This is a genomic window from Chryseobacterium sp. ISL-6 (genome assembly GCF_018613715.1).
In the GTDB taxonomy this organism is placed as follows: Bacteria; Bacteroidota; Bacteroidia; order Flavobacteriales; family Weeksellaceae; genus Chryseobacterium; species Chryseobacterium paludis.
This window is the reverse complement of record NZ_JAGGPT010000002.1, coordinates 173,015-230,685: the sequence shown is the minus strand read 5'-3', so window position 1 is coordinate 230,685 and position 57,671 is coordinate 173,015. Positions and strand designations below refer to the sequence as shown.

At 34.3% G+C, this 57,671-nt stretch carries 63 protein-coding genes (2 of these 63 running past the window's edge); 37 read left to right on the top strand and 26 right to left on the bottom strand.

Annotation, left to right across the window (positions count from 1 at the left end):
* From J7E44_RS06015 to J7E44_RS05985, 7 genes are all read right to left on the bottom strand, one after another.
* Nucleotides 1–91 carry the start of an ABC transporter permease/M1 family aminopeptidase gene (locus J7E44_RS06015; protein WP_214826550.1) on the bottom strand. Its footprint begins 3,077 nt before the window's first position, so only the first 91 of its 3,168 coding nucleotides appear in the window; its start codon is at nt 89–91; the stop codon falls past the left edge of the window.
* A 2-nt stretch (nt 92–93) separates the two neighbouring features.
* The gene (locus J7E44_RS06010; RefSeq protein WP_214826547.1) at nt 94–966 is read right to left on the bottom strand and encodes an ABC transporter ATP-binding protein; all 873 of its coding nucleotides are present in this window, start codon (nt 964–966) and stop codon (nt 94–96) included.
* A gap of 181 nt (nt 967–1,147) precedes the next feature.
* A complete protein-coding gene (locus J7E44_RS06005) occupies nt 1,148–1,351 on the bottom strand; it encodes a helix-turn-helix domain-containing protein (protein ID WP_040995723.1) in 204 nt (67 codons plus the stop codon).
* A 1-nt stretch (nt 1,352) separates the two neighbouring features.
* A complete protein-coding gene (locus J7E44_RS06000; RefSeq protein ID WP_214826543.1) occupies nt 1,353–1,868 on the bottom strand; it encodes a DUF2975 domain-containing protein in 516 nt (171 codons plus the stop codon).
* 243 nt (nt 1,869–2,111) lie between these two features.
* Nucleotides 2,112–3,311: a hypothetical protein gene (locus tag J7E44_RS05995; RefSeq protein ID WP_214826540.1), complete on the bottom strand. Its 1,200-nt coding sequence runs from the start codon at nt 3,309–3,311 to the stop codon at nt 2,112–2,114.
* A gap of 124 nt (nt 3,312–3,435) precedes the next feature.
* Complete coding sequence (locus J7E44_RS05990) at nt 3,436–4,494, bottom strand: nucleotidyltransferase domain-containing protein (RefSeq protein WP_214826536.1); 1,059 nt, start codon at nt 4,492–4,494, stop codon at nt 3,436–3,438.
* Nucleotides 4,495–4,569: 75 nt separating this feature from the next.
* Nucleotides 4,570–5,319, bottom strand: coding sequence for a nucleotidyltransferase domain-containing protein (locus tag J7E44_RS05985; protein WP_214826533.1), 750 nt, complete (start codon nt 5,317–5,319; stop codon nt 4,570–4,572).
* A 198-nt stretch (nt 5,320–5,517) separates the two neighbouring features.
* Between J7E44_RS05985 and J7E44_RS05980 the strand changes: the two genes are divergently transcribed.
* Both J7E44_RS05980 and J7E44_RS05975 read left to right on the top strand, forming a co-directional pair.
* Nucleotides 5,518–6,549, top strand: a complete 1,032-nt coding sequence (locus tag J7E44_RS05980) for a helix-turn-helix domain-containing protein (RefSeq protein ID WP_214826531.1) — start codon at nt 5,518–5,520, stop codon at nt 6,547–6,549.
* 114 nt (nt 6,550–6,663) lie between these two features.
* The gene (locus J7E44_RS05975; RefSeq protein WP_214826529.1) at nt 6,664–8,337 is read left to right on the top strand and encodes a serine hydrolase domain-containing protein; all 1,674 of its coding nucleotides are present in this window, start codon (nt 6,664–6,666) and stop codon (nt 8,335–8,337) included.
* A gap of 199 nt (nt 8,338–8,536) precedes the next feature.
* On the opposite strand, the gene J7E44_RS05970 is transcribed toward J7E44_RS05975, so the two are convergent.
* Nucleotides 8,537–9,919: an RtcB family protein gene (locus J7E44_RS05970; RefSeq protein WP_214826527.1), complete on the bottom strand. Its 1,383-nt coding sequence runs from the start codon at nt 9,917–9,919 to the stop codon at nt 8,537–8,539.
* Between the two features lie 112 nt (nt 9,920–10,031).
* Between J7E44_RS05970 and J7E44_RS05965 the strand changes: the two genes are divergently transcribed.
* From J7E44_RS05965 to J7E44_RS24080, 3 genes are all read left to right on the top strand, one after another.
* Nucleotides 10,032–10,364 carry a HopJ type III effector protein gene (locus J7E44_RS05965; protein WP_214826524.1) on the top strand — a complete coding sequence of 111 codons (333 nt, stop codon included), beginning with the start codon at nt 10,032–10,034 and terminating at the stop codon, nt 10,362–10,364.
* A 104-nt stretch (nt 10,365–10,468) separates the two neighbouring features.
* Complete coding sequence (locus J7E44_RS05960) at nt 10,469–11,482, top strand: helix-turn-helix transcriptional regulator (protein ID WP_214826520.1); 1,014 nt, start codon at nt 10,469–10,471, stop codon at nt 11,480–11,482.
* Between the two features lie 48 nt (nt 11,483–11,530).
* Nucleotides 11,531–11,659: a hypothetical protein gene (locus J7E44_RS24080; protein WP_261511306.1), complete on the top strand. Its 129-nt coding sequence runs from the start codon at nt 11,531–11,533 to the stop codon at nt 11,657–11,659.
* Between the two features lie 52 nt (nt 11,660–11,711).
* On the opposite strand, the gene J7E44_RS05955 is transcribed toward J7E44_RS24080, so the two are convergent.
* Together J7E44_RS05955 and J7E44_RS05950 are read right to left on the bottom strand one after the other, a co-directional pair.
* Nucleotides 11,712–12,896: a DUF1501 domain-containing protein gene (locus J7E44_RS05955; protein WP_214826517.1), complete on the bottom strand. Its 1,185-nt coding sequence runs from the start codon at nt 12,894–12,896 to the stop codon at nt 11,712–11,714.
* A 19-nt stretch (nt 12,897–12,915) separates the two neighbouring features.
* Nucleotides 12,916–14,295, bottom strand: coding sequence for a DUF1800 domain-containing protein (locus tag J7E44_RS05950; RefSeq protein ID WP_214826514.1), 1,380 nt, complete (start codon nt 14,293–14,295; stop codon nt 12,916–12,918).
* A 235-nt stretch (nt 14,296–14,530) separates the two neighbouring features.
* Here J7E44_RS05950 and J7E44_RS05945 point away from each other — a divergent pair, with 235 nt between their 5' ends.
* The 7 genes from J7E44_RS05945 to J7E44_RS05915 all read left to right on the top strand — a co-directional run bounded on the left by J7E44_RS05945 (nt 14,531) and on the right by J7E44_RS05915 (nt 21,360).
* A complete protein-coding gene (locus J7E44_RS05945; RefSeq protein ID WP_214826511.1) occupies nt 14,531–15,094 on the top strand; it encodes a transporter in 564 nt (187 codons plus the stop codon).
* Nucleotides 15,095–15,209: 115 nt separating this feature from the next.
* Nucleotides 15,210–16,256, top strand: a complete 1,047-nt coding sequence (locus J7E44_RS05940; protein ID WP_214826508.1) for a glucokinase — start codon at nt 15,210–15,212, stop codon at nt 16,254–16,256.
* A 149-nt stretch (nt 16,257–16,405) separates the two neighbouring features.
* The gene (locus tag J7E44_RS05935; RefSeq protein WP_214826505.1) at nt 16,406–16,972 is read left to right on the top strand and encodes a YceI family protein; all 567 of its coding nucleotides are present in this window, start codon (nt 16,406–16,408) and stop codon (nt 16,970–16,972) included.
* A gap of 78 nt (nt 16,973–17,050) precedes the next feature.
* Nucleotides 17,051–17,677 carry a YceI family protein gene (locus J7E44_RS05930; RefSeq protein WP_214826502.1) on the top strand — a complete coding sequence of 209 codons (627 nt, stop codon included), beginning with the start codon at nt 17,051–17,053 and terminating at the stop codon, nt 17,675–17,677.
* 73 nt (nt 17,678–17,750) lie between these two features.
* Nucleotides 17,751–18,392, top strand: coding sequence for an alpha/beta hydrolase family protein (locus tag J7E44_RS05925; protein WP_214826500.1), 642 nt, complete (start codon nt 17,751–17,753; stop codon nt 18,390–18,392).
* A gap of 107 nt (nt 18,393–18,499) precedes the next feature.
* Nucleotides 18,500–19,846, top strand: coding sequence for an ammonium transporter (locus J7E44_RS05920; RefSeq protein ID WP_214826499.1), 1,347 nt, complete (start codon nt 18,500–18,502; stop codon nt 19,844–19,846).
* Between the two features lie 95 nt (nt 19,847–19,941).
* On the top strand, nt 19,942–21,360 hold the full coding sequence (locus J7E44_RS05915; protein WP_214826498.1) for an L-serine ammonia-lyase: 1,419 nt from the start codon (nt 19,942–19,944) through the stop codon (nt 21,358–21,360).
* A 402-nt stretch (nt 21,361–21,762) separates the two neighbouring features.
* On the opposite strand, the gene J7E44_RS05910 is transcribed toward J7E44_RS05915, so the two are convergent.
* Nucleotides 21,763–22,608, bottom strand: a complete 846-nt coding sequence (locus tag J7E44_RS05910; protein WP_214826497.1) for a prephenate dehydrogenase — start codon at nt 22,606–22,608, stop codon at nt 21,763–21,765.
* A 216-nt stretch (nt 22,609–22,824) separates the two neighbouring features.
* Here J7E44_RS05910 and J7E44_RS24220 point away from each other — a divergent pair, with 216 nt between their 5' ends.
* Together J7E44_RS24220 and J7E44_RS05900 are read left to right on the top strand one after the other, a co-directional pair.
* Entirely contained in the window at nt 22,825–25,833 is a 3,009-nt protein-coding gene (locus tag J7E44_RS24220; protein WP_353050449.1) for an RHS repeat-associated core domain-containing protein, read from the top strand.
* Entirely contained in the window at nt 25,833–26,192 is a 360-nt protein-coding gene (locus J7E44_RS05900; protein ID WP_214826496.1) for a hypothetical protein, read from the top strand. Before J7E44_RS24220 ends, J7E44_RS05900 begins: the two co-directional genes overlap by 1 nt.
* A 510-nt stretch (nt 26,193–26,702) precedes the next feature.
* Here the strand turns inward: J7E44_RS05900 and J7E44_RS05895 are convergent.
* Nucleotides 26,703–27,257 carry a hypothetical protein gene (locus J7E44_RS05895; protein WP_214826495.1) on the bottom strand — a complete coding sequence of 185 codons (555 nt, stop codon included), beginning with the start codon at nt 27,255–27,257 and terminating at the stop codon, nt 26,703–26,705.
* A 161-nt stretch (nt 27,258–27,418) separates the two neighbouring features.
* Between J7E44_RS05895 and J7E44_RS05890 the strand changes: the two genes are divergently transcribed.
* The 7 genes from J7E44_RS05890 (at nt 27,419) to J7E44_RS05860 (ending at nt 32,797) form a co-directional block, all read left to right on the top strand.
* The gene (locus J7E44_RS05890) at nt 27,419–27,622 is read left to right on the top strand and encodes a hypothetical protein (RefSeq protein ID WP_214826493.1); all 204 of its coding nucleotides are present in this window, start codon (nt 27,419–27,421) and stop codon (nt 27,620–27,622) included.
* A gap of 198 nt (nt 27,623–27,820) precedes the next feature.
* Nucleotides 27,821–28,432: a hypothetical protein gene (locus tag J7E44_RS05885; RefSeq protein ID WP_251040501.1), complete on the top strand. Its 612-nt coding sequence runs from the start codon at nt 27,821–27,823 to the stop codon at nt 28,430–28,432.
* Nucleotides 28,433–28,807: 375 nt separating this feature from the next.
* Nucleotides 28,808–29,020 (top strand): hypothetical protein, encoded by a 213-nt coding sequence (locus J7E44_RS05880; RefSeq protein ID WP_214826491.1) that lies wholly within the window; start codon nt 28,808–28,810, stop codon nt 29,018–29,020.
* Nucleotides 29,021–29,429: 409 nt separating this feature from the next.
* Nucleotides 29,430–29,621 (top strand): DUF2971 domain-containing protein, encoded by a 192-nt coding sequence (locus J7E44_RS24215; RefSeq protein ID WP_214826490.1) that lies wholly within the window; start codon nt 29,430–29,432, stop codon nt 29,619–29,621.
* A gap of 675 nt (nt 29,622–30,296) precedes the next feature.
* Nucleotides 30,297–30,497 carry a bacteriocin-like protein gene (locus J7E44_RS05870; RefSeq protein WP_214826489.1) on the top strand — a complete coding sequence of 67 codons (201 nt, stop codon included), beginning with the start codon at nt 30,297–30,299 and terminating at the stop codon, nt 30,495–30,497.
* A gap of 328 nt (nt 30,498–30,825) precedes the next feature.
* A complete protein-coding gene (locus J7E44_RS05865; protein WP_214826488.1) occupies nt 30,826–31,671 on the top strand; it encodes a class I SAM-dependent methyltransferase in 846 nt (281 codons plus the stop codon).
* Nucleotides 31,672–31,849: 178 nt separating this feature from the next.
* Entirely contained in the window at nt 31,850–32,797 is a 948-nt protein-coding gene (locus J7E44_RS05860; RefSeq protein WP_214826487.1) for a terpene synthase family protein, read from the top strand.
* Nucleotides 32,798–33,729: 932 nt separating this feature from the next.
* On the opposite strand, the gene J7E44_RS05855 is transcribed toward J7E44_RS05860, so the two are convergent.
* The 3 genes from J7E44_RS05855 to J7E44_RS05845 all read right to left on the bottom strand — a co-directional run bounded on the left by J7E44_RS05855 (nt 33,730) and on the right by J7E44_RS05845 (nt 36,117).
* Complete coding sequence (locus tag J7E44_RS05855; protein WP_353050448.1) at nt 33,730–34,002, bottom strand: hypothetical protein; 273 nt, start codon at nt 34,000–34,002, stop codon at nt 33,730–33,732.
* 203 nt (nt 34,003–34,205) lie between these two features.
* Nucleotides 34,206–35,300, bottom strand: a complete 1,095-nt coding sequence (locus J7E44_RS05850) for a hypothetical protein (protein ID WP_214826486.1) — start codon at nt 35,298–35,300, stop codon at nt 34,206–34,208.
* Nucleotide 35,301: 1 nt separating this feature from the next.
* The gene (locus J7E44_RS05845; RefSeq protein ID WP_214826485.1) at nt 35,302–36,117 is read right to left on the bottom strand and encodes an RNA polymerase sigma factor; all 816 of its coding nucleotides are present in this window, start codon (nt 36,115–36,117) and stop codon (nt 35,302–35,304) included.
* Between the two features lie 396 nt (nt 36,118–36,513).
* Here J7E44_RS05845 and J7E44_RS05840 point away from each other — a divergent pair, with 396 nt between their 5' ends.
* The 13 genes from J7E44_RS05840 (at nt 36,514) to J7E44_RS05780 (ending at nt 42,717) form a co-directional block, all read left to right on the top strand.
* The gene (locus tag J7E44_RS05840; RefSeq protein ID WP_214826483.1) at nt 36,514–36,738 is read left to right on the top strand and encodes a helix-turn-helix domain-containing protein; all 225 of its coding nucleotides are present in this window, start codon (nt 36,514–36,516) and stop codon (nt 36,736–36,738) included.
* Between the two features lie 154 nt (nt 36,739–36,892).
* Nucleotides 36,893–37,075 carry a hypothetical protein gene (locus J7E44_RS05835; protein WP_214826481.1) on the top strand — a complete coding sequence of 61 codons (183 nt, stop codon included), beginning with the start codon at nt 36,893–36,895 and terminating at the stop codon, nt 37,073–37,075.
* A gap of 1 nt (nt 37,076) precedes the next feature.
* A complete protein-coding gene (locus tag J7E44_RS05830; RefSeq protein WP_214826479.1) occupies nt 37,077–37,397 on the top strand; it encodes a hypothetical protein in 321 nt (106 codons plus the stop codon).
* 239 nt (nt 37,398–37,636) lie between these two features.
* Complete coding sequence (locus J7E44_RS05825) at nt 37,637–37,855, top strand: hypothetical protein (protein ID WP_214826477.1); 219 nt, start codon at nt 37,637–37,639, stop codon at nt 37,853–37,855.
* A gap of 184 nt (nt 37,856–38,039) precedes the next feature.
* Complete coding sequence (locus J7E44_RS05820) at nt 38,040–38,591, top strand: REP-associated tyrosine transposase (protein WP_214826475.1); 552 nt, start codon at nt 38,040–38,042, stop codon at nt 38,589–38,591.
* Nucleotides 38,592–38,813: 222 nt separating this feature from the next.
* Nucleotides 38,814–39,221, top strand: a complete 408-nt coding sequence (locus J7E44_RS05815) for a hypothetical protein (RefSeq protein ID WP_214826473.1) — start codon at nt 38,814–38,816, stop codon at nt 39,219–39,221.
* A gap of 481 nt (nt 39,222–39,702) precedes the next feature.
* Nucleotides 39,703–40,047 carry a hypothetical protein gene (locus tag J7E44_RS05810; protein WP_214826471.1) on the top strand — a complete coding sequence of 115 codons (345 nt, stop codon included), beginning with the start codon at nt 39,703–39,705 and terminating at the stop codon, nt 40,045–40,047.
* Nucleotides 40,048–40,181: 134 nt separating this feature from the next.
* Nucleotides 40,182–40,544: a hypothetical protein gene (locus tag J7E44_RS05805; protein ID WP_214826469.1), complete on the top strand. Its 363-nt coding sequence runs from the start codon at nt 40,182–40,184 to the stop codon at nt 40,542–40,544.
* Between the two features lie 222 nt (nt 40,545–40,766).
* Complete coding sequence (locus J7E44_RS05800) at nt 40,767–41,078, top strand: hypothetical protein (protein ID WP_214826467.1); 312 nt, start codon at nt 40,767–40,769, stop codon at nt 41,076–41,078.
* 86 nt (nt 41,079–41,164) lie between these two features.
* Complete coding sequence (locus J7E44_RS05795) at nt 41,165–41,482, top strand: hypothetical protein (protein WP_214826465.1); 318 nt, start codon at nt 41,165–41,167, stop codon at nt 41,480–41,482.
* 222 nt (nt 41,483–41,704) lie between these two features.
* Nucleotides 41,705–41,836, top strand: a complete 132-nt coding sequence (locus J7E44_RS24075) for a hypothetical protein (RefSeq protein WP_285439706.1) — start codon at nt 41,705–41,707, stop codon at nt 41,834–41,836.
* Between the two features lie 265 nt (nt 41,837–42,101).
* Nucleotides 42,102–42,383 carry a hypothetical protein gene (locus J7E44_RS05785; protein WP_214826463.1) on the top strand — a complete coding sequence of 94 codons (282 nt, stop codon included), beginning with the start codon at nt 42,102–42,104 and terminating at the stop codon, nt 42,381–42,383.
* A gap of 40 nt (nt 42,384–42,423) precedes the next feature.
* Nucleotides 42,424–42,717: a hypothetical protein gene (locus J7E44_RS05780; RefSeq protein WP_214826462.1), complete on the top strand. Its 294-nt coding sequence runs from the start codon at nt 42,424–42,426 to the stop codon at nt 42,715–42,717.
* 72 nt (nt 42,718–42,789) lie between these two features.
* Here J7E44_RS05780 and J7E44_RS05775 read toward each other — a convergent pair whose 3' ends face one another.
* From J7E44_RS05775 to tsaE, 7 genes are all read right to left on the bottom strand, one after another.
* A complete protein-coding gene (locus J7E44_RS05775; protein WP_214826461.1) occupies nt 42,790–45,069 on the bottom strand; it encodes a cation:proton antiporter in 2,280 nt (759 codons plus the stop codon).
* A 99-nt stretch (nt 45,070–45,168) separates the two neighbouring features.
* Nucleotides 45,169–45,558, bottom strand: a complete 390-nt coding sequence (locus J7E44_RS05770; protein WP_214826460.1) for a hypothetical protein — start codon at nt 45,556–45,558, stop codon at nt 45,169–45,171.
* Between the two features lie 108 nt (nt 45,559–45,666).
* Nucleotides 45,667–46,377 (bottom strand): LytR/AlgR family response regulator transcription factor, encoded by a 711-nt coding sequence (locus J7E44_RS05765; protein ID WP_214826459.1) that lies wholly within the window; start codon nt 46,375–46,377, stop codon nt 45,667–45,669.
* A complete protein-coding gene (locus J7E44_RS05760) occupies nt 46,355–47,125 on the bottom strand; it encodes a histidine kinase (protein WP_214826458.1) in 771 nt (256 codons plus the stop codon). The genes J7E44_RS05765 and J7E44_RS05760 overlap by 23 nt, the downstream gene beginning before the upstream one ends.
* Nucleotides 47,126–47,150: 25 nt before the next feature.
* Nucleotides 47,151–47,522, bottom strand: coding sequence for a hypothetical protein (locus J7E44_RS05755; RefSeq protein WP_214826456.1), 372 nt, complete (start codon nt 47,520–47,522; stop codon nt 47,151–47,153).
* Nucleotides 47,522–48,715: an alanine dehydrogenase gene (locus J7E44_RS05750; protein WP_214826454.1), complete on the bottom strand. Its 1,194-nt coding sequence runs from the start codon at nt 48,713–48,715 to the stop codon at nt 47,522–47,524. Before J7E44_RS05750 ends, J7E44_RS05755 begins: the two co-directional genes overlap by 1 nt.
* Before the next feature lie 70 nt (nt 48,716–48,785).
* Nucleotides 48,786–49,193, bottom strand: a complete 408-nt coding sequence (gene tsaE / locus J7E44_RS05745) for a tRNA (adenosine(37)-N6)-threonylcarbamoyltransferase complex ATPase subunit type 1 TsaE (RefSeq protein ID WP_214826452.1) — start codon at nt 49,191–49,193, stop codon at nt 48,786–48,788.
* A 195-nt stretch (nt 49,194–49,388) separates the two neighbouring features.
* Here tsaE and dnaG point away from each other — a divergent pair, with 195 nt between their 5' ends.
* The 3 genes from dnaG to J7E44_RS05730 all read left to right on the top strand — a co-directional run bounded on the left by dnaG (nt 49,389) and on the right by J7E44_RS05730 (nt 53,832).
* Nucleotides 49,389–51,371, top strand: a complete 1,983-nt coding sequence (gene dnaG, locus J7E44_RS05740) for a DNA primase (RefSeq protein ID WP_214826450.1) — start codon at nt 49,389–49,391, stop codon at nt 51,369–51,371.
* A 119-nt stretch (nt 51,372–51,490) separates the two neighbouring features.
* Nucleotides 51,491–52,177 (top strand): ATP-dependent Clp endopeptidase proteolytic subunit ClpP, encoded by a 687-nt coding sequence (gene clpP, locus J7E44_RS05735; RefSeq protein WP_214826448.1) that lies wholly within the window; start codon nt 51,491–51,493, stop codon nt 52,175–52,177.
* Nucleotides 52,178–52,566: 389 nt separating this feature from the next.
* A complete protein-coding gene (locus J7E44_RS05730) occupies nt 52,567–53,832 on the top strand; it encodes an esterase-like activity of phytase family protein (protein WP_214826446.1) in 1,266 nt (421 codons plus the stop codon).
* 151 nt (nt 53,833–53,983) lie between these two features.
* Here the strand turns inward: J7E44_RS05730 and tpiA are convergent, their stop codons facing one another.
* The 4 genes in view from tpiA to J7E44_RS05710 are tightly spaced (at most 33 nt apart) and all read right to left on the bottom strand, a layout consistent with a single transcriptional unit that may run on beyond the window.
* Nucleotides 53,984–54,742 (bottom strand): triose-phosphate isomerase, encoded by a 759-nt coding sequence (gene tpiA, locus J7E44_RS05725; RefSeq protein ID WP_214826444.1) that lies wholly within the window; start codon nt 54,740–54,742, stop codon nt 53,984–53,986.
* A 13-nt stretch (nt 54,743–54,755) separates the two neighbouring features.
* Nucleotides 54,756–55,160, bottom strand: coding sequence for a hypothetical protein (locus J7E44_RS05720; protein ID WP_214826442.1), 405 nt, complete (start codon nt 55,158–55,160; stop codon nt 54,756–54,758).
* A 3-nt stretch (nt 55,161–55,163) separates the two neighbouring features.
* Complete coding sequence (locus J7E44_RS05715; RefSeq protein WP_214826440.1) at nt 55,164–57,290, bottom strand: S9 family peptidase; 2,127 nt, start codon at nt 57,288–57,290, stop codon at nt 55,164–55,166.
* A 33-nt stretch (nt 57,291–57,323) separates the two neighbouring features.
* A protein-coding gene (locus tag J7E44_RS05710) for a TerB family tellurite resistance protein (RefSeq protein ID WP_214826438.1) crosses the window boundary here: on the bottom strand, nt 57,324–57,671 show its 3' portion. Its footprint extends 3 nt past the window's final position; the window shows 348 of its 351 coding nt (coding positions 4–351); the start codon falls outside the window, past its right edge — the gene reads right to left on this strand; the stop codon is at nt 57,324–57,326.

Below are 57,671 nucleotides of genomic sequence, written 5' to 3'. Positions count from 1 at the left end.
AGACACCAAGCATTACGAGGGTTATGGCAACAAGATAACTTAGCCAATGCTTACTGCTGCGCTTGGCTTCGAATAAAAATAATGGATTCATGATTAAGGTTTTTGTGTGAGAGTATGGAAGTAAACGTGCTCCAATAAGGGAGAAACAGAGTTAAAGCCATTTGGCTGCTCTTCGGAAAATGTCGTGATATACAATTCCCTTTCAATCAGCTGCTGACTGATGATATGGTGGCTAAGTTGATAGGTTTCCCATTCATTTTTATCAATAGGTTTTGACCAGATTCTGTTTTCGAGTTCAGAAATAAGATCATTGGGTTTTCCTTTTCGGAGAACCTGACCCTTATCCATAATAGCCATTTCAGAACATAAATTTCTGACATCTTCTACAAGATGAGTAGAAAGGATCACGATAACCTCTTTACTGATGTCGTTTAATAAAGAATTAAAACGGTTACGCTCTTCCGGATCTAAGCCTGCTGTTGGCTCATCAACGATAATGATCTTAGGATTTCCCAGTAAGGCCTGAGCAACTCCAAAACGCTGTTTCATACCGCCGGAAAAAGTATGGACTTCTTTATTTCTGAAATCAGATAAATTAACTTTTTCCAATAAATTAAAGACCTGATCCTTACGCTCAGAATGCTCTTTAATCCCCTTTAGAATAGCTATATGATTCAATAGATCATAAGCTGAAATTTTTGGATAGACTCCAAAATCCTGTGGTAAAAATCCTAGATTCTGTTTTATGCAATCGGGGTTTTTAGAAATGTCGTTTCCATTAAAAAGGATATTTCCGGAACTGGGCTTCTGCAGACCGACAATTGTTTTCATTAAAGAAGATTTTCCCGCTCCATTCGGGCCAAGCAAACCGAACATGCCGTTTCCGATCTCCAATGAAATGTCTTTAATTGCCTGAGAGCCATTTTTATAGGTCAGGCTGAGATGGTTGATAGATAATGTGTTCATAATCTTGAGTTTGGGTAATAAAATAGCTGGCAATGTTTCCATTGCTTTTTGAAAATGATATGTGGTTGTGATTAGTTGATGATGATGTAGGAGGGATTTATGATTTTTAGAATAAAGAATAAAGAATAAAGAGAAATAAAACTTTAGAGGTTCAATTTTAAACTTTTATTCCAGATCCTTACTACTCTCTATACTCGAGAATATCTCCGGGTTGGCATTCCAGGATTTTGCATATTGCTTCCAGCGTATCGAAACGGACACCTTTGGCTTTTCCTGTTTTTAGAATAGATAAATTAACAGGTGTAATTCCTAATTTTTCTGCCAATTCTTTACTCTGCATTTTTCGTTTGGCAAGCATCACATCTAAGTTGACTATAATCGGCATATTATATAAATAGGTCTTGTTCGTTTTGCAAATGTAGTCCTTGCTTGAAGATATTAGCAAGAAACAGACAGAAAATTCCTAACATGAAATGGATAAAAACCAGTCCCCATATCATACTTTCCACTTCCACGAAAAAACTTGCTATAATCACAATAGGCAAAGGAAGGAAAATATTGTATATGTAAAATCTTTTAAGCTGTATGATATTTTTTTCGTTGAATAGCTTTGGTTGAAAAAAAACTTTAAAAACTCTCGCCGAAAACCAGAAGAAAATACCATATGTAATTAAAACTGTCATAAATGAAAATAAAATGTAAGGATAATTATTCTCAATATTGAGAAAAGGCTGATCCGTAAAAGGAAAATTGATATGAAGAAATTTGTTTTCCTTGTATGGAGTAGTAGCAAAGCCTGTAATAAGACAGAAAACAGAATATACTGCCGTCAACATGTAACCTGCTGACAATACAAGGCACAGATAGTAAAGAATCCTTGAAATAATTTTAGTCTGGTTCATAGCACGATTAATATTAATAATGCAAATGTATAATTAATTATCGTAAAACAATAATTAATTTACTTTTTATTTTTTGCTAAAAAGATAAAAGCGAAAAAACCTCCGAGAAATAGGAGGTTTTTTCTAATTACTACAAATTAAAACGAACAACTTTTTATAAAGTTATTTTTGCGGTTGATGAATTTGGATTATCCTTTCCAAACAATATCTTTATAACATCTCAACATGTCAATTTAGCATTACTTAAGTGATCATTTTCTGTGCAGTTACTTTAGGGATTATAATTAAATAATCATAGCCACCCAGTAAATTTTTAAGAGTACCTGATTTAACAGAAGTATTTTGTTTCTTTATCTCTTCGTTAATTTTAGTGAGGTCAAATAAGAGCCATTGATTTTCCTTATTGACCAATCGATAAAAGGGTCTTAAGAATAAAACATATTCAGCGTCATTGCTTTCCGAAAGAAAAGAGCCGGTTTTACCAGATTTTTGTATAATAGCGATATGTAAAGATTTTTCCTTTTCTGAATCAGCTAAAGCAGAAGCTAGATTTCCAATATCAGAACTGTTTTGTAATAAGCTTTTATCTTTAGCAGCATGGTTTGCTCCAAACTTAAACAAATTTCTTTTGCCTTTAATTTTATCAAGATTTTCAAGAAAATTCTCTTTCATAGACGAGCTTCTCAAAAAGTTAGATTCTGCTTCTTTTTCTTTGTTTTCAAGGATGTATATCTCATTGCTGGTTTTCAGTTTATTGATAGCACGATATTCGTAGTCTGACAGTTTTAATTTTTGAAGCTCTGCAAGATTCTTACCCAGATCATCAGAAAACAGATAAGGGCGATTGGAACCATCCTTAAGCGGAACCAGGTTTGATTCTTTTTTATATCTATCCCATCGGGTTGTGGATTCTTTTAATAAAGCTTGATATTTTGTTTTTGCTACTTTATTGGTTGTTATTTTAATAAGTTCCTGGAAAATAACTGCATCAGAATTGTAATAAACCTGATCAAGACCTATCACAGTCTTATTGTTTTCGAAAAAATAATCTAATAGATTATGATCTTTATTAAATGAGAAAAAAGAAAATTTATCATTAGAGTTAGGTGCAATAGACTGGTGGTCTTTATTTTTTTTACAATCTTTTTTAAGGATATCAATAGTGAACTGATCAGTTTCTGTGATATAATTGTCGAAGTTGATATGATTAGTAAGGTAAGTTGTAAAATCCAGGACTTCATTATTAAGATGATCCTCACCAATTAGAACATATTTATGCTTTGCAATAGTCTGAGTAAGGTTTGTAATTCCTTCACCCGAAAAATGGTTATTCTCGAAATTTATAATTTGATAATGTTGTGACGCAATCTTAGTAACTAAAGAATCCTGTGCCTGGATGGTGAAGCTAAGCAAGAATGCAGTTAAAAAATATACTACTTTCATTATTTTTTTTACAAATTTAGATTACTATCAGCGCCAAAAATTGTAAAAATGTAAAGCATATCTATACACTAAATCTGTCATTGCGATGAATTAATCTCTAAGTCAACTCTTAGTACTTTCAATTTTAACCATACAATCTTTCTCTTATTTCAACCAATATCTTTGTTGTCTTTTCCAGATCCGGTTCTTCAGGAAGTGTAGAAACTGAATGGTATTGATCAATAGACTTTACCAGATCTTCAGCTTTTTTCATTACCTCATCATAAGACCAGTTTCCAGCTTTAATATCTAATAATTCATCTCGATTTTCAACACGGATATGCATCGAACCAGTTTTAAAAATATGTTCACAAGACTGCAATAAACGGATGGTATGCATCATGTTTTTGCTGTCATAGTTTTGTCCATGATTTTGATTCACTTTATAACGGTCTTCATTTCGTTCTGAGACCCATTTCCAGTATTCTTTATAATCTTTACAATACACAGAGTAGGCATCAAGATTGCAAAAGAGATAGGCAGCGGTTTTTTCTCCTTTAGGAACAGAGGATACTGAAACCTGATTGGCTTCCTCATTCCGGATAATTCCTTTATAACCTAATGTGTGGGTATTATCATAAAATAAAGCAAACATTCCTTTGGTATGATCAATGCTTACCAATCCACATTTCTCCTGAACTTTTTCATTTCTGAAAAGCCATTCTTTCAACGGTACTGAGCGGTGATCTTCAAGAATAAAACAGAAATCAAGAAGGGATTTCCTTTCTTGATCTATAGGATTTAGGATTTTCTTATTTAATCCTTTAGCCTTTTTGATCTGTGAGATAGCATATCCTGCAAAGGTGTCTTTGCATAATTTTGACAGGAAATCTTCGGGTTTTAGAAGATCCATCAGAGGGTGTTTCTCTAAAATACAATCTTCCGGACTGGCCAGAATCTCCAGAATGTTCGGATTGTTTTTTTGCAGTAGCTCTATGAGCCTTCCGATTTCATAGTAGGTAATATCATTTGTTTCATTAGAGATCTGCGGAACATAATTCAGTCCGAAAAAATCTTCTTTCGGTATATAATATATGCCTCGGATATCGGTGTCAGAATTTTTCGTCGCCAATCCGAAAGCACGGCTTCCGGAAATGGCTTCGAAAAGGATTAGTTTTTTATTTTTAAGATCCTGGATCGTCATATTGAATTGTTATTATTACTGAAATTTTATGTTTTTCAAATGCTTTAATATATTGAAATACTTATCATCTTTTATCTAGTCTGCTAATATTTCCCTAAATACTTTTTCCATCTCAACTTTATCCGCTTTTCCAGCAGATAAACTCTTTGCTCTATCCTCAGTCTCAGTAACTACACTTTCAAGAAATCCGAAAAGTTCCCAATCGTTGGCGTGATAATAAGATTCTCCTTTAGTCGCTTTTAGAGCAACAAGGTTTTCTATTTTACCTCTCGTAAAGTCATCTACTAAAACCAATAGATCACTGAATAAAACCGGAGGTACAGTTCCTTTTTCTAATATCCATTTTCCGGTAAGCGCCGTTCTAAGACAGTAGAAATAACTTTTTAATTTTACCTCATCATGTCTGCAGGCTTCCAGATATTTCTTACTCATACTTAAATAGTGATAAGAAACGGCTACGGGAGAAAAACACGCGTCTGCCAATGGTTTAAATAATTCCACAAATTTCTCGTTTTCCATATAAACGATAGGCGAGTAGGACCAGCTTAATAATGCAGCATTGGATTTCAACAAAAGATGAAAAGTCTTTCGAAGGTCCCAACCAGAACCATCCAGATCATCTTCTGTCATAAATTCTATCGTTTCATCTTTATCCCAGGGAGAAAGATACCAGTCTTTTTTATGTCGGTATATAAACCGTATATCATAATCACTGTCCGGAGAGGCAAAACCCCAGGCTCTGCTTCCTGATTCTACGGCAAGAAGTATTTCTATACCACGTTTTTCTTCAACTTCTTTTAGTTTTTCTAATATTCTATCTTTCATTGTTGTTGTTTTATGATACAAATTAATAAATGATTTGCGCAGTCTTTTTGCGCAGTAGATTTTATTTGCGGATTAGAATATTATTGAATAAAAAATTGAAGTTGTAAGATTTACAGTTTTAAATAATTTTAATGCATCAATGAATGTTTTTACCAAGGCGATTACATTTTTTGTAATATTGTAATTTAAACAAGAAATATGACATTAATAGGTGATCTGGGCAAAATTATTGCTTTTTTGTTTTTGCTGCTTGTGATCTTTTTGATAACAGCAAAAAGTAAAAGAAAATTACCTAATTATTTATTTGCTTCATTTCTTCTCGTTTCTTCCATTGATTTATCGGGTCTTTTTTGGTCTCCTTCCAGCACTTTTTTTAGAAGCTTTAAATCTGCCAGTGTCTTATTACAGATGCCTCTGTATTATCTGTATGTAAAATCAGCCTGTTATTATAATTTTAACTTAAACAAAAAACACCTTTTACATGCATTACTATTCTTACTTTCCTTTGTTTTATTTATTTCAACAGACATTTCAAAACAAGGCTATCGGTTATTTGATATGCTATTGACAGTACAATATTACTATTATATTGTTGCCGTATTTCTTGTGCTGAGAACATTTAAGAAACTATACCGGGAAAATTACTCGAGCAATCATCAACAAGTTTATCAATGGTTGTTAAGAACTACAATTTTATTTTTAATAGGTAATTTTTTTGTACTGCTCAGGGGTTTCATTAAGAATAACGACCTTCTGTTGTATTTGTATACATTTACAGGTTTCTTTGCATTATTTATGATCAGTTGGTTTGTGTTAAATTGCTTATACAGACCGGATTTATTTGCTGGAATAGATAAAGATTTAGTTCCGGTAAAGAAAGCTCCTGACTTTAAGGAGGAATCAGAACAGTTAAAAGATCTCCTGATTCTGATGGAGATGGAAAAGCCTTACTTAGATGATACGTTAACGTTACAAAAACTGGCAGAGAAAATCAACTTGCCGGAAAAACAACTATCATTGTTGATCAATCAGTCAGTGGGAAAACATTTTTTTGATTTCATTAATGAATTCAGAATTAACAGTGCTAAAACCCTTTTAAAGGAAAATCCACAGCTAACAGTCTTGGAAGTATTGTATCAGGTGGGTTTTAATTCTAAATCTTCATTTTATACAGCATTTAAAAAAGAAACGGGTGTTACCCCTACTGATTACAGAAAATCAATCAGTTAAATACTGTTCGACTTTAAGTCGGACTGATTTTTCTAAACAAAAGAGTCCGATTTTCGGTATCCGGATATTTATTTCAGCGCAAAGTTTCAGATTTGTTTCATTAAAAATTTAAAAATGAAATCACACATTAAACTTGCGTTATGTATTTTCTTTCTAATGGGCTTTGGATTATATTCCAGTCAATTCACTCCAAAAAATGAAATCAGAAAAGCCGATTCGCTATTAAATACCTATGCTAAGGCGAATGCTCCCGGAATGGCCATAGGGATCATAAAAGATGGGAAAGTAATCTATAAGAAAACATATGGGCAGGCCAATCTGGAGGATCAAATTTCCGTAACAGATTCCACTGCTTTCAATATAGCATCAGTTTCTAAGCAGTTTACAGCTTTGGTTGCACTTATGGCCGTAAAGGAAGGAAAGCTTTCTTTAGATGATGATATCAGAAACTATCTTCCTGAGCTTAGCAGTTTACCTTATAAAATCAGCGTCCGCCAATTGGCGAATCATACCCATGGCTTACCCAATTTTACGGAAATTAATGAATTACAAGGTTTTGGTGATGAGTTCAGACTGACAAATAATGAAGCTGTACAGACCGTTTTAGGAATTAAAAGTATTAACTATACTCCGGGAGAACAGTATCAATATAATAATACAGGATTCATGCTGCTTGCGGAAATCCTCCACAGAGTATATAAGAAGGATTTTGCCCAGATACTAAAGGAATTCATTTTTAATCCACTTGGTATGAAGCATAGCGTAGCAATAGATGATCCTGAAAAAATAATCCCAAATAAGGCAGAACCATACCTGCAAAAAGGAAATATATTTTTAAAATTTCCAATCGGACAAATGGTTTATGGAGCATCTAATATTTATATTACTTTAAATGATTTATGTACATGGGCTATCAATTTTCAAAAGCCAACCGTTGGCAGTCGTGAACTTTTTAATACCATGCAGAAAAATACAATATTAAATAATGGAAGTCATATCGAATATGGTTTAGGACTGCAAACAGGAACGTATAAAGGGTTGGATTTAGTTTTTCATGGTGGTGGTACTGCAGGTTATTGCTCTTATATTCTTCATATTCCTTCTCAAAACTTCTCTCTGGTTGTATTAGGAAATAAGAGGGCTTTTGACGGTTTCTTAATTGCCTATCAGCTGATTGATTTATTTCTTGCCAATAAGCTAACTCCAGATATTAGACCACAAAAAACAACATATACACCATCAGAATTAAAGAACTTTGAAGGAGTGTATGAACTGAGTCCGGGAAACTATCTTGAAATTTCAGCAGATGGGAAAGATCTTTATGTAGGGACCTATAATCATAAAGGTAAAGAAGTTTTACCAGGAGTAGGGGATGGTAAATTTAATATTACTTCTATTCCTACCGCAAGTCTTACATTTAATGGAGGATTAGTGACCTTTAGAATTGGTGATTTTACATACACCGCAAAAAGAGTAACATTGAATCCGCCTAAAGCAGAGACCATGGATTTGAAACAGTTTGTTGGATTTTACAGAAATGACGAGTTTAATACAACTTATCAGCTGGTTATTGAAAATAATAATCTGGTAGCAAAACACCCTATAAATGGCGATATTCCAGTATTTCCTCTAAAACAGATGAGTTTTTATTCGACGCAATCATATTTTGGACAGCTCGATTTTAAAGTGGGAAAAGGAGGTGATATAAGCGGATTTATGCTGTCGGGTTCCAATCTTGTCAATATAGAATTTAAAAAAATAAACTACCAGTTTTATTATCTTAAATGATTAATACCCTTGTACTTATAAAGCGCAAGGGTATTTAAAAAAATTATACTTGTAATTGATTATAATTAAATTTTTTTGAATTACATAATTTAATCTCTTGCAGGTTTTACAATTGTGGCAGATTAATATTATAAAAAATCTACGTGATCTGCTTAATCTGCGAGAGTAAAATATATTCAATAATCAATCAGGCTTAGTTTCAAGCTTTTTTAAATTTCCTTTTCTTTTTCCATGGTGCATTTTTTCCGACATCACCTGCCATGATACATCCGTAAGGCATCACCTCATCCAGTACTTCACATAATCCATATTCCTCGATTTGAGCTCTTACGTTTTTAGCGCTCTTATAGGCGGTAGGTAATTCAGAAATGTCAATTTCATTCGAGAAGAATCGGATATCCAGTCCTTCGGTTTCTTCAGCAAAAACTTCTTCAATGGTTTTATGAGCCAATGATCTTTTATGCTGACTTCTGCTGAAATTTCTTCCTGCTCCGTGAGGGGCAAACCCGAGATTTCTCTCATTGGTTTTTCCCTGAACGATCAGAACGGGTTCTGCCATATTTAGTGGAATCAATCTTGGTCCCGTAATATCAGGCATAAATTTATCATCCAATGGAGTAGCCCCTTTTGCATGGTAGAATAAATCTCTATCCTTGAATACGAAATTATGCTCGTTCCAGAATCTGTTTTCTTTTTCAACTTCCATCTTATTTAAAACAGCATCATGAATAGATGTATGGTTTTCTTTCGTCCATGCTCTGATCAATTGAAGTGCTTCCCAATATGATTTTCCTTCTTCTGTATCATATGGGATCCAGGAATTCTCTTTTAAAGTTTCCGGTGAAATATCCTGTCTGAAACGGTTTGCAACTTTCATTCCTTTATCATACAAAGCAGCACCCGGAGCTCTTGATCCGTGGTGGGTTACCAACATTGTATTTCCCGTATTTTTAGAAATTCCAACGAATAAAAAATGATTTCCATCTCCCTGGGTTCCCATATGAGAACGGGCAATACTGATCAGTCTTTCATCATTCAAAAAGTAATTTTCCCTGAACGCATCCATTAGTTCCTGAGACATTGGCATTTGCTCACCTCGTGGTCTTCCACCGTATCCGAAATGTGTTATTGAATGTGCAGCATCCAGTACTTCTTTAGGATTCGCCTTTCCAAAGTCTGTCAACATAACGGAACAACAGATATCTGCGCTATGAAATCCTGGATGGATAGCATTTTTAGCGACAACAACTCCGCCAACGGGAATATGACCTTCCGGACCAGTAGGGCAGGCATCAGGCATTAAAGCTCCATCCACTAATGTTGGTGTTTTCATTAAAACCTGCATTGTTCTGATTACTTTTTCTACATTGTCAAGTTCACTTTCGTTCTCAGCTCTGATGTTAATAATGAAATCTTTTGGAGTTTCATGCAACGGCATCTGATCCGGTTGTTCGAACTGTTCCAGATAAATTTTAATCTCAGATTCATCCAGATTGTTAATGTGGATATATTCGATTGCTTCTTTAAACCATTTTGCTGGTCTATATCCTAATTCTATTAAGTGATTTCCGTTAAATTCCATGTGTTCTCTCATTTTGATAATGCAAAGTAATTACGCAAGTGTGCAATGTTTTTGCGTAGATGATTTTTTTTTGATTATTTTTACATCAATCTTTTTAAAAAATACATATTGTATGTTATTGGAACAATTAAAGAACTCACCTGAAGAGATTCATTTCAAAGACGTTATTACTTATATCGATGAGAATTATAACTTTACACCAACAAAATTTAAAAACGGAACTACAGCGAATGAAGCAGATCAAAATAATGGATCTTGTAAAGTATTTAGTTTTGCAAAGCTGAATGATCTGTCAAAAGAGGATGTTTTAAATCTTTTTGGAGAATTTTACAGAGAAGATGTTCTTAAAAATCCTGAAGGGGTTGATCATCAGAATATCAGAAACTTTATGGAGTTCGGATGGGACGGGATTGTTTTTGAAGGGGAAGCGTTAAGAAAGAAATAATTCTGGCACAGCGATAGTAAAATACGATGAATGAGATTGCTTCACCTTCGGTTCGCAATGACGATGCAGCATAAGCCAGCCAATACCCACTAAACACAAGAAAAATGTCATCCAATAAAAACGCTCTGATCCGCTATAAGACTCTGGATAAATGCCTTAAGAACAAATACCGCCAATACACATTAGAAGACCTGATCGATGAATGTTCCGAAGCGTTGTTTGAGTTTGAAGGAAAGGAATCCTTTGTAAGCAAACGTACCATACAGCTGGATCTGCAGAATATGCGCAGCGAAAAGTTCGGTTATGAGGCTCCTATTGAAGTTTATGAGAGGAAATATTACCGATACAGTGATCCTGAATACAGCATTCATAATATTTCGGTGAATGAAAGCGATCTGAAAGCAATGAACAATGCCGTTCAGATCTTGAAGCAGTTCAAAGATTTTTCTATGTTTAAAGATATGAATGGGGTGATCCAGAAACTGGAAGATTCAATTCATTCAACCAATCAGAAATCCATTATTCATCTCGATAAAAATGAACGGCTGAAAGGATTGGAACATATTGATATTTTATATGAAAGTATTTTAAACAGGAGGGTATTAAAGATTCTATATAAAAGCTTTAAAGCAAGGGAATCTGATTATTACATCGTTCATCCGCAGTTACTGAAAGAATATAATAACCGTTGGTTTCTTATCTGTTGGTATAAAAATAAAATGTATAATCTGGCATTAGACAGGATGGAAGAAATCTCTATTGAAGAAGCTGTTACATACATTGATAAGGAGTTTGATTCTGATCGTTATTTTGGAGAAGTGATCGGGGTTACTGTTTCAGATGGGCAACGTCCTCAGAATGTTATTTTTAAAATCAATGCCAAGCATGCTCCGTATGTTAAAACAAAACCTTTTCATCATTCTCAGGAAATTATAAATGAAGATGATAGTGGGACAACATTTAAAATATGTGTGCAGCTTAATTTCGAATTAGAAAGGATGATCCTGGGATTGGGTGAGTTTATTACTGTTTTAAAACCGGAACGGCTTAAGAGAAGAATCCAGGCCAGCCTGAAAGAGGCTTTTCAGAATTATCAGAATCTTAATGAAGGGGTCTGATTTAATAAATGGCGCAAAAATTGTAATTGTTAATCAAAATAAATAAATATGAAATCAAGAATTCTTAAAGCAGTCATTGCTATAGTTGCCCCACTTGTTATCGAGTATATCGTAAAAAAAGTGAGTGAAAAATTAGATAAAAAGGATGAGGCTAAAAAAAAGCAGATTACAGCTTAAGTTAGACATCATTCACTATGATAAAAAGGCTGTCTGTTATGGACGGTCTTTTTTATATAAAATCATAGACACCGTTTTTCCAGCCCAATACTTTTGAAGAATCTGCTTTTAGCCAGTTCCTGAGGATCGTAGCATATACTTTCCTGAAATCTTCAGTATAGATCAGATCACCCTCATTCAGGTTTTGTAAATCGGGAAGGGTATTTAGAAATCCTTTCTTTTTAAGCCCACCACTGATAAAAAACATTTGATTTGCTGTTCCATGATCGGTTCCATTACTGGCATTCTGAGCAACACGACGTCCGAATTCTGAAAAGGTCATTAGAAGGATGTTGTCAAAGAGCCCGTTCTCCTTCATATCGGCCACAAAAGATTTTACTGCTTCATTGATATCTGTGAATAGCTTTTGTTGCCTTTCATTCTGATTAACATGGGTATCGAAACTTCCTACGGAAAGATAATAGACCTGTGTATTAATGTCTGATTTGATTAGTGATGCTATTGTTTTGAAGTCTTTACCCAATGTTGAATTTGGGTAGGTTTGATCCGTTTGTTTAGATTTGCTTTTTTCAAAAATGTAACTGGCATTATTGATCGTAGAACCTAAGGTCTGATAAAGATAAGAGACAATTTCATCTTCGTGATGGTGGTCATAAAGTGATTTGAAATATTTTTCCTGACTGGTTTGATAGAGTCTCTTTGGATCTTTGAAAGCAAATGCCTTATTATTTTCGCCTTTTAATGCCAGGCTCAGCATATCATCAACTTCCAGAGCCTGAGTAGGATGTTCACAACGGTAACATTCTTCATCGAGAAAGCGTCCCAACCAACCAGTTTCTAAGAACTCATCACTTTTACTTGCGGACTGCCAGATATCCATGCTTCTGAAATGTGATTTGTCAGGATTCGGATAGCCGACATTGTTCAAAATAGCCAATTCTCCATTGTCGAAAAGATCTTTGAAAGAGGAGAGTGCAGGATTGATTCCTGTTTCATCATTTAATCTTAGAGAATTATTGATCGCAATATTTTTTCTTTCCCTGAAGTACACATCATTTTTTATCGGAATAATTGTATTTAATCCGTCATTCCCTCCTGTAAACTGTAGCACGATCAAAATATTTTGACTGGGTTGTAACGCGTTATCCAACGTCATGGATCTCAGGAAGTTTGGAACTACCAGTGAAGCTGTTGCTAACGAACTTATCTTTAAAAATTCTCTTCTTTTAATTAACATCTTACTGCTTTTAAGGAGGTTACATCAATTGATACTCTGGTGTGGACATCAGATTAATTATATTCATTTTTACACTCTGATCAGAAAAGTTTTTCACAGAACTCATATCCAGGGATTTCGAGTTTTGGAGAAGATAGTCCTCCCCTTTTTTATTCTGAAAAACCTTTTCTACACGATTCCAGTCGATGGTGATATTTGGATTTTTAAACGCTTTATTTAATGCTGTTTCACGGGACTTCATTCCCATATCAATATCATCATCCTGTCGGGGGCTGTATTCTAAAGGTCTTAATCCGGACCAGATCTGAGGGATCTGAAGTCTTAGCATCAGTGTAGAACTGTCGATCCAGGATTTCCCACTCGGCCATCCCGCCACATTGGGTGGATAAAGAAGCATCTGTCCTAACAATTTTTGATAGACGATGAGATTTTCAGGAGCTTGAATATTCATAGGTAAAACTCTCATCATTCCTACCATGAGCTCAATAGGGGATTTTATTTTTGTTCCGATATTTTTTGGATCATAAAACCATGAACCTGAAAAAATGTGCTGCAAAAGCTTTTTTATATCGTAACCTGAATGGTAAAAATCCTCACTTAATCGATTGATAATGGTATTGTCAATGTTTTCGTTAACGAAAAATTTATAAATTTTAGTTGTTATGAATTTGGCCGTAGCCTTTTGTTCCAGAATAATATTTAAAATATCATCGCCTGTGAAATTTCCAGTTTTTCCTAAAAACGCTTTGGTTCCTGTATCGTGAAGTTTTTTTCTTTCATTAAAATTTCCATCCTTATCATATCCCCACCCTGTAAAGGCTCTGGCGGCTTCTCTGATATCTTTTTCATTATAATTTCCCCGTCCCATGGTAAATAATTCCATAACCTCGCGGGCGAAGTTTTCATTGGGATGGTCTTTTTTATTCTGTTGATTGTTGAGGAAACTCAACATAGCAGGAGAGCGGCTGACATCAAAAAGCAACTCTTTAAAATTACCCAATGCATTTTTTCTGATACTGTTTAATAACTGTCTGTTGAATTTTGAATTATTAATTCTTGTAGCGAAATGGCCATGCCAGAAAAAAGCCATTTTCTCTCTGAGTTGATCTGGACTGTTGATCATGCTATCGAGGAAATTAAGGTTAAGCTCATTATTCTGCTCTCTGTTGATTTTCTGATTTTCTTTTCTCTTTTCGGCAGGTGTTGGTGAGTTCATATAATCAACAGCAGCTACATCCGGGGTATTATAGGTCAGTTCAGTAAAAGCTTTTTCTTTAAACAATTCATCGATCAAAGTTTTATTTGATAGAGTTTGTATGTCTTCAAACTGGCTAATGCCGGGACCAAAGCCTGCACGCCAAAGTAAGTGCTTGTTATGAAGTATTACAGGAAATGCCATGAATAGATTTGTATTTTGGATATCATAAACTTAAAGAGGTTAAAAATTAGAACGTTTAATACGTTCATAGATTGTTTTTTTAACATTAATTAAACATTTATTTAAATTTTAACAAAAATTAACTATTTGATTTTCATGTATTTGTGTTTCTTGTAGATGTTAAAACAGTGAAAAAGTGCTTGGTTGGCATGATTTTTACATCATACTGATTAGTAAAATTTAAAGATCAGAAATTATGAAAATGTTTAAACAAGCAGTTTTATTAGCTGGAATTTTAACAGCAGGTATTGCAAGTGCACAAAGCGTACAAATGAATAATATGCTTAAAGTAGGAGCAAATGTTGGATTAGCTGTTCCTTCAGATAATCTTTCCGCTGCTGTAGGGGTGGATGTGGCTTACCAAAATCTGATTACTCCGGGATTCGGATTAGGTATCGCAACTGGTTATTCCCATTATTTTGGAAAAGAAAACAATGGATATAAAAATAATGATGTGGGAGTAATTCCTGTTGCAGCATTAATAAGAATTTATCCAAAACAAACTGGTTTCTATTTTGGAACTGACTTAGGGTATGGTTTCTTGGTAGGTGATGATAAAGTAGCTTCAAATACTTTGGTTGACAGACCAAGTGGAGGTTTTTATATCAAACCTGAAATTGGATACCATAACAAAGACTGGAATTTCTTCGTACAATATCAGAAGGTATTTACAGGAAGTAAAGGCGATTTAGTGAATCAAGACTACAATGTGGGTAACATTGGTGTTGGATTTTCTTACAATATTGCGTTAGGAAAGTAGTTAGATTTATATATAAACAATTATTAGCCAAAACCTTTTCATTTTTTTGAAAAGGTTTTTTACTACCATATACGATTTCCGAAAACTATTATTATATTTGATAAAATTTGTGATTATGAACTTAAATCCAAAATTTCCCCTTTATTTACCGGGTGTAAAAGACAGTAATAATGATGATGTTTCTATCATTGGAGCAAACTTACGTGAAGATATTACTACATTGGGTTATTACATATCTGGCAACGGAGGACTCGATATAAAATTACAAACCAGCTATCCGACAAAAGAGTTTTCCTCTTTTTCGGCGATCCTGAAAAAGTTTATTCAGGAGAATCAGCTGAATAATGTAAAACGTTTAGGAATAGCTGTTCCGGGACCTGTCCTTAACGGGAAAAGTAGTCCTGTAAGATTGGGCTGGAATTTCGATGTTGAAGAATTTAAAAATGAGTTCGGTTTCGAAAAGGTTGATATGCTTAACGATCTGGAGGCGTCTGCATATGGAATGGGACTTCTAGAGGATAGTGAACTAGACGCAATTTATACAAGCGGGCATCTGGAGAAAGGAAATGTAGCTATTTTAGCACCAGGAAATGGGCTGGGAGAAGCGGGGTATTTCTTTGATGGAAAGTATCTAAGACCATTTGCAACAGAAGGTGGTCATTCTGAATTTTCTCCAAGAACAAATGTTGAAGTGGAGTTTTATCAATTCTTAAATAATATTTATGGAATTGTAAGTTGGGAAAATGTTCTTTCTAAAACAGGATTATTTAATATTTACAGATTCTTAAGAGATGTAAAAAGACACCCTGAACCGGAATGGCTGGCAGATCGTTTGGCAAATGGAAACTTCTTACAGGAAATTTATAAAGCCGCTGTAGAAGAAGATGTGCTGATCTGTAAAATTGCTTTGGATACATTCCTTGAGTTTCTTGCAAGGGAAGCTAATAACCTTACTTTAAAGGTTAAGGCTACCGGAGGTTTATTGATCTCAGGAGATATTCCTCAGATGCTGATCGACTATATGGATAAAACGAAATTCTATGAGAAGTTTAAGATAAGCGACAAAATGGAGGATATGCTCAGAAACATTCCAATATACCTTATTAAAAGTAAGCTGACAGGATTACATGGCATAGCGCTTTATACCGCCTACTATGAATAAATAAATATCAACTTCGGAATTTCCGGAGTTTTTTTATGCCTGATATTATTCATGAAAATAATTGATTTTATTGATCTACATCAATAAAATCTATCGAATAAGATAGCTACATTTGTATCGTTAAATAAACAATTAAATAACTTTATTCAATGAAAAAAATATTATTATTAGCAGTTTTAGCTAGTGGATTGGTTTTCGGACAATCAAAAAAAGTAGTAGCATCTGATGTACACTGGTGGGGATACAAAGTAGCAAAGTCTGAGGCTAGTTCTCACGATGGTACTGTAAAAGTGAAGTCAGGAAATCTGATAATGAAAGGAAATAACCTTGTAGGTGGATCTTTTGTTCTTGATATGACTTCTATTACTTCTACAGATCTTACCGGAGAATATCAGACTAAATTAAATGGTCACCTTAAAACAGGAGATTTCTTTGAGGTTGAAAAATATCCTACAGCTGCTTTTAAAATTACTTCTGTAAAGAAAAACGATGACAAAGTATATAACTCTTTAGTAACTGGAGATCTTACAGTAAAAGGAAAAACAAACAGTATTTCTTTCCCTGCAAAAATTGCTTACAGCAAAGGAGTAGCAAGTTTAGTATCTAACAAATTCTCTTTCGACAGACAAAAATTTGATATTGCTTACAAATCAACAATGCAAGATGTTTTTGTGAAAGATGACATTGATATGCTTGTAAAAGTGACTGCTAAATAATTTAATCAAAAAAAGATTGTTAAAAGTGTAGAAGTTCTACACTTTTTTTTATTTTTGTTGAATTGTAAATAAAAAAGAATGAAAAGATTACTATTGTTTGCTATGATGTGTGTGAGCATATCATTTGTTTCTGCTCAAAGAAAATTTGATAAGGTTTCTAAAGTTACTTCTTCTGAGATAAGATGGACGGGCTATAAGGTTGTAAAAACCGTGGCATCATCACATTCGGGTACCGTAAAACTGAAAAGCGGAAAATTCAATTTTGATAAAACAGTTTTGGTAGATGGTGAATTTGTAATTGATATGAGAAGTTTGATGGCTGGAGATGTTTCCGATGAGGATCAGATCAAGCTAACCAACGATCTTAAGAGTACTAATTTCTTTGAAGTTAAAAAATTCCCGATCGCTCTATTTCATTTAACCAAAATTATTCCTTTGGCAAACAGTGAGTACAATTCAACAGTATATGGAGATTTTACATTAAAAGGGGTTAGAAAGACAATTACTTTCCCGGCTAATGTTTATGTTACTCAGTTTACTGTTGTTGTAGAGTCTGCTAAGTTCTCGCTAAACAGAAGAGACTTTAAAGTATTCTATCAGTCTTCATTAAAAGATTATTTCATTAAAGACGAAATGGACATTCAGTTCAAAGTTTCTACTGAGAAATTGGATAACGATAACAGAATTCCTGTAAAGAAAAAATAAAAGGAATTACTTTTAACAATAAATTAGATATGGGCAGCTTTAAATAGTTGCCCATATTTTTTATTTTAGCAATATGAAAATTTACATAGTAAGCGGACTCGGTGCAGATTTTAAAGTGTTGGAAAAATTACAGTTTCCAGATCACCTTGAAGTGGTGTTTATTGATTGGCTGATCCCGGGACTGAATGAGAGTTTTCCGGAGTATATCAACAGAATGGCATCTAAGATTAATGATTCTGAACCTTTTAACCTTTTAGGGTATTCGTTTGGTGGAATCATGGTACAGGAGATCAATAAAATAAAGCCTGCTGAAAAAGTAGTGATCCTGGGAAGTATAAAATCTGATAAAGAAAAATCCAAATTAATAAAAGCAGGACAGATTACCGGGATTCCCAAGATTCTGCCAGTTCGTTTCTTTAATGAAAGGAGCGCAACGGCTTATTCTGTTATGAGAAAATTTTTCGATCCTAAGAACCCGAAGGTGTTACAGTATTTCAGAGTTAAAGATCCTTATTACCTAAAATGGTCTATAGAGAAGATATCAGATTGGAGTTTTGAAGAAAATCCTGATGTAATTCAGATATTGGGAGATCGAGATATTGTTTTTCCTGTAAAAAACTCAAAACCCAATTATATCATCAAAGGAGGGACGCACCTTTTTCCGGCCACAAAACCTAAAGAAGTTTCAAAAATTCTAAATGAAATATTTCAGTAAAATATTATTATTTTGATTTTATCTTAAAATATTTAGGGGTATTTTTGTTTTAAAATATGTTTTTATAAAATTTATCTCTATTTTTGATAGGGTTAAAATTAAATTTTATGAAAATTGGTTTAAAATGGAAGATCTCCTTTGCTGTGATCACAATTGTAGCGATTGGAGGTTTATTCTGGACTCCGGCAGCAGATCTGCCTAATTCGGGTGAATTTTTAAGCGAGGATAAAATCGTTGGCGCCGATGTCGCATGGATCTTAGCAGCCGCAGGTCTCGTCTTGCTTATGACGCCGGGATTATCATTCTTCTATGGTGGAATGGTAGGTAAGAAGAATGTTATTTCGACCATGCTGCAAAGTTTTATTGCTTTAGGAGTAATTTCTATTTTATGGGTGGTCGTTGGATTTTCGTTATCATTTGGTGATTCTCTGGGTTTTGAAATGAATGGAGAACATTACGGATTAATAGGTAATCCTTTAAGCTATCCATTTTTCAACCATGTCGGTGTTTTACCGCATAAGGCTATGGCTTCTACAATACCGTTTATTCTGTTTGCCTTATTTCAGATGAAATTTGCTGTTATAACCCCCGCGCTGATTACCGGTTCTTTTGCAGAAAGGGTGCGTTTTATTTCCTATCTGTTGTTCATGGTTCTTTTCAGCATCTGTATTTACACCCCACTTTGTCATATGGTCTGGCATCCAGATGGCCTTTTGAATAAATATTTTGGTGTCAAAGATTTTGCGGGTGGAACAGTCGTTCATATGAGTGCCGGATTTGCGGCATTAGCTGGTGCGATGGTTGTTGGAAACAGGAAGAATCCTCATCACGAACCTTCTAATATTCCTTATGTACTCTTAGGTACAGGAATGCTCTGGTTCGGATGGTTTGGGTTCAATGCGGGATCTGCTTTAGGAGCTAATGCGACAGCTGCCACAGCCTTTGGAACCACTACCATAGCATCTGCCTCAGCAATGATGACCTGGATATTTTTTGACAGGATCAATGGAAGGAGTGTTTCCGCATTAGGAGCATGTATTGGTGCAGTAGTAGGATTGGTAGCCATTACACCGGGTTGTGGTTTCGTCTCCATTTCGGAAAGTCTTTTCATAGGTTTTATAGCTGCGATCGTTTCCAATATGATGATGAACTGGAAAAAACTCAAAAAGATCGATGATACACTGGATGTGTTTGCCTGCCATGGGGTAGGGGGAATCATGGGAATGATCTTAACAGCTATTTTTGCTCATGGTGAAAATGCCAGTCTTCTGCATGGTGGTATTGAGGTTTTCGCCCATCATATGATGGCTCTGGTTTTGGTTTCTGCATTTGCCTTTTTTGGATCTTTAATGTTGTATAAGATTACAGATATGATCATTACTTTAAGAGTATCAGAAGAATCGGAAAATATAGGTCTGGATATCTCTCAGCATGAAGAGAGTTTGAAGTGGTAGAGGTGGGTTAAATATTTATTTAATCCTTAGCTGAAGAGAAGTAAGATAAAGATTTATCATGTATCTTTGTTATGAGGAAAAATGATGAATCTTTTATGGAATCAATATCAGTATTTGAAATTATTAAAGTAGGGATAGGTCCGTCGAGTTCGCACACGATGGGACCTTGGAATGCAGCTTCTGCATTTATCAGAATTATAAAAAGGGAAAGATCAATCGCAGAGGTGAAGGAAGTTTTCCTTGAATTTTTTGGGTCTTTAGCGAAAACCGGGATTGGACATGGAACAGATATCGCCGGAATACTGGGACTAAATGGTGAAGATTTTAAGACCATCAATACTTCAAAAATTGATGAAAAAATAGAGAAAATAAAAAAAGACCAGATTATTAACCTGGGTGGAGAAAAAGAAATTCCTTTTATCTATGGCTATCATTTGATTTTAAATATGCAGAAATCTCTGGATTTCCATCCCAACGGAATGATTTTTAGAGCTGTTTTTGAAGATGGAACCGAGCTTGTTCAGGATTTTTATTCTGTAGGCGGTGGGTTTATTGCAAGTCAGGAAAAAAACTCTATAGAAAAACACTGTATCCGAACGCTGTATCCATGTCATCATGGTTCAGATATTATAAAATATTGTGAAAAGTTGGGATTTCAGAAGTTTTCAGATCTGATCCTGATCAATGAAGAAAGCTGGAGAACTCAGGAGGAAACAAGACAAGAGGCACTGAATATCTGGAAACAGATCAAAGAATGCGTCTATAAAGGAGTAAACAAAGAAGGAATTCTGCCGGGTGGTTTAAATGTTACCAGAAGGGCAGCCGGGATCAACAGAAAACTTTTAGGAGATAAGATCTATAAAAATATCGATGAATGGTTTCAGCAGGTAGTTGACGCCGAAGAAAACTTCACCAATATCAACAAATGGATCGCCTGTTTTGCATTAGCCGTGAATGAGGAGAATGCGAGCTTCGGAAGAATTATCACAGCTCCTACGAATGGGGCAAGTGGTGTTATTCCTGCTGTTTTAATGTATGCTCAGGCTTTTACCCCTTTTACAAGTGAGGATGATATTGTAAGATTCCTATTGGTTGCCGGAGAGATCGGAACCTTATTTAAAAAGAATGCCACTATTTCCGCTGCAATGGGTGGATGTCAGGCTGAGGTAGGCGTTTCTTCTGCAATGGCAGCAGCGGGCTTAACTGAAATATTGGGCGGAAGCATAGGCCAGGTATTGATGGCTGCTGAAATAGCAATGGAACATCATTTAGGTTTAACCTGTGACCCTATCAAAGGACTGGTACAGATTCCGTGTATTGAAAGAAATACAATGGGTGCTATGAAAGCCATTACTGCAGCTAATATCGCTCTTGAAAGTGATCCTGCAAAAGCAAAAGTAACTTTAGATGAAGTTATTCAGACCATGTGGGAAACCGCACAATCGATGAGTGACCGATTTAAGGAAACTTCTGAAGGTGGATTGGCTATTGCGGTGAATGTTCCTGAATGTTAAAAATTGCATGATTCTGTGAGTATCTAAAAACTACAAAAGCTTTAAACACTTTAGTTATTTTAAGTTTAAGATATGCTGCATAATAAGTACACATGAGTTTTAGAAAAATCAAAGATTTTTACATGGATCTAACTTAATCAGCGAAGCCCTCTTTGCTCACTTAGATATTTGGAATGTTAAAATAAAACTTTGCGTTAAAAAATAGATTGGAAAATTCTATTTCTAGCCATAGCTTCCAGTCTTAAAATAGTATTCGCCGACTTTGAGAAGGCAATTTTTGTTTCTTTTGTTTGAATTCGTCGAATCTTCGATTTTAAGACAAAAGAAAAGAATAATAAAAAAGGATTATAAAGAGATTTCTCCTTCGTCGAAATGACAGAGAAAAAATATTCAATAAGAGGACTACTTATCAAGTATTCCTCTTATTTTATTAGCATTGGAAATTAATTCCGTCAAATATTCATAATTCTCTTTTTCTAACGCGGCTTTAAACTTTCGAAGCTGAGAGATATGTTCATTAAGGACATCCAGTACATTTTCTTTATTCTGCTTGAAAATAGGAACCCACATTTCAGGATGTGATTTTGCCAATCTTACGGTACTGGAGAAGCCAGAACTCGCCAGCTGAAAAATAGTATCTTCCTCTCTTTCTTTCTCTAAAACCGTATTAGCCAAAGCATAAGACGTAATATGGGAGATATGGGAGATATAAGCAGTATGTACATCATGATCTTCAGCATTCATATAGATGAGGTGCATATCAAGACCCGCTACAATTTTTTGAACAAGCTCCAAAGCATCGGCTGCTGATTCTTCTTTATTGCAGATCACCCCGGCTTTTCCTGAAAAACTCTCGGCAATAGCGGATTTTGGACCACTATTCTCGGTACCCCACATCGGGTGAAAAGCTACAAATCTTGATCTTTTCGGATGGTCTTTTACACCATTTACAATTCCGGCCTTTGTAGATCCGGCGTCCATTACGGTTTGATCATCAGAGATCAGATCCAAAACTGCAGGTAGGAGCTTTCTTGCTGAATCCACAGGAATAGCTATGATAACAAGATCTGAGTTTTTAATACCATACTCCAGATCTACCTTAGCATCAATGATCTTTAAGCTTAAGGCTTCATCAAGGTGCCTGCTGCTGTTATCTATTCCATATATAAAATCAGCAATCCCTTTTTCTCTTAGTTTTAAAGCGATAGAACCTCCAATGAGTCCTACGCCAATAATACTTATTTTCATCTTTTTAATATTTAAAATAAAAAACCCCGTCCTAGGACGAGGTTGTATATCATTTATAAGAATCCCTATCCCAGATCTGAGCTAAATATTCTATAGTAATATGTTCCGTTATTTGTAATCACGAAGCGAAGGTATAAAATATTTTTTAAATGATAAATATGATTTTTATGTAAAGTGACTGAATGTTGAGTTTCACTTCAGCTGTATAAAAACTCTGTGAAGGATGAAGATGGTAACGAAACCATAGAATTTAAAAATGGAAAAGGGCAGACTGTCTTGGTTAGAAAAGTCATCAGTGCAACTGATAATGCGGATACCTATTATATTTATAATGAATATGGCCAGTTGACATTCGTTATTCCACCAAAAGCTTCTTTTACAATTAAAGGATTAACGGCTGGAACAGTTATTTCAGGTGCTGTGTTAACTGATTTTTGTTACCAATACCGCTACGATGGTAAAAACAGGTTGGTAGAAAAAAAGATCCCTGGAAAAGGATGGGAATTTATGGTATATAATAAGGCGGACCAACTTGTTATGACCAAGGATGCTAACCTTGCAGGTAAAAGCCAATGGTTATTCACCAAATATGACCAGTTTGGAAGAGTTGTTTATACTGGCCTTATCAATAATGCTGGAAGCAGACAAAGCCTACAGACAGCGGTAGATGGCAATGCCAATTTATTTGAAACACGAAGCACAACAGCATTTACCCTTAATGGAATGCCTGTTTATTATTCTACACTAGCATCTCCATTAAGTAATGTCATTCAGATTCTTAGTGTTAATTATTATGATACCTATCCTCCGGGTACTCCTGCTGCTCTCAATACTTTCGCACAAAAGCTCCTTACGGATATTACAGGTAGTAAAGTGACCACCAAAAGCCTTCCTACTGCTTCTTATGTGAAGAATATTGAAGATGATAACTGGACAAAGAACTATAGCTATTATGATAAAAAAGGAAAGGTTATTGGAATATATTCTATTAACCATTTAGGTGGCTACACCCAGACTGAAACTGAAATGGACTTTGCTGGAGCTGTTAAAAGATCAAATACTATTCATCGTAGAAAACTGGCAGAGACAGCTGTCAATGTAAAGGAACGCTTTGCTTATGATACTCAAAACAGATTAAAACAACATTTCCATCAGGTAGACAATAATCCAGAGGAATTATTAACTGATAATACCTACAATGAACTTTCGCAATTAAGCAATAAAAAAGTAGGAAACAATCTTCAAAGTATAGATTATAGCTACAACATAAGAGGCTGGTTGACCGATATCAATAAAAACCAGATGTCGGTAGCCAATCTGGAAGGGAAACTGTTTTCTTATAAAATTAAATACAACCAGAAAGAAGGGGTTACCAACCCTGATTCGGTATTGTTTCCCGGTAAAAATATTGAGGCTAAATACAATGGAAACATTGCCGAAGTAGATTGGAGAGCCGTGGAAGCAATTGGAGCTAATCCGTCACTTACACCCAAAAGATATGGTTATGTTTATGATAAGCTAAACCGACTAACGGCAGGATATTATCAAAATCCAAATAACCCTAGCAGTAAAGAAAATACAGAATCTTTAACCTATGATTTGAATGGAAACATTACCAATCTTTACAGAACCTCTGTATTGCAAGGAACCATTGCCACAAAAATTGATGATTTAGAATATACTTATCTAGGAAATCAGGCAATATCAATTAAAGACAACAGTGGTAACAGTACCGGTTATGAGGGTACTGCTGGTCTTCCGATCACTTATGATCTAAATGGTAATATGCAAACGATGGCTGATAAATCTATTTCAGGCATTGCATACAACCATTTAAATTTACCTTATCAACTGGCAATAGATAAAGGGACACAAATTGCCGAAATTTCCACTAAATACAGTGCTGACGGAACCAAATTGAGAAAAGAAAACTATACCTCTTCTTCAGGAGTTGCAGGGACAACATGGTCAAAAGTAGTTACAGATTATCTTGACGGATTCCAGTATGTGAATCAAACCAGTTCAGGTGGAGGTAGTGGCGGTGGAAGCACCGAGATGATGGTAGATAATCTTGAAACCTCAAGAGCTTTGGAAATGGAGGCTTATTCTGTAGAACCAGTAAGTGCTATGGTTGGTTTTGAATCAAAGAATCCTGAGCTTCAGTTTTTTCCTACAGCAGAAGGATTTTATGATTATGCAAAAGATCAGTATATTTACCAGTATAAAGATCATTTAGGAAATGTAAGGATAAGTTTCGGAAGAAACAGCGCAGGAGCTCTTGAGATTACAGATTCTAATGATTACTATCCATTTGGGATGAATCATCTAAAGACCGGAAATTCTTTCTTTAGCCCTAGTGCTTATAAGAACTACAAGTACAATGGCAAGGAGCTGCAAGAGACTGGTATGTATGATTATGGAGCTAGAATGTATATGGCGGATATTGGAAGATGGGGTGTCGTGGATCCAATGGCAGAACAAATGCGTCGTCATAGTCCATACAATTATGCATTTAATAATCCTTTGAGGTTTATTGATCCTGATGGTAAAGCTCCCGAACAAATAGAACCAGGAAGTCAAGCGGAATGGAATAGACAAAAACAGGCAGCTCAAGTTCAATATGCATCGGCTGTAGCATCTAATCTTATTGCTAATGGAGCACTATCAGATAAGGTTCAAAGTTTGAGTACAACCCTTAATAATATGGATACTTTAGAACAAAGTACGCAGGTATATAGTTTAAATAATATTGGTTCTACTGGAATTGGTGGTACAACATATGACCCTAATACTGGTAATATTGTTATTGCATTTGGAACTGATTCTAATTTTGTACACGAAATGACCCATGGAGCGCAATTTGAATCTGGAGATATAGCCTTTGATGGAACTACAGGTGCTGTAGTAGCCCAAGATATAGGAGACGAAGTTTCGGCGTATAAAGCACAATATTTTTATGATGCTTCGTCAGTCTCAGGCTTACCCTCTACGTCAGGAACTACTGTAAGTTCAGCTACTGATATTACTTCTGGATGGGTACAAGGATTGGATGGAGGTACTTTGTATAATCCTGGAGGGAGATCTAATACAGCTGCAGCACCAGTAAATATAAATTCTACTAAGACAGATTTGATCAATGCCTATCCTCATAACGCAGCTGGTCTGACTGACTTACCTAGCACTTATACTATTAAAAATGATTTTCCAAATTTAAAAACCAAGTAATGAAAAAATTAAAAATATATTATTGTTTATTATTCATAATAAGTTCTTGTATTGCAAAGAAAGATGTATATGGTAATTATCAATATAAAGGAGTTTCGTATGGATTCTCAAAAGAATATAATCTTTTAATAAAAAAAGATAGTTTTAGTATGTCATACAAATCGCAGGATGCTTCTCCAAAATGTATAGGGAAGTGGAACATTTTTCAAGATACTCTATACTTAAGATGTAATAAAGAAAAATTAGTCACTAATATGTTATCTAGAGGATATATGAATCAAAGAGATTATAAGCTTAAGATTATTGGAAGTAAAAGACTTAAAATGTTAAAAGAAAATATTATTTTAAGCAAAAAATAATTCCGCTGTGCAAAGTCTATTACTTTGATTGAATAAACAACACGCTCATTGAGCGGGTTTGTTGTTTATCTAAAAGCCTGTTTAGTTTTAAAATTTTGGATATAGGTATCAATAACGTAAAAGAGAATGCTTCTGGTGTCAGGATCCATTTTTTGGATATCATTAATACGCTGTACAATCTCTTTATCGAATGCAGCGTTTTCCCCTTCCCCGATTAAGAAATCTACTGTTACTTCAACTGGTAAATAAGTAAAAAATAATAAAAAGAAAATAAAGTTATTATTTCAGATTTTTAAAAGATAAGTTCAAGTCCAATGGATATAAGAAAAATCTCTACCCATTGGGTTGTATTTTTCTTTATAAACTTGCTTTTTAAAATCTTTCACAATAATTAGATGGCTTTCTTTTTTTTTCTCTTTGGAGGTTATAATAGTTATCAAAGTGAAGATCCAGAAGAAAACAAAAAAAGACAGAATATTTAATCGTTAAAAGTTTTCACAACAAACTAATTTATAACAAAGAGTTCCCCTTAAAATTTTTATTTAGATGTTTTTTAATGGCGTGGTTTAAAATGTTTTGTCTTTTTTTTACTTGTTTCAAGAATGAGTTATTTTCATTTCTATTAAAAATTCTATCACATCTTTTTAAATAGGATATATAATTAGATTGTTTCTTGATAGGCATCTTTACTGGTTCCAAATCGTATTCTCCCCATTCATTTTTTACAAACCTATATCTCATTCTGAATTTTTGCTTTAGTTCTTTAGAGTCATTATCAATATTTTTTAGAGGAGCATTATATAATTTCTTAATTTGGTGTTTGTAAATTGCCCTTTTGCTTTCTGGTGTTATATTTTGGGTAGCCCTTTTAGCTCTTCTCTTGACTATGTATATAAGTCTTCTAAAATATTTTGACAGGTTTGTAGATTTTATGCTCGTACTAAATCCTCTGTATTCAAATCCTAGATAAATGAGAGGTTTTGCAATTCGTCTTTGATTATTTTCAATCTTAATAGATGTAAGCCTTTTATCAGAATTCTTGTTGTAAATTAGATTCTCAAACAAGAATTCCTCAGTTTTGTGAGTGCTTATCTTTAAGCCATACTTTAGAATCTCAGTTAATACAAATTGTTTTATGTTATCTACATCCTCGGAAGCACAAATTATTAATAAATCATCAGAATATCTTCTATAATAAACATCTATGAAAAATTAAATAATAAAATATGAATCCATATACTTTTAGAGAGCTAGAATTAACATACGGCGAATTTATATACTTAATAAATGAAGGAGGAGAAGGTCTTTCTGGAGTATATGAAGGAGAATATGATAATACAAACGAGACTTTTAAATTTAATAATTCTTCAAATGGAATATCAGAAACTATTTACATTGAAAAACTTCAACTTTTAAAACGAATAAACTAGCAAAATCTCAAAAAACGATCTAATAAAATATCACTTTTAGTCCTAGCGGCCAAAACTGCCAGAGAAGCTTTTTTTCTTTAGTATGATGAAATGGTATTCAGTGTAGTATAAAAATGAAGTACATTAGTGTACTGTAATTACTGAGATTGCAGTTATTAGTTATAAAGCATAACTAATACCATTCATAAGGAGAATCTAATGAGAAAAAGAAATTACATTATCATCGGAGTTTTGACATTCGTATTAGTAGTTGCGCTAGGGGTATGGTACTTCCTTTTACTAGGTGGATTGAGCGGTATGGGAAGCCCGACAGGAGGAAGGGGTCCTAATTACCCTTATTTTATTACAACAGAACCTATGATGGTGAAAAAAATAGTACTGCCTAAAGGAACAAAACTGACCTATGAAGAACAGTTTTTTAAGGAAGGGCAGCAGGACAGAATAATGAATGAAAAAAAGCTTACCATTATAGAATTACCAAAAGGAAAAACAATAGATTGGGGTGGAGTACCTGTTTATATGATCGCAAAATTTTTTAATCCTGAAATGAGGGGATTTTCGGTTTATTCAGATTTTAGCCAATTAAAGGATGAGAAAAAGACTAAGTTTATTGAAATATGGCAAAGTTGTGGTAGTGATTTAGGGGTTTTAATCAAAAACCAGGATGACTGGACTTTTAACACAAAAAATATTGCTAATGTTTTGGATTGCAGTGTGAATTTTCAGCGTTATTTTAAGGAAGATGCCCAACAGCAGCAGCTTCTTGATAAACTTTATAACGAGTCCAAAAAAGTGGGTAAAACCAAATGAGAATGAGATAGCACCGAAAATACTTATTTTAACGAATAATAGTAATGCTGAACTAAATTTTTTGTAAGTATATTAAAAAGATATACTCCAGCCAACCATTCACTTAGTATTAATAAAAAGAATTTACAGAAAATGAATTTTAAGATATCGCTGGCAAAAAATACACTTATTTTTTATTCCATTATTGGTTTGATCATTAGCTGTGCTTCGATCTATAACCTGATTTGGGGGCTAATACTTCAAGAAACCCCAAGTTACAGAATAGGGGCTTTCAGCTTGTTCGGTTTTATCATATTTCCGGTCATTATTATTTCAACCTATCTCAAAAATAGATGCAAAACTTATTCAAGAAGTTAGAATATAAAATAAAAAGAGATGCAGAGTTTGATGGGATACAAATTAAAGCTAAAAAATATGGGTTTTCCGGTTTCGGAACATAAATTTATGCTTGAAAATAAATCAACTATTTTAAAACTTAAAAAAAATCTCGCAAAACTTAATAAAGAAGGGATTTTATCTCAACGAAAATTAAAACAAGATTTTAAAGGAATTAAAGAAATTGGATATGATTATGTTATCGAAAATTAAAAAATACTGCAGCCAACATGAACATGTTTAGCAATAGTAGTAGAGCGAAACTGCAAAGTTCAACGGTATTTCTTCGATTGAAATTTGTGCAAAATTGCAGTTTTATAGTTCGATTGCCTATTATCGCAAAGCCAAAAACTGAACCTATAAAAACTGAAAATATGTTTGATTTGCTCCCAAAAACTTTATACAAATACAGAGATTAACAGAAAACCAAATCTTTTTTTCTTCCCAAAATGCATTTGATCCATTTGATGCAACTATCCCTTTCAGATATGATGAGAGAGAAATTACTCCTGAAAATATTTTTAAAAATTATATGAAACAGGACGTGAATATATGCCACATCTTTCAGAAGCAGAATTGATTGATAAATGTTACGAACAGCAAAATTCAGGGATATTTGAAAATGATGAATATTGGAAAAAATCATTATGAAAAATATGTTGAAAATGTAAATAGAAATTTTGGAATTTATAGTTTGACAACAAAAAATTCGAATTTACTAATGTGGTCACATTATGGTAACTCTCATAAAGGTTTTTGTATTGGATTTAATACTGAAAAATTATTCAAGTTAGTAATGGGAACACTTGGATAGATCCTCATCTAAAACCAGATGTATCTGCCTATGATGAAGGGGATAAAGAGACTGCTGTCTCGCTGTTCAGATTGTGGAAAGCAAATAAAGCTGCTTGGAATGGTGAAGTGATTGACTTCAATAACGATGATCAGGAAAAATTTGAAATTTCCTGTCGTTTGAGTGATGAAGATAATCCGTTCGGTTTGGAGTTTTTCACGTACGAGTTTTTTGGCTTGCTCGCATGTGGGTGCCCGTCTGCTTTTGCCCACTGTTACCATTGGGAAACACCTCACCAATGTAATGAGACAAGATTTCATTAAAGTGATGAAAATACCTGCAACATAATTAAAAAATGGCACTTGCTGTGGCTGTTCCGAATTGAGTTTCACGCATAGCGACTGCTTTCATAGGAATGTCAGTGCCCTAAATTGCTGCAAATGATTGATAAGTGCTGGCGGTCCCCCGGGCAAAAAACAAACAAAAAAGGTAAGTAAAATGCTTTCTTATGTAAAAATCAAGAAGAACAAAATAAAACACAAAGTTTCACACGTCTGTGTAGATAAGTACATCACACTTCTCCGTATAGTGAAACTACAACATGTAATAATTTAAAGAAATTATTACTTAAAGTGGAAGGATTATTACTACTATTATTCATATCTTGGTGATAAATAATCGTGAAAATTTATAACCATGAAAAATTTCAAAAAATTAAGCAAAAACGAGTTAAGAACTATCACAGGTAATGGATTAATAGAAAACGTGGGTGGAGTAGTAGGCGGTTTAGGCAGCATAATTGGTGGTACAGTTAGTGGCGTTGGTGGGATAGTTGGTACCACTGTCAGCAATACAGGTGCGATAGTTGGTGGAATAATTGGGGGTATAGCTCTATAATATAATAGTCCCCATACAATAAACATGGCCTAAGTAATATGGTATATTATAGCATTTCATATATGAATTACGTAAGACCTATATGACATGTCATTATTTACAAATCTAAAAGTGCCATGAAATTATAGTTTTACCTTAAAGATCTATGTAAATTATCATCTTGAATTCAAGATCACTAAAGTGTAGTAAAGAAATACATTGATCCTAAGTACATCAAACTGTTTTACCTGAATAATACAGTATACGGAAGATGTTTTTAAAACTACATCATGATTTATTAGGAACATATTCCACCTATCTTAATTGTCATCTTAAAACTTATCTTTCTATGAATACTTATACTAAAACTAATGTTCCGTTAACTTCTGCTTTGGTACTACAACAGTCGAATTCAGTGTATACCTCTGATTTGGAAAAAAAATATCTTGAACATATCGATTTCAGTGGGGTAATGGCAGCCAGTCAGGAGATGACTACAGCCACCACTGCTATTAGAGATATAATTTGCTTACGGAAAAACTATATAAGGAAAGCACTTTCAGAACAACTACTTTCAAATCCCAAACGACAGATATTGATTCTAGGGGCTGGACTTGATCCACTATCTATTTTTCTACTCGAACACCATGCTGATAGAATCAGTGATATTTTCGAAGTGGATGGAAGTGACACTATCCTTACCAAAGCAGTAATTTATTCGGATTTGATTCCCACTACTAATCAACCTCATTTTATTCAATGTAATTTAGCAGATACTAATCTCCTTATGGAGACATTGCTACGAAAGGGATTTCAGCCTGAAAAACCTACTATTGTTGTTCTTGAAGGAGTTGTTCACTATATCCATAATCATGAATTTGTTAAACTGATGCAGCAATTTGAATCTAAAGGTAAGTACAACAAGGTCATCATGGAATATTGCCTTGATCCTGTTGATGTGCCTGCACACGGCCTATCTCTTCATAATACTGTTATAGGCCTATTTGAAAAGTTTATAAAGGATAAGGTGAGGGTGTACTTCAGGGAAGAAATGATGGAGGTATTGACTAATTTAGGCGTTATTGAAACCCAAGTAGTTGCAATGAAAGATGTCGAATTTCAACTGAATGGAAATAATTTATTATTTCATCAGCAAGGGGAAGGGTTGGTGGAAATGCTTGTTTTTAAGCTGTAGTTGTTTCCTTATCTAATAACTGTTAGAAAAAGCAATAGGCTCAAGACCAACTTATTTGGCTGATCAGAATAGTCTATTACCATAGAGGAAATGCTAAAACGGTAGTATAAAGAGCTCTTTAGAGACTAAGTAAGAGTATTATTATAACCCTCGATATATTAAAAAACAAATCTAACCAATGAATAAAACAATAACTAAAAACCTGAAATCGATACTCCTGAATCCATTTCCGCCACGTGAAAGCTCACATAAAGAATTACTTAGAGAAAAAAGCGATAAATGGATCGATGAGCAATACAGTTCTCTTCCTCAACCTTTCATTAAAATGATGAGAAGACTTGACGGTGCGTCCTGGGCTGCACATTCCTGGCCGGATGCTTCCCTTTCCTTACTAACTTCTTTTACCAGAGCTTTGCTTTGGGGCATTGCTCAAGATGATTATTATGCTCCATTCAAGAAAGAGGAATTGTCTAAAGTGACCCATCGTACGATGGAAATTGCACGAGGTGCAATTCCTGAACATGGAGAAAATCCGATCCTTCATCAATTTTCCATTTTTATGAGGGAATTTGAAGCTATTGCGACAAAAGAGTGGGTGGAAAGATATGTATATGATATATCTCAATATCTTGAAGGTATAGAGATAGACTCATCTATCAGCTACCGTAAAGACATTAACTATCCTTCCATTAAGGAGTATATACCGATTCGTAGGAAGAATGTAGCCATGGCTACTGTAAATGATAAGATAGAACTGGTGACAGGTATCTTGCCCAATTACATTGTAGTACATCCCTTTGTTCAGCAAGCCAGGATATTGGCGGGAGATCTATTTGCCTGGAGTAATGATTTAATCTCATTAGAAAAGGAAATGCAGGATGATGAAGGCCTGAATCTGGTACTCGTGATTCAAAACGAACGAAGTTGTTCAATCGAAGATGCCTTTGATGAAGCTGTGCAAATGTACAACTCCCGCATGGAAGAGTTTATGGTCCTGTACAATGATATTCCGGATTTTGGGGTATATACACCGGTTGTAAAAAAGTTCCTTGAAGGTCAGGGTTTATGGATTAGTGGCTATCTAAATTGGTTTGAGGAGACAAACAGGTACCAGACAGCGAATTAAGTTTCAGTGATTTCCTGTCCCATAAGAATGCCTTCAGATTAAACTTTAATGTCGTGATAATCGGTCGTCTTAAAATTATTTCTAACCGCTCGTGCTGTGCAGACGTTGCCAGTGAAAGTGGGCTCCGTTGTTTCGGCAGGATAGAAGTTATTTCGTGAAGAAAAATTCAAGGTGATCTAAAACTGTGGAAATGATCGCTTAGCGTGCGTTGACGATATTTATTTTTTCAAAAATTCATTAATAAAAAACTAACATGCGAAAAGCAAAATTTAATTCTATAATTTTTTATTATTTTTTAATAATTATACTTTTTATACTATTAATCTATAATCTTTATTCTATGTATGAAAATTATAGTTTAATTACACTACTTCCAATAATAATACAAGTTTCTTTGTTGATACTGCTTTTCATAAAGCACATCAAAGTCAAATTAGCAATTAAAGTATGGAGTATTATTTTTTTAATTATTTCATCACTAATGCAACTGGTAGGAAAGTTTTTAAAGGATATGTCAAATGATTTCCAATTTTTTGAAATAAATAATTATGTAATGCCATGCTTAATATTATTAATTGGAAGTTTTATATTTTATTTTACTGAAAGGACAATTGTGGATAAAGAAGAATAATGCTTCTGGTATTAAAGCGAATTATCATAAATAGTTAAACTTATTTCAGAACAGGACAGTATCGTTTCAGATCTGTAAAAAGAAAGTTCAATTCCAATGGATATAAATAAAAATCTCCATACTAAGGATCGTATTTTTCTTTATAAACTTGCTTTTTAAAATCCTTTACAATGATTATAAAGCTTTTTTTTCTTTTGAATAATTATTAGAATAGACAGACGTCTTATATTTAATCAAAAAAGAAGGCTTAACGTTAGTTAAGCCTTCTCTACGAAAAAGTAATACCCCGATTACTTTAATTTTATTTCTTTCCAATTAATTGTTCAAGCGTTGTTATTATATTATCTTTTTCTTTAAGCCTTTCATTTAACTCAACCATTTTATCTCTTGGATTGAATGTGCATTGTATGTTTTCAGCAGTAGCGTGTGCTATTGAGCCATAGTGAAAAGTATTAGCAATAACATTCACAGGCTGCTCTCTATTAAAGTTCTGAAAAGCTTCTACCGGAATTTTCAATAGTTTAGAGATCTTTTTTAACAAAGGATCTTCATTAGTTTCTTTTTGTTCAAGCAAAGAAATTTTCTTCTATTTCAATCTTCCAAGTTGAGAGCTAAAGCTTCTTTCTCTAAAGCGTTTTACGTTTCTTTTCTGATATATTTTCTGTTCCATATAGGTAAAAAAAGGAGCCCACGCCGTTGTATATACTACTAAGTATTTAGTGAGTGTTCATAACCTCACCCTATGGGTGTACAAGCACCCTCGTTATTTTTTTTCATTTATCCAATAATTAATTCGATACCTGCCTTTTCTGCTTTGTATTTTATTTTGGTCTGTAATTCATAATAACTCCAGTTGCGAAGCACAAATTCCTGTTCTTTTGCAATTCCTATCTTGTCTTCCTGATTTTTAAGAATAAGTGTGCCCGCCTGTTGCTGGATGCAGAAATCTATAAGTTTCCGGCTATACAAATGAAGCCTATGACTTACATATCTGCTTTCCAGATTCTCTGTTTTAAATAATGCTTTCTGTTTGCGTTTGACTCCATTTCCTGAACGGGCAAAGGCGATGCCGGATTGAATCCTTTTTTGACTTGCCTGAATTGCAAGCCTGCGGTATAAAAACTCCTCCTTCGAGCCTATATTCATTCTCACATTGTTGGCTTTTACTACGATAGGATGTTCCAGAGACAGGGAAGCTTCTGCAATGATTTCGGGTTTTAAAATGTGTTCTTCTTTTTCAAATTCAAATACTGCAAGCCAATAGATTTTCCCGGCTTTCAGCTGGATCTGCGATGTGCAAAGTTTTATCTCTTCTCTTAAGAGGCGTTCCATTATTAAGCGCTTATCAGAGAAGTCTTTCCCTAAATACGTTTTAACTGGAATAGCAAACATGTTGAAACAAAACCCTTTCTTTTCGGTATCATATCTCATTTTACTGATGCATTTGACTGGAAGTGGAATTGGGATGTCTTTTTTAAAGTTTCTCAATGATCTTAGCCCCTGCCAGTAGTCGGCTTTGTTTTTAGAAAAGGTTGATTGAATCGTGTTATTTAGGCTTCCCAGAATATCGGTAGGGATCTCGCCTTTGAAACGGTCATAGACCATGCGTGCAGTTGTGCTTGTTTTCGAACGTGTGAACATTCCCATTTCATCTTTGTTTACATCTGCCAGCTTGTATTGGATTTCTTCTGTGAAGTAAAAGAAATCCTTGATCATTTCCTGAACATACAGATGGGAAGCAATTAAATTAGCCGCCCGGAAACAGCGGTTCTGATACCGGTAGAGTTTTTCCCACATCTCGTTTTTTTCATTTGCAGGGAGATCGATCAGCAACTGAATTTTTCGGGTAAGTGTAATCGTGGATTTTTCCATTTCAAAGAGGTATTTCAGAAGTGTTTTGATTTTGTAGATATTGATATGCATACAGAAATTCCCGATGAACCTCCTTTTCAGGTAATTTGAGTTCTTGGGCAATAACCTTGAAAGAGGATTTCTGATCAAACCTTCTTTTCAGGATCTCAAGTTGTTGACTACTGAGTTTTTCTCTCTGTTCTTTATTATCGGAAGCTTTTTCATATGGCTGTTCAAAAGAGGTTCTATTAAGAATTTTCCGAAGGTCATTTATGGCTCTGCTCACCTCATTGCTTATGCCTGTCACGCTGCTTCCCATTGCTTCTGCGATTGGTTTGTACTGAAAGCCATATTCAAGGCAAAGTTCAATCAGGTGTTTTCTTTTGGGGTGCAGAACAGGTAAAACTTTTGTGACTTCATCGAATTTTTTTTGATCGGATTCGTGACTGAGGAGATTCTCTTTATCATTCAGGGGATCATAATCCACAAGATAATCCTGGTAATTCTCAAAACTTTCAAGAGAAGCAACTAGACGGTTGAATTTATTCTTTGGCGCAGTGACATACGATATACAATCTCTTTTCATAACGAACCGTAAAAAGCCAGTAATATGATTAGGCGTTTCAATGGTGTCACGGTGTAGCCATAATTTAAGGAATGTATCCTGAACAATAGTGTCCACTACAAAATCATCCTTAAGCACCTGCCATCCAACCCAGAAAAGAAGTCTTTTATAACGCAGATGAATGTGTTCCAGAGCGGTCGGATTGCCTTTTTTCAGCAGTTCGTACAACTGAAGATTGCTCAACTTCCGGGGTAAAGAGTCTGTTCTTTTCATAAGCAGCGTATTTTAGCTAAATTATTGCTGGAAGGAACTGCTTAGATCCATAAGAAGAATTCTACTTATTATTCATACCCCTATTCTTTAAATTTTGCACAAAAGAAAAAGCGTGGAACTCAACTTATTGACTAGAGGTACTGGTATACCCGTGTACGATAAGAGAGCCCACGCCGCGGTCGTGAGCTAATTTACTTATCTTCTCGTACACATAAAATTACCAGTTTTCTAGTCGAGAATCTAAGCAATAGCTTCGATTATTATTTTTGAAGTATTGCAAAGTTACCTTTATTGTAACTTATTTAGCAAATATAAAACATTTTTCTTTATGTAGGTTAATTCGACTACAAAAATTTATTGAAATCTCATCATTTTGTCTCGTCAAAGTCAACCGTAATGAATAAATTAGAATTTAGAATAGCATTTGGTAAAAGAGTTGAGATATTTAGAAAAAAGCTGAATTTGAGTTATAGAGAGTTGGCTCAAAAATGTGATGTAGATCATAGTAATATTAGTAAAATAGAAAAAGGGGAAACAGATCTTAGAATCTCTACTATTCAAGAGTTAGCCAAAGGACTAGATGTGCATCCACAGGAACTATTTGATTTTAAATTAAAGTAAGAAAAATTACTCTTGAGCAATTTTTTAAACTCATAGATGAATAAAATACCGATTCTCGTCGGTATTTTATTTATTTTGTAAACATGTTAAGAGTATTTGGAATATGGATATTTTAATCAGTTTGATTAAATGATTTAAGATATTTTTAAAGTATTTGATAATACTAATATATAAATACGGTAATTATTTTAGAATTGAAGATACAAATGTAACAGGAAGACGAAGTTATTTAGATATGGACGGTAATATTCCAAACAATAAAACTGTAGATGGAAAACAAATGGGAAGAAGTCAGGGTGAATATAATCAAGTAACTCATTTTAATAATATTGATTAATATGTCAAAAACGATAATTGTTCCGAAGAATAAAGAAGCGGAGAATGCACTAGATTATGATACAGCTAGTAAAGAACAGCTAGTAGAATTAAATTTATCAGAACAGGAATTTGAAAAATTATGGAATGAAGGTGTATTCTTCTTAATTAATAAAGTTTCAAAATGTAATATAGATGATTATGAAGATGAACACATCACAGATTTAAGCCTTATATCTAATACATTGATTGAATTAAATAAAATCCTCGACGGTTCAGAGAAAATTATTAAAATGTTTGAATTTGCTCTAATATATAAGACCAGTATACATTTTTATTTTTAGAATAATTCTTTGTAATTATGAAATTGTGGTTGCAATTTAGTGACAAAAAAAATAATTACTATGGGTAAGTTCCGCTTCGCAAAGTCTATGACTTTACATTAATAGATAAACAACAACCCCGCTCCATGAGCGGGTTTGTTATTTATCTAAAAGCTTGTTTAGTTTAAAATTTTGGATATAGGTATCGATATAATTATGCGTTTAATAATCCTATACGGTTTATCGATCCAGATGCACGAGTGGCGACAGATATTTACAAGTGGGACAATGCTGGAAAGTTGACTAATGTTGCTTCTTCTGATAGAGATGTAATATATGCAGAAAATCAATTTGAGAAAGATGGAAAGACTTTAAAAACAGATGCAAAGGGTGTTGGAGTTGGAGAAAAAGGTTATGTGGAAACAAATAAACAAGAAATCCCCCTTGCTGGCGCGAGCGTCACGCTCGTGTCCGAATAAAGATTAATCTATAAATAAATGCGGAAAGGTATACTTTCTCGGATTTTTATTAACTATGTTTTTAGAATTAGACAAATACAATTTCTTTAGAATTAAGGAACATTAAAAAAATGTAATGACCATTTTTGCTTTGATGATTATTCTTCTCATTTTTAATAAGTGTCATTTTTATTACATTTAATTCATGAGTCGCAAATATAAGTTTGGAGAGAAAGATGGAGCATATTTTATAAGTTTTGCTACCGTATTTTGGATAGATGCTTTTACAAGAATGGAATACTTTGATGTTATTATCAATTCATTAGATTTTTGTAGGAAAAACAAAGGGATGATTATTTTTGGATATTGTATTATGCCAAGTCATGTACACTTAATTTTTAGAGCCAATGATGATAATCCATCGGAACTGATCAGAGATTTCAAGGGATTTACTTCCCGAAAAATGTTGGAAGCTATTCAGGAAAACAACCGTGAAAGCAGAAAGGAGTGGCTTCTTTGGATGTTTAGATTAGCAGGTAAAAGAAATTCAAATATTGAAAGATTTCAGTTGTGGCAACAGCATAACAAACCTATTGAAATATGGTCTTTAAAGGTCTTTGAACAAAAATTAAATTACACCCATCAGAATCCTATTGAACGTGGTTTTGTAACAGAGCCTTATGCATGGAAATATAGTAGTGCAAGAAATTCCTATAATGATGATCAGGAAATTTTGAAAATAGATTTAAATTTGTAATATGAGAATGAGCAACGAGCGTGACGCTCGCGCCAGCGTGGAGAACGAGGACCATCAATTATCACTAATGAATTAATTGAAAGAGAAACCGTAAAAACGGATGGATTCTTGGGAACTTTTCCGGTGTTTAATCGAACAGTAACAATGCCATTTTCTAAAAATGGAAAAGTTGTGAATGCATCTTATGAACTAAAAAGAGGAAATGTAATAAAAAAATAGATGATGGATAAATATAGATTACTATTAATACTTGGTTTTTATATTTTTATTAATTCTTGTAAATCAGCTGATTATAGGACGTTGAGAGCACAAGATGAATACAAAAAAAAATTAAAGATCATTAAGATGTTTTTAGATGAAAAAGTAATAAAAAATGTTAGCGATTTAGATACAGCTTCCTCTGTCCTATCAGATTTATCTACTATAGAGTCTCATAAAGATAAAGGATTTGAATTTTCAATAATGCCTACAAAAGGTAATTATATTGACTGGAAACAGTGGTACAAAGAAAACAAAAATATAATTTTTTGGGGTGAAGAAAAAAGTAAAATTGAAGTATTAGACTTTAATAATCTACCTAAAGGTTTTAAAATATCTCCTCCAGTAATAAGAAAAATTAGCTACTTGTAATAAATAAAAAAACTCCCCAGCTGGCGTGAGCGTCACGCTCGTGTCCGAATAAAGATTAACAATCTATAAATAAATCCGAGAAGGTATGCTTTCTCGGATTTTTAATAGTTATATTTTTAGAATTATACAAATACTATTCTCATTATAATTAAGGAGCACTAGAAAATATAATGACCTTTGTTTCTTTTGACGATTATTCTTCTCATCCTTAATAAATGTCATTTTTATTACATTTAATTCATGAGTTGCAAATAGGTTTTATAGATCAACAGGAAAGTTTACAACTACCAATCTCGGCAACCAAATGAATAGAAAATTGGGGAAGATGAAAGGATAAATTATAGTATATTCACTTATCTGTATGAAGTGTGACATCTGTAAAAGAAATTAAACCACCAACAACGCCAACACCATGATAAAAATAAGATATTTTTTACTAGTACTTATAATTACTACATCATGTGCAAATCAAAAAGTTGTTATGCATTATTATAATGGATTGAATATAAATAACAACAGTACTTGGGGATCTTCGCTTCAAATTTTCTTTATGGAGAATAGTGATATGATTAGAGTCCCAATAAGAGATAAAGGTTTGAAAAATGAAATTTCAATAATTAAAGGAAAAATTATCTCCAAAAATAGTATTATTGTTCCTGATGATGGTAATTATACATTTGCATTTATAAGTAAAAAAGATACATTATTTGCAGATGATCGACTCGAATTTTGGAGATATAAAGATAAAGGTATTTCATATAAGTTGAATGATTCTTCAAAAAACATCATATTGAAGAATTATAAGCTGAATCCTAACCAACAATAATTCTTCATGCTGGCACATTCTATGACAAAAAACAAGTAAAAGACTAAAGGCTAAGCTGCAAACTTATAAGTATTGATGAACGGAGTATTGCATGATATAAGACTAAAAAATAGTGTAATAAAAAAATATTTCAAATGCAATTCCTATTAATATTATTGTTTATTATAAGTTGCAATTCTCAAAAAATATTAAATGTTGGTCAGAAATCAGAAACAATTAATGTTGAATTGACTAATATTTACGAAAATGATAAAAATTATATTTTTCTTACCAAAAAAAATGATATCATAGAATCTTCAAAATTAGGAACTTATAACTTAAAATGTAACAAAATTATTATTGGACAAAAATATAAATTTGAAGTTATTCCAATTAGTGGTATGATCCAAGGGAATAATCATTTTGATCGAAGTTATGATGTTAATGATACATTAAGATTAAATTATAGAGAATATTACTTTACTAGGACTATAAAAAAATATTGCTATAAAAAATAACTCAAGCTAATCCCTGCTGGCGCATTTATGGTAAAAAAGCAAATAGAATATCAACATTTATAAATAGATCGAAGAATATATATTTTCTCCGATCTTTTATATTTTCGTTTAAATTTGTAATATGAGAATGGGCAACGAGCGTGACGCCAGCGCCAGTGTGGGAGTGGGATAGGGCAAGAGTATCATTTTAGTGTAATAGGGAAACAAATTGATGAAATACATGTGAAATATATTGGAAAGATTATTACTTCAAAAAAAGATACACTTAAAATTATAAATTCTCAAAATCTATTTGGCCTTTTAGAAGAATCTAAAAGAGGAAATGGTAGCGTTTATATTTATAATGATAAAAACCAACCTATAGGAGCATATTTTTTAGGAGATTACTTGGCTGTCCCATCAAAAATTGAAAATCAAAATTTAGTCTTTAGTTACAATAACGATTTCTGTAATCAAACTACAAGAATTAGCTTGAAGGATAGTATTCCTAAAGAAATATTTATTCAATGCTCAAAAAAAGGAGGAGATATATAGTTTACAAACAATAAATAACTAGTAGATAATAGTAAATAATTTAGATTTCAAATACAATCAAGAGCATCATTATGGAAACCAATAAAATGATAAACCAATTAAATTTTTTATTTGAAAGGTTAGACTTTAAAACAGTATCAACTTCAGATAATAATGATTTTAGAACATTAGCGCATAGTTTCTTCACAGAGATAAACAAACTTAGAGATGAAGGCTTGATTTTAAATGATGATTTTAAAAAATTTATCAAAGATAAACATATTGAATATGATGATGATAATTATGGAAGTGATCCACTTTTTGAAGAAAGAATGCAGCATATTCTCTCTGAATTAACAGGATTCTGCTCACCTCCGTGGTTTTGGAGTACGCCATTTGATGAGTATCTGGCTCATAAATGGTAATAGCAAGGCGACTTTGCTATTGATAGAAGTTCGTCTTTCAGTAGGGAGAAAAAGAAAGATAAAACGACAAACCACAATTTTCTTTATATTTGTACAAAGCACATTTAAGATCACTATGGAAAAGCTAAAAAGTCTAAGAAAGCAAAGAGGATATACTCAGGAATACATGTCTAAAATCTGTCAACCGATGTTTCAAATTACTGCAGAAAGGAAAATGGAGATGTGAAAATATATGATGATGAATGGGAAAAACTGGCTAAAGTTTTAGAAGTTCCAGTGGAAGATATCGAAGAAGAAAGAACTGCAAATGTTGTAAACTTTAATGAACTTCTACCAATTCAGGTGCTTTTCTAAATAATTATTATAATGTTCCTAATCAAGTAATGGATAATTTGCAGGATTATATTAAAATCTTAAAAGAGCAGGTTGAATTCCTGAAACAGGAATTGGAGAAATCGAGATCTGAAAAATAATTTGTTATTAAAATAACTGATCATAAAACAAATGCTGCTTCATCATGGAGTGGTATTTTTTGTTGGAAGAATTTTCTTTTTTTGGAGAAGTAAAAACAATGATTAATCAGCAACACAAGTAGCTGATAACTTATAAAGATTAAAAAATGGACATTCAAAATGTTTTCGATCTATCATTCTTACATATAAATAAATGCCTGCAAAATGAAGATTTACAAATTGAAATAAAAAAAATGTATGGTGGGGCTAATAATTTGAGTTTTATTAAAAAGGGGATTTATCATATTATTTACGATAAAAACGAATGGTTGAATGATTGTTATAGAATTGAAATTAGTATAGAATACAATAGTAATGAAGTAGGATATTATAATTTGTTTATAGATAAAGATCAAAATTTCATTGATGAATTTCTAGTTATTGATTAGAATATGGCTGTTAATGTTATTTCTTATAAAAAACACTAAAATGAATTTTAAAAAAGAATTTCCCAACTTAGACCAGTTTTTCGCAGGATATTTTCCTGATGCGGATTTCGATAATTTAACAGATGAAGAAGTTGTTGAAAATTATATCGCAGATTGTAATTCATCGGAAGTGTCAAAAAAAACCTTAGACAAAGTAAGAGAGGAATTACCTCTTCTAATTGATAACATTGAGTCTTACTGGCAAATAGTCGGAGATGAGGCGAATCGTTATTTTGAAAACTCTCATGATGCTTTAGAATGGTTGATGATGATAAAAAAGGAACTAAATAATTAATATAAAAAAGACCAGCTTTCAAAAGCTGGTCTTTTAATAACTGTATTCTCATACAGGTAACGATCAAACAAATTATGGATTAGATATAATAAGAGCTGAAGGAATATCGGATAACCAGATACTTTTGGTGTCGATCAATCCTTTCCAGCTTTTACTGCTGATGAGCATAAGATCCTGGGAATTTAAAAATTCTTTTTCGATCTTTTTCTCGTTATATAAAGTGATGTGATTGGGTGCAACCTGTTCGATGCTTCTGATGAGTTCTTTCACTTCAATATTATTGCGGATCTGTCCTGCGACATCCAGAATAATGATCTGTGAATTGTTATTGTTGATCAGTCTTTTAGCATATTCCAATAAATAGAAATCGCTAAGATTGAAGATCGGAACAAATACTTTATCAGCGCTTTTGAAATCTTTTTCTACAAGGACACCGACTGGAATGTTGGTCTTATCTAAAATCTGTAAAGTAAAATCGTCAAAAGGAGAGTTGTTGAAAATATAACCTTTTCCTTTTACGGTATTCAATAACTTTTCAGGGTTAATGATTTTCGTTGTGAAACCTAATAACCTGCCCAATAAACTTCCTTCATACATCGATTTCCCAAGCATGATCAGAAGAAGGTCATAATTGCCTTTGTTGGAGATGCTGGTAAGGTCATTTTCAATATCTGTAGAAGCTTTGAAAAGGGTAGTTACTTCCAATTTCAGGTCATGGGAGGTTTCTATGACATTCTTAAACTGTTCATTCTCATATTCATTGATCTCATAAGCGTGCATTTCTTCCACCGGAGCGATATTCATTGCGGTAATACTTTTGTTACCGTTCATTTTATTGGTGAAATCGTGGGCAAGCTTCAGTAAAGTACTTCCTGATTCAGGATTGTCGAAAGAGAGTAAAACACGATACTTGGAATCATTATGCTCCTGAGGTATTACTTCATCTTTTTTAGATTTAAAAACATAATTGATGAAATCCAATGCCGGACCAGTCATAAAAGTGGTAAATAATGCCATAATGACTAGCATAGCGAAGATCTCAGGACCTAATACCCCAAGGTCATATCCAATGTTCAGGACGATTAATTCCATCAATCCTCTGGTGTTCATTAATGCCCCGATCGTTAAACTTTCCTTCCAGTTGATGCCGAGGAATTTAGCAGCCAATGCACTTCCTGCAAACTTACCGGCAACGGCAATCAGAATAATAAATCCTGCAGTCATCCAAAGGTGACCATCGTTTAATAATCCTATTTGCGTACGAAGTCCCGTAAATACAAAGAATAAAGGCAGTAAAAGAACCAAAGCAACATCTTCTACTTTATCGATAAACATCGTACGGAATTTAGCATTTTCAGGCATGATCGCTCCCGCCATAAATGCTCCGAATAAAGCATGGATTCCAATAACTTCCGTCACATAGGCAGAAAGGATAAGGGTTAAAAAGAAGATGGCAACCATCGGCTTATTGATGGTGTTTTTACCAGCCTGTAAATCTCCTATCCTTTTAAGGAAAGGTCTTACGATTTTGATCATGAAAAATACATATCCGATCGCCATTAAGATCACATAGATGGAACTGGCAAAAGAACCAGCTTTTACAATAGCGATCACTGCGGCAAGGATACACCATGCGGTAATATCATCGGCTGCAGCACAGGTAATAACGATGGTTCCCAGTTTTGTTTTCTGAAGGTTTCTCTCCTGAACGATCCTTGCCAATACCGGAAAGGCCGTTATACTCATAGAAATAGCAATGAATAAGGCAAAAGAGGTAAACTGAATACCATCCGGAGCGAACTCCTGATAGATATAATAGGAAAGACCGATACCCAATGCAAACGGAATAATGATACTTGCATGACTGATCACAACAGCATCGTGAGCCTTTTTTCTCAGAACGCTAAGGTCAAGTTCCATTCCAACGATATACATAAACAGGATCAATCCGATCTGACTTAAAAACTGTAAGTTCCCCAATGATTCTTTTGGGAAAAGGAAACCTGAAAAATCAGGAAAATACATTCCCAGTAATGAGGGGCCTAAAACAATACCTGCAATCATTTCTCCGATTACGGTAGGTTGTTTTATTTTCATACAGATCCATCCGAATAATCTGGCTACCAGGATAATGGTAACGATCTGAGCCAGCAGAAGGGCTAATGGATGATGAAGATTTGTTTTAAAGGCTTCTACAAAGTTATCCCAGGTAGATCCTGTATTGGTTTTTACAACAAGGTTTTCTTTTACCTCCAATGTCTGTCCTTCAATAATGAAGTAGTACATCAGGCAAGAGAAAACAGCAATCGTGGTTGCATAAAAAATTATATTTCTGTATTTCCCCCAATTCATAGTACCGTTATTTTAGTGTAAATTTCTAAAGAATATATGGATAGTAGATATTTTTTTTCGCAAAATGTAATAAATGCCATAAATAATGTAATGAAAAATCTATTTTAAAGAATATCCTAAGCCAATACCCACTTTCCAGCTTCCATTTTGTGTGGAGGTCTTGGTGTTATAATACACAGGAATCTGAAGGGCTATTTTTTTATAGACAAAGGTAAGACCTGCTCCAAGATTGGGAGTGATCAAATTGTTTTTTGTGCCTTCTGACTTGTCTTCTTTTATTCTCAGGGATGGAAGCATTCCCAGGATAAATTTTGTGTTGCGCCAGGTAACATTGATATTAGGCCCTGTAAAGTTGATGAATGCCCCATGATCTACATATCCTGCTACTGCCACTCCGTCAAAAAATGCTGCTTTAACTTTAGGAGCAGATTCCTGAGAAAAGCAAAAGCCGGATATGAGAATTCCACATGCATAAAGAAGTCTTTTCATTATCAAATCATTTAATCAGATGCAAAAATACATCGACAAAACGTTTTAAATAGGGACTTGTAATGAAACGGCTGAATTCTGCAGTGAAAACCAAATTCTTTGAAAGATCTACTTTCCAAACATTTCCATTAAAGAATTTTTGTAGGTATCTCCAATTTGCAGTTTAAGGAAATTATCGTCTTCTGTTTGCATCGTTGTAATAATTTCGTTGGTTGAAAATACTTTTATGGCAGACAGTGCAATGATCTCTTTTTTGTTAACCTGGGCAAAACCTTTAGGGGGAAGCATTTCCAGGAGATTTTTGAAATTAAGGTTTTTCAAAACGATATTCGTACCGTCATTGAGGACAATATCCTTATCGCGGCTGTCAATCTCGGACGTTTTGATATAAGCGATCTGTTCCGTGAAAATAATGGTTTTCCCAATATTGGTATTCCACTCGATAAAGTCTTTTTTCTGTGGAGCAGCAACCAGTTCTTTTGCTTTTTCAAAAGCCTGTATCAGCCTTTCTTTTTTGATCGGTTTCCGTACATAGTCCACCACATTAAGGTCAAAGGCTTCAGCAGCATATTCCTTATAAGCAGTGGTAAAAATGATTTTTTTTGAATCAGAGATGAGTTCCGCTACCTGGAGACCTGTCATTCCAGGCATTTCAATATCTAAGATGCAAACATTGCAATCGATGGAGTTGATTTCACTGAGAAAGATCTTAGGGTCGTTGAACGCCTTTACGACCTCTACATTATCGATCTGTTCGCATAGAAGTTTTAAATAACTTATTGCCAGCAATTCATCATCAAGAATAACGCATTTTATCATAGAATTCTCCTAAATTGATTTGTAATTCTGCGGTGAAGATACCGTTTTTTGAACTTTTATGAAGCTGATAGTGGGTATTGTAAATCATTTTCAATCTCTGATCTAAAGACTGACTTCCAAAACCGCTTTTTTCTTTTTCTAAAACCGTTTTCAGGGAAGCTTTATTGCTTACCTTCATTGTATAGATACCATCTTGAAGCTCCAACTGAATGGATATAAATGAATCCTGAGCTAAGAAATCGGTGTGTTTAAAAGCGTTTTCAATAAGATCAACAGAAATGAGCGGGGCAAAAACCTTCTCCTCAAAAATACGATCCGATTTATCGATTTTAGATTTAATCCTAAAGTCAAAAAGAGGGTTGATTTTGATCTTATTGATTTCAATAAGGCTCAATGCAAAAGTGAGCTCTTCCTTCGGGCTTACAAATTTGTTGTTGCTTTCATATAAAATATAATCCAGGACGTTCGCCAACTTGTCCAGAGACATGTAGGTCTGATAGGCATGTGACTGAACTGAATTAAGGATGTTTTTAAACAGGTGCGGATTAAGCTTGGTGCCGATATGTTCCAGCTGGACCTCATTCAACCGTTGTTCGATTAATTTATTGGTTTCAGAAAGTTTGGTATTCCGCTGTTTGTATTTTTTATTCTGACCAAACAGATAAATGCTTACCGTAAGAAAAAAGAAAATGGCAAAAACTCCAATGAATATCAGATAATCATGAATCATATAGTAGTTGCCGTCCATTACCGTTTTCTTTGAATATAAATGTTTATTTCAATTTTTTCAGGCTGTTCAACATAAGGGTTTCCTCACATTTTTCGTACTCTATTTCGTAGGTAGGATTCGTTTCAGGATAAACCAAAATATAGCTCGGACAAGGTTTCTTCTGAGCGTGGCTTCTATCAAAATCCACCTTTCCTTTAGTGATGATGCTGTCTTTTAAAAACTTTTCATCAATCTTATAGGTTTTCATTTCAGTGGTGAAACTTTCAGAATACTTAAAATCCTTTGAAAGTGATTCAGCGATCACACGGCTGTTGGGTAGATAACCTGTACAGCTTGCGCCTTTCTTGTTTAAAATAAAAAATACAATGATAAGCCCCGGAATAAGGCCTACTAAATAGAACTTCAGTTTTTTCATTAGAAAATTAAAAGATTGATATCATGATAAGTAAGTCCGAAACGGTCGCAGATAATTTTTTTGGTGTGTCTTCCTTTATACATATAAAGACTCTGCTTCATTTCATTTTTGCGGATCAGCATGTTTTCGAAACCACCTTCTTCGTCGTAATTTAAAATATAAGACAGGAAGAAATTAGAAATAGCCTTTGTCGTTGTTCTGGGCATTTTTGAAGTCAGGTTAGGAAGTCCGCAATGGATAACACCATGTTTGATAATATAAGGCTCTTCCATAGTAGTAAGCTCTGATGTCTCGATTACTTTACCATTATCAATCGTAATATCAATGATCACACTCCCTTTTTTCATTTTCATCACCATATCTTCGGTAACGATAGGCTGCATATTTAATCTTGGAAGCGCTCCGATCACTACATCGGCACGTCTTAATGCTTTACCAAGTTCTTTAGGATCGATAATAGAGGTCGGAACTCTGCTGTCAACTATCGTGTGAAGTCTTCGTAATTTTGAAAGTGAGTTGTCAAAAACCCTTACACTTGCTCCAAGTCCGATGGCAGCTTTTGTAGCAAATTCACCTACGATTCCTGCACCGAGAATAAGAACCTCTGAAGGTCGCACCCCAGTAATTCCACCTAACATTAATCCATTGGACAATGCTAGTAATTCTGAAGCATATAATATAGAAACAGTTCCGGCAATTTCACCTACCAATCGTACCAAAGCAAGCTGTTTATATTCATCAATGATAAACTCGAAAGCTATAGCATTGATTTTTTTCTCAGCCAGTTTTAAGAAATATTCTTTTTCTCTTAAATTAATCTGAAGAGCAGAAACCAGATAGGTATTAGGCTTCATAAAATCAATTTCCTCCTCTGTAGGTGGATTGATTTTTAAAATTAAATCCTGTCCGAAAGCTTCTTTAGGATCCGTAGTGATCTTTGCCCCTGATTCAGAATACTGTAAATCTGTAAAAAAAGAACCTTCTCCGGCTCCGGCCTCAATGATGATCTCATGACCGTGATCTACCAATACCTGTACTGCATCTGGTGTTATACAGGTTCTTCTTTCGTGAAGACACGTTTCTTTAGGAATACCAATGCTAAATTGTTTGCCCTTTTTTATAACTTCCAATTTTTCCTCTTTCGGCATTAATTCTTCTTCAGTAAAAGGAGTGAAAATATTTGTAGTACTCATTCTTTACATTAATTATGTCTTACAGATAATTGTTTTACAATGAAATTTAGTAAGCAAAGATACATAATATTTACTCGAATGTAATTTCTCTGTTTTCTCCGGTATTCAGAATGCTCATACTATGATATTTTAAACCATACAGCTCTTCTTCATACACTTCAGGCCATTCTATAATACATAAAAAAGCATTGTCAAGATATTCTTCAATACCAATATCGTAAACCTCTTCAATATTTTTTAACCGGTAAAGATCGAAGTGATATACCTTACCTTTCGGTGTATTGTATTCATTGACGATAGAGTAAGTAGGGGAGTTAACCTCATCCTTACTTCCCAGGTTTTTAAGCAAAAACTGGGTGAACGTTGTTTTTCCGGCTCCCAGATTTCCTTTTAAAAGAAAGATGTTATGCTGCAACTGAGGGACGATCTTCTCGACAATGCCCTGCCAGTCTTCGAGACTTTTTATATGAAATTCCATGAAAGTAATTTGTTGCAAAAATAGGAATTTTTGGATTGTTTAGATGTGATAGAATGACAGCGTTTTAAGGTTTGAAAGCAGTAGATAATAATGGAAAGTTAATGACAGGGTTTAAAGATTGAATTTCGATTAAACTAAGTCTAACATCTAACTTCTGATACCTAACATCTACTTAAATTTCCTTATTTTTACATCATGATTTCCAAACAGACCATAGATAAGATATTTTCCACGATCAGGGTAGAAGAGATTGTAGGAGAATATGTGCAGTTGAAGAGGGCAGGGTCGAATTACAAGGGGCTCAGTCCCTTTCATGAAGAAAAATCTCCCAGTTTTGTTGTTTCTCCCAGTAAGCAGATCTGGAAAGATTTCTCAACCGGAAAAGGAGGAACTGCGATTTCTTTCCTTATGGAAATCGAAAACTTTACCTATCCTGAAGCACTTCGCCATGCAGCAAAGAAGTATGGAATTGAAATTGAAGAAGATCAGCGGGAGTTTTCTGAAGAAGCTAAAAATGCACAGTCTGAAAGAGACCTGCTGTATAAAATTCATGAAGTTGCGAATGATTATTTTCAGAATTTTCTTTGGGAAGCTGAAGAAGGTAAATCAATTGGTTTTGCTTATTTTAAAGAGCGTGAACTTAAAGATGATATCATCAAGAAATTCCAGCTTGGATATTCTCCGGAACAGAAAAATGCTTTTACAGCGTATGCTTTAGAAAAAGGATATGCTAAAGATATTTTAGAGAAATCAGGACTTTCAATTTTCCCTGAAAATGCTCCGAATGGTATTGACCGCTTTCGTGAAAGAGTAATTTTTCCTATTCATAGTTTTTCAGGCCGGGTACTGGGTTTTGGAGCAAGAATTCTTAAGAATAATGTTAAAACAGCCAAGTACCTCAACTCTCCGGAAACCGAGATCTATCACAAATCAAATGTTCTTTATGGTTTAAATCAAAGTAAACAGGCGATTTCCAGAAAAAACATCTGTCTTCTGGTAGAAGGATATATGGACGTGATCTCACTTCATATGTCGGGGATTGAAAATGTAGTGGCGAGCTCAGGAACTTCTTTGACGACGGAACAGATCAAACTCATCAAAAGGCTTACAGAAAATGTAACCATCCTTTTCGACGGAGATAACGCAGGGATTAAAGCCAGTTTCCGAAGCATCGATATGTTGCTTACGGAAGGAATGAATATTCGTGTATTGTTATTCCCGGAAGGGGATGACCCCGATTCTTTTGCCAGAAAGCATCCGCAGGATTATGTGGAAAAGTTCATCGAGAATGAAGCGATGGATTTTATTGATTTTAAAGCTGAAATACTTTTAAAAGAAGCAGGAAATGATCCCATTAAAAAGGCTGAAGCAATCAGGAATATTGTAAAATCAGTAGGATTTGTTCAGAATGCTCTTAAAAGAGAAGTTTATTTAAAAGAGGTTTCCAATAAGTTCGGACTTTCTGAACAGAGTTTATTTAATGAGCTGGATGTTCAGCGTCAGATCACTCAGAATCAAACCCAGCACGTTCAGCAACAGAAGGAACATACTCCCATAAAGATGGATCTTGTGCCTCTTGATGAAGACAAAGGTGATCCCTTTTTATATGATGTCCTGTTTATGGAAAGTAAACTTGTTGATCATATGCTGATGTTTGGCGATATTGTTTTAAAACGAACTGATGACAAGGATCAGGAGTACCAGATTACAGTGATTGAAGAGATTCTTCATCATTTTGAGGAAGAACAATATGAGTTTTTAGTGAAGGGAAATGAAATCATCATTAATCAGGTAAGAGAGGGGATTCAGCAGGATGAGCTTAGAAGTGGAAACTTTTTTGTAACTTTTATGAACGAAGAAATTACGGCTAAGGTTGTAGATGCATTGATTCCTTTAGATGAGCTTGAAGATTGGGCCTCCAGAAATATTTTTCCACCCAATTATGGTGATAAAGTGGCAGAGCAGATCAAAGGAGACGTATTATTACATAAATACAGATATATCGATTATCTGATCAAAGAAACAGCAAAGGAACTTGATCAGCATAGTGGTACTGATGAAGAGAAATATTTTGAGTTGATTAAAAAGATCACCTTACTGAAACAGGCTTCAATGAAACTCAGTGATATGATCGAATATTCACCTATTAAAGGTATTTATAGAGACCGAAAGAAGTAATATTCAGACAAACTGTAGATGGATAGATGAGGTATTCCTGACAAAAAGTCCTATAAAATTTTAGGAATAAAAGTTGTAATTTAAACTTTAGAAAAATTTAAAATAATACCAATAGAAATATGGACATTAAAAAAGAATTCAGAGATTTCTCTGTAAAGCATTTAGGAAACAGCGGTTTGGTTACCGATCAGTATATGGGAATGTATGGTCCAACAAATCTTACACCTTATATTATGGAAGAGAGAAGATTAAACGTTGCTCAAATGGACGTTTTCTCTCGTTTGATGATGGACAGAATTATTTTCCTGGGAACTGGAATTGATGATCAGGTGGCTAACATCGTAACAGCACAGCTTTTATTCTTAGAAAGTGCTGATCCTTCAAAAGACATTCAGATCTACATCAACTCTCCTGGTGGTAGTGTATATGCCGGTTTAGGTATTTATGATACCATGCAGATCATTAAACCTGATGTAGCAACGATCTGTACGGGTATTGCTGCTTCAATGGGAGCTGTATTATTGGTTGCAGGAGAAAAAGGAAAACGTTCTGCTCTTAAACACTCAAGAGTAATGATCCACCAGCCTTCAGGTGGCGCACAAGGTGTTGCTTCTGATATGGAGATCAACTTAAGAGAAATGTTGAAATTAAAGCAAGAGCTTTATGACATCATTGCCGAACATTCAGGACAAACGTATGAGTGGGTTGAAAAATCTTCTGACAGAGATTACTGGATGACTTCTGAAGAAGCTAAAAACTTCGGAATGGTAGATGAGGTTTTACAAAGATCTAAAGAGAAGAAATAATTTTCTTAAAATACTAATGAAAGCGTGCCAATAGGTGCGCTTTTCTTTTTTAGGGTTTCAATTTACTGAGAGATATTCGATTTACCGTCAGTTCGAGTGTTTTTCGTAATACAGGATGTAATCCTGCGAACGTAGTTCAGGAGAAAAATATATCGAGAACATTATTCTACTCAAACCACCAAAGCCACAAAAGTTTTTAGAATCTTCTATTTTCACTGCAGAATACTGTATAAGAAGTATATACATAAGTTTCTAAAAAATCTTTGATTTCTTCGTCGAATCTCCGATTTCAAGACAAAGGAAATTAAGCAATATTTAAAATACAATTATCATTCAATTCAAGATAAGTTCACACTTGCTGTTTACATTCGCAACCATAAAAAGCAAACATGAAAAAACTTCTTCTTTCATCTCTTATCCTTGGTGTTTTATGGTCTTGCAATGATAGTGACGATATTGTAAGCAATCAGGATATCAATTATTCTAAACTACCTCAGGAATTTCCTTTTACCACAGTAGCTACGGTAAATGGAGTAGCGGTTATTAACGGCGGTTTTGGTTCTGGTGCCACAGCCCACCCAACCAGAAAAGGAGAATTTTATGTGATTACGGATCGTGGTCCCAATACAGCCTATTTGGATGGGATAAAATTTTTGATTCCCAACTTTACACCAACAATAATGCATTTTAAGATCAATGCTGAAGGAAATATTGAGGTTATTAAATACATCAAACTTAAGAATCCTTCCGGGCAGCCTATCACCGGGCTTCCAAATCCTCAGGGAATGGGAAGTACAGGTGAAATTGCTTATGGTGTTAATGGTAATGTTTTAGGGACGGATAATTATGGATTAGACAGTGAAAGTATTGTGGCTGCGCCTGATGGTACATTCTGGGTTTCTGATGAATATGGTCCTCACATTGTGCATTACAATGCAGATGGTGTTGAAATGGAGCGAATCAGCCCGATCGGAGTGAATACAGGAAACAGAAAACTGCCTGCCGTATTTGCAAAAAGAAGACCCAACAGAGGGATGGAAGGCATGTGTATGACACCAGACGGAAAAATGTTGGTGGGCACTATGCAGTCAACGATGTATGTTCCTACAAAAGTTTTAGCGACCAATACTACTTTAACGAGAATCGTAACGTTTGATCTTGCAACGGGACAGACAAAACAATACTTATACAAACAGGATGGCGGAGCTTCTGATTCTGTATGCGACATTACAGCAATTAGCAATACTGAGTTTCTAGTCATCGAAAGAGATGGAAAATTTGGATCACAGGGCGGGTTGAAAAAAGTATACAAGATTAATCTGACAGGTGCATCAGATGTTAATGGATCTGATCTTGCAGCTGTTGATGGATTGAAAATTAATGGAAAAGCTCTAGAACAGTCAACGTGGGCTGAGATTGCATCTGCTGGATTGCAGCCTGTTTCTAAAGCACTGGCGGTAGACCTGGTTACAAAAATAGGTTATGAACATGATAAATTTGAGGGAATAGTTTATTTGGGAGGAAACAAGCTTGCTGTTTTCAATGATGATGATTTCGGTGTTACCGATGATGGAAACGGAAATCCAAAAGCTAAGATTCTACCAAAAACAGGAAAAGTAGATAAAGGAACGATGTATGTTGTCGATATTCAATAATTAGATTTTTTAAAAAAGAAAAGCGGCGGAATGAAATTCCGCCGCTTTTTATTTCTGTGATATTTTTCAATAGGAGTGGGCTTTAGCCCTTTTTTTAATTATATATTCCAATGGCTTTAGCCAGGACATATAATCTTACCTAATATCTATACTAGTTAAAAGCCTCAATAATTTTAGAGAAATCTTCTAGCTTTAAAGCGGCTCCACCAATTAATCCACCATCAATATCCGGTTGAGAGAAGATCTCTTTTGCATTATCAGGTTTTACAGAACCTCCGTAAAGGATAGAAACTTCATCAGCTACTTCCTGTCCATATTTTGCTGCAATAATACTTCTGATATGAGCGTGGATCTCCTGAGCCTGTTCAGGGCTTGCTGTTTCTCCTGTTCCAATTGCCCAAACAGGTTCGTAAGCGATGACTACTTTTTTGATTTCTTCAGCAGAAAGTGTAAACAAAGCAACTTCAGTCTGGTTTTTAACCACTTCAAAATGTTGTCCTGCTTTTCTTTGCTCAAGAGTTTCTCCGTTGCAGTATACAGGGATTAAACCTTTATCTAGTGCTAATTTTACTTTTCTGTTACAGTGTGAATCAGTTTCCCCATGGTATTGTCTTCTTTCAGAATGTCCGATTAAAGAACCGGTTACATCAATAGATTCCAACATATCCGCAGAAAGTTCTCCCGTGTAAGCGCCACTTTCATATTCACTCATATCCTGGGAGAAAACACCTATTTCATCCTTTTCATAGATGTCTTTTGCCATCATAAGATACAAAGATGGCGGTGCAATCCAAATCTCACAATTGGTCGTATTAGTGTTTTTATAGCTTAGTAATTGGATCATTAATTGCTGAGCATCAATTACATTTTTGTTCATTTTCCAGTTTCCTGCAACTATTTTTCTTCTCATAATTATTCTTATTTTAATCTTCTTCTATTTTAGTATCAGTGAATGTATAAGTAGTATCTTTTTTACCCATTAATTCGACTGATTGAAAGTTGACGTCACCATTATCCAGTACCTTATAATTATATACATCAGTGACATTGTCATATTTATGAAGCTCATAATATTTACCCTCTTTAGTCCACCAGGTACCATTTTCGGTCTCCTGAGTTACATTGCCATCTTTGTCAATGGCAACAAACATAAGTATACTTTTTCCTTTTTCAAGTCTGCATGAAACCCAATATTTTGAAAAACCTTCTACTTGTTGATTGCTCTCAGAACCTTTATAGCATCCTATCATGTTAGGATCAAAATCCTTTTGTTGGGCTGTTATCCCTATTCCCACTAAAAGTAGAGATAAGGTAATAAATTCTTTCATAAATTATTTGTTAATTCCTTCTAGTTTAAACATAAAAGCATAGACCAAAGCAGTATCCTTCAGGTAATCAAACCTTCCTGATGCACCACCATGACCATAAGCCATATCTGTTTTTAAGAACAGTATATTTTTATCGGTTTTCATATCCCTTAATTTAGCTACCCATTTTGCAGGCTCAAAATATTGTACCTGAGAATCATGCAAACCGGTTGTTACCAAAAGATTAGGGTAATTTTTCTTTTCTACATTTTCATATGGAGAATAAGATTTCATGTAGAAATAAGCTTCCTTATTGTTAGGATTTCCCCATTCATCATATTCATTGGTTGTCAATGGTATGCTTTCGTCAAGCATTGTGTTCACTACATCTACAAACGGAACATGAGCAATTACGCCATTCCATAAATTCGGACTCATATTAGCGATAGCTCCCATTAGCAAACCTCCTGCACTTCCTCCTTGAGCATACATATGTTTTGGAGAAGTGTATTTTTCTTTAACTAAATATTCTCCGGCATCAATGAAATCAGTAAAAGTATTTTTCTTTTTCATCATTTTACCGTCTTCATACCATTGTCTGCCCATTTCCTGACCTCCACGGATGTGTGCCATCACATAAACGAAACCTCTGTCTAAAAGACTTAGTCTGGGGCTGCTGAATGATGCATTCGAAGAGTTTCCATAAGAGCCATAAGCATAAAGCAATAAAGGACTGTTTCCGTCTTTCTTAAATCCTTTTTTGTAAACAATGGAAAGAGGGATCTTAGTGCCGTCTTTTGCTGTAGCGAAAAGTCTTTCAGTTACATAATTTTCTTTATTATAACCTCCCAGAACTTCCTGTTGTTTCAGTAATGTTCTTTTTCCGGTTTTAAGATCCTGCTCAAATTGAGAATTGGGTGTGATCATAGAGGTATATCCGAAACGGAAATTGTCTGTATTATATTCTGGATTTCCTGAAGGAGATACTGTATAAGTAGGCTCATCAAATTTCACAAACTCCTTTTTACCGGTTTTTCGGTCATAGATCACCAGTTGGGAAAGTCCATTCTGTCTTTCGCTGAAAACCAGATAGTTTTTGAATTCACTGATTCCCTGCATCAGTACATCTTTTCTGTGTGGGATGAAATCTTTCCAGTTTTCAACACCTGTTTTGTCTAAAGGTGTTTCTACGACTTTAAAGTTTAAAGCATCTTTATTCGTTGTGATCAGGAATTTATCTTCTAGAGGAGTTACATCATACAATACATCCTTTATTCTTGGCTGAAAAACTTTAAATGTTCCATTAGGATCAGCAGCGTTCAGGTATCTTGTCTCAGATGAAGTGGTTGCTGCAGAGTAGATCATAATGAATTTTTCATTCTTTGATTTTCCTACTCCGATATAATTGGATTTGTCTTTTTCTTCATAAACCACGACGTCCTTGCCTGGATCCGTCCCCAATGTATGTCTTTTGATCTTTTCAGATAATAAGGTTACCGGATTGTTTTCAGTATAGTAAATGGTCTTATTGTCATTAGCCCATACGGCATCACCTTCGGTATTTTTAATGCCAAGATCTACAGTTTTTCCTGTTGAAAGGTCCTTTAAAAACAATTTATACTGTCTTCTTGAAACATCATCTACACCGTAAACTAATTTAGTGTTGTCCGGGCTTATACTAAATCCTGAAGCAGAATAATAAGGATGACCTTCTGCTAGCTGATCTACATCCAGTAGAACTTCCTCAGAGGCTTTTAGATTTCCTTTCTTTCGGCAATATTTGAAATACTGTTTTCCTTCTTCAGTACGGGTATAGTAATAATATCCGTTTTTGAAAGAGGGAACAGACTCATCTTTTTCTTTGATCCTGGATTTCATTTCCTGAAAAAGCTTATCCCTGAAAGGTTCTGTATCTTTCATCATCCCCTCCCAATAGGAATTTTCTGCCTTTAAATAATCAACAACTTTCGTTGAATCTTTTCCTTTCTTGAAATAGTCGATCATCCAGTAATACGGATCATTTACTTTATCACCATGTATAGTCCTAATATGTTCCTTTTTTTCGGCAATAGGAGCTTTAAGGTCAGGAAATTTTTGAGATTGAATTGTGGAAGCACTCATGATTAATAATCCTAGATAAAATTTTTTCATGTTAATATTTTGTTTTTTTGTGTGTCTTGGTGCTTAGCTTAAATGCCACATATTCTTTAAAAGCTTATAGAAAGTATGCTCTTCGTCGGTTACTTTGTTGTCAGCTTTTATAAGTGTTTTGGCAAATTTCGCAAATTTTACGCGCTCCTCTTCCGTAGAATCATCATGAAAACAACGTGCGTGGAATTCGAAATGATCTTTCCATTCTTCAGGTTGAAGTAGAGCAATCGTTTCCAATTCATTGTCTAAATTCATTTTAAATGGAAATTCATCAGCTAAATATTGTTGAACAAGCATTCCTTCTTCAGGAGCAAATTCTCCGTCTACAGAAGATAGAATCATTAATAGGTGGTATCCGGCGATTGATTTATTTGATTTTTG

Bases quoted from the DNA above. Each gene is read 5' to 3' on its own strand.
- J7E44_RS05940 (WP_214826508.1), top strand. From the start codon at position 15,210: ATGAACTTAAATCCAAAATTTCCCCTTTATTTACCGGGTGTAAAAGAC.
- J7E44_RS05860 (WP_214826487.1), top strand. From the start codon at position 31,850: ATGAATAAAACAATAACTAAAAACCTGAAATCGATACTCCTGAATCCA.
- dnaG (WP_214826450.1), top strand. From the start codon at position 49,389: ATGATTTCCAAACAGACCATAGATAAGATATTTTCCACGATCAGGGTA.
- J7E44_RS05920 (WP_214826499.1), top strand. From the start codon at position 18,500: ATGAAAATTGGTTTAAAATGGAAGATCTCCTTTGCTGTGATCACAATT.
- J7E44_RS05830 (WP_214826479.1), top strand. From the start codon at position 37,077: ATGTCAAAAACGATAATTGTTCCGAAGAATAAAGAAGCGGAGAATGCA.
- J7E44_RS05755 (WP_214826456.1), bottom strand. From the start codon at position 47,522: ATGAAAAAACTGAAGTTCTATTTAGTAGGCCTTATTCCGGGGCTTATC.
- J7E44_RS05805 (WP_214826469.1), top strand. From the start codon at position 40,182: ATGCAATTCCTATTAATATTATTGTTTATTATAAGTTGCAATTCTCAA.
- J7E44_RS24215 (WP_214826490.1), top strand. From the start codon at position 29,430: ATGATGAATATTGGAAAAAATCATTATGAAAAATATGTTGAAAATGTA.
- J7E44_RS05890 (WP_214826493.1), top strand. From the start codon at position 27,419: ATGAATCCATATACTTTTAGAGAGCTAGAATTAACATACGGCGAATTT.
- J7E44_RS05885 (WP_251040501.1), top strand. From the start codon at position 27,821: ATGAGAAAAAGAAATTACATTATCATCGGAGTTTTGACATTCGTATTA.
- J7E44_RS05970 (WP_214826527.1), bottom strand. From the start codon at position 9,919: ATGGAATTTAACGGAAATCACTTAATAGAATTAGGATATAGACCAGCA.
- J7E44_RS05770 (WP_214826460.1), bottom strand. From the start codon at position 45,558: ATGAAAAGACTTCTTTATGCATGTGGAATTCTCATATCCGGCTTTTGC.
- J7E44_RS05980 (WP_214826531.1), top strand. From the start codon at position 5,518: ATGACATTAATAGGTGATCTGGGCAAAATTATTGCTTTTTTGTTTTTG.
- J7E44_RS05845 (WP_214826485.1), bottom strand. From the start codon at position 36,117: ATGAAAAGAACAGACTCTTTACCCCGGAAGTTGAGCAATCTTCAGTTG.
- J7E44_RS05925 (WP_214826500.1), top strand. From the start codon at position 17,751: ATGAAAATTTACATAGTAAGCGGACTCGGTGCAGATTTTAAAGTGTTG.
- J7E44_RS05880 (WP_214826491.1), top strand. From the start codon at position 28,808: ATGCAGAGTTTGATGGGATACAAATTAAAGCTAAAAAATATGGGTTTT.
- J7E44_RS05720 (WP_214826442.1), bottom strand. From the start codon at position 55,160: ATGAAAGAATTTATTACCTTATCTCTACTTTTAGTGGGAATAGGGATA.
- J7E44_RS05990 (WP_214826536.1), bottom strand. From the start codon at position 4,494: ATGACGATCCAGGATCTTAAAAATAAAAAACTAATCCTTTTCGAAGCC.
- J7E44_RS06005 (WP_040995723.1), bottom strand. From the start codon at position 1,351: ATGCCGATTATAGTCAACTTAGATGTGATGCTTGCCAAACGAAAAATG.
- J7E44_RS05750 (WP_214826454.1), bottom strand. From the start codon at position 48,715: ATGAGTACTACAAATATTTTCACTCCTTTTACTGAAGAAGAATTAATG.
- J7E44_RS05810 (WP_214826471.1), top strand. From the start codon at position 39,703: ATGCATTATTATAATGGATTGAATATAAATAACAACAGTACTTGGGGA.
- J7E44_RS05840 (WP_214826483.1), top strand. From the start codon at position 36,514: ATGAATAAATTAGAATTTAGAATAGCATTTGGTAAAAGAGTTGAGATA.
- J7E44_RS05950 (WP_214826514.1), bottom strand. From the start codon at position 14,295: ATGGCATTTCCTGTAATACTTCATAACAAGCACTTACTTTGGCGTGCA.
- J7E44_RS05850 (WP_214826486.1), bottom strand. From the start codon at position 35,300: ATGGAAAAATCCACGATTACACTTACCCGAAAAATTCAGTTGCTGATC.
- J7E44_RS05995 (WP_214826540.1), bottom strand. From the start codon at position 3,311: ATGAAAGTAGTATATTTTTTAACTGCATTCTTGCTTAGCTTCACCATC.
- J7E44_RS05930 (WP_214826502.1), top strand. From the start codon at position 17,051: ATGAAAAGATTACTATTGTTTGCTATGATGTGTGTGAGCATATCATTT.
- clpP (WP_214826448.1), top strand. From the start codon at position 51,491: ATGGACATTAAAAAAGAATTCAGAGATTTCTCTGTAAAGCATTTAGGA.
- J7E44_RS05865 (WP_214826488.1), top strand. From the start codon at position 30,826: ATGAATACTTATACTAAAACTAATGTTCCGTTAACTTCTGCTTTGGTA.
- J7E44_RS05985 (WP_214826533.1), bottom strand. From the start codon at position 5,319: ATGAAAGATAGAATATTAGAAAAACTAAAAGAAGTTGAAGAAAAACGT.
- J7E44_RS06000 (WP_214826543.1), bottom strand. From the start codon at position 1,868: ATGAACCAGACTAAAATTATTTCAAGGATTCTTTACTATCTGTGCCTT.
- J7E44_RS05775 (WP_214826461.1), bottom strand. From the start codon at position 45,069: ATGAATTGGGGGAAATACAGAAATATAATTTTTTATGCAACCACGATT.
- J7E44_RS05910 (WP_214826497.1), bottom strand. From the start codon at position 22,608: ATGAAAATAAGTATTATTGGCGTAGGACTCATTGGAGGTTCTATCGCT.
- J7E44_RS05965 (WP_214826524.1), top strand. From the start codon at position 10,032: ATGTTATTGGAACAATTAAAGAACTCACCTGAAGAGATTCATTTCAAA.
- J7E44_RS05730 (WP_214826446.1), top strand. From the start codon at position 52,567: ATGAAAAAACTTCTTCTTTCATCTCTTATCCTTGGTGTTTTATGGTCT.
- J7E44_RS05900 (WP_214826496.1), top strand. From the start codon at position 25,833: ATGAAAAAATTAAAAATATATTATTGTTTATTATTCATAATAAGTTCT.
- J7E44_RS05955 (WP_214826517.1), bottom strand. From the start codon at position 12,896: ATGTTAATTAAAAGAAGAGAATTTTTAAAGATAAGTTCGTTAGCAACA.
- J7E44_RS05935 (WP_214826505.1), top strand. From the start codon at position 16,406: ATGAAAAAAATATTATTATTAGCAGTTTTAGCTAGTGGATTGGTTTTC.
- J7E44_RS05870 (WP_214826489.1), top strand. From the start codon at position 30,297: ATGAAAAATTTCAAAAAATTAAGCAAAAACGAGTTAAGAACTATCACA.
- J7E44_RS05815 (WP_214826473.1), top strand. From the start codon at position 38,814: ATGGATAAATATAGATTACTATTAATACTTGGTTTTTATATTTTTATT.
- J7E44_RS05820 (WP_214826475.1), top strand. From the start codon at position 38,040: ATGAGTCGCAAATATAAGTTTGGAGAGAAAGATGGAGCATATTTTATA.
- J7E44_RS05760 (WP_214826458.1), bottom strand. From the start codon at position 47,125: ATGGACGGCAACTACTATATGATTCATGATTATCTGATATTCATTGGA.
- J7E44_RS06010 (WP_214826547.1), bottom strand. From the start codon at position 966: ATGAACACATTATCTATCAACCATCTCAGCCTGACCTATAAAAATGGC.
- tpiA (WP_214826444.1), bottom strand. From the start codon at position 54,742: ATGAGAAGAAAAATAGTTGCAGGAAACTGGAAAATGAACAAAAATGTA.
- J7E44_RS05715 (WP_214826440.1), bottom strand. From the start codon at position 57,290: ATGAAAAAATTTTATCTAGGATTATTAATCATGAGTGCTTCCACAATT.
- J7E44_RS05960 (WP_214826520.1), top strand. From the start codon at position 10,469: ATGTCATCCAATAAAAACGCTCTGATCCGCTATAAGACTCTGGATAAA.
- tsaE (WP_214826452.1), bottom strand. From the start codon at position 49,193: ATGGAATTTCATATAAAAAGTCTCGAAGACTGGCAGGGCATTGTCGAG.
- J7E44_RS05915 (WP_214826498.1), top strand. From the start codon at position 19,942: ATGGAATCAATATCAGTATTTGAAATTATTAAAGTAGGGATAGGTCCG.
- J7E44_RS05765 (WP_214826459.1), bottom strand. From the start codon at position 46,377: ATGATAAAATGCGTTATTCTTGATGATGAATTGCTGGCAATAAGTTAT.
- J7E44_RS05975 (WP_214826529.1), top strand. From the start codon at position 6,664: ATGAAATCACACATTAAACTTGCGTTATGTATTTTCTTTCTAATGGGC.
- J7E44_RS05785 (WP_214826463.1), top strand. From the start codon at position 42,102: ATGGACATTCAAAATGTTTTCGATCTATCATTCTTACATATAAATAAA.
- J7E44_RS05780 (WP_214826462.1), top strand. From the start codon at position 42,424: ATGAATTTTAAAAAAGAATTTCCCAACTTAGACCAGTTTTTCGCAGGA.
- J7E44_RS05945 (WP_214826511.1), top strand. From the start codon at position 14,531: ATGAAAATGTTTAAACAAGCAGTTTTATTAGCTGGAATTTTAACAGCA.
- J7E44_RS24080 (WP_261511306.1), top strand. From the start codon at position 11,531: ATGAAATCAAGAATTCTTAAAGCAGTCATTGCTATAGTTGCCCCACTT.
- J7E44_RS05795 (WP_214826465.1), top strand. From the start codon at position 41,165: ATGATAAACCAATTAAATTTTTTATTTGAAAGGTTAGACTTTAAAACA.